This window comes from Oscillibacter sp. GMB15532 (genome assembly GCF_041020825.1).
In the GTDB taxonomy this organism is placed as follows: domain Bacteria; phylum Bacillota; class Clostridia; order Oscillospirales; family Oscillospiraceae; genus Oscillibacter.
This window is the reverse complement of the sequence record NZ_JBEVTO010000002.1, coordinates 230,687-288,357: the sequence shown is the minus strand read 5'-3', so window position 1 is coordinate 288,357 and position 57,671 is coordinate 230,687. Positions and strand designations below refer to the sequence as shown.

The window sequence follows — 57,671 nt, the reverse complement described above, 5'->3', positions numbered from 1 at the left end:
CAGCAGGACAGGGCCAAGGCCATGAAGGGACTGGAGCAGTTCCTCCGCCCCGAGTTTATCAACCGGGTGGACGAGGTAATCTGCTTCAACCGCCTCAGCGAGGAGAATTTCCAGTCCATCGCCCGCATCATGCTGGAGGAGCTGACCGCTTCCTTGAAGGAGAAGGGCGTGACGCTGACGTATGGCGACGAGCTGCTGGCATATCTCACCCGCAAATCCTATTCCATCACCTATGGCGCGCGGAATCTGCGCCGCACCATCCAGAAAGAGCTGGAGGACCCCATGGCGGCGAGGATGATCGACAGCTACGAGCATCCCGTGTCTCAGATTCGTGCTACGGTGGAGGACGAAGGGATTAAAATTGAGGCTCTTTGAGGGCTGTAAAGTGAGGTGACTTTCGTGCTGTTTCGCAAAGATATCGATCCCCGGTGTGCTTATTGCCTGCGGGGCGCGCAGATCAATGAGCGGGATGTGGCCTGCGTAAAGCGGGGAATCGTCCCCGTGGAGGGCAGCTGCCGCAGCTTTCGGTACGACCCGCTGAAAAGGGTTCCGCCCCGGCCTGCCGCTTTGGAGACGGCGCGGCTGAGGGAAGAGGACTTTTCGCTTTGAGGGCGGTTTGAAAACAGAACAAGGGGGAAACGGATATGGCGATCCAGAGAGTACGGGTGGTTTATTTCAGTGCCACAGGCTCCACCGAAAAGGTGGCGATGGCTGTGGCCAAAGGGGCGGCGTATAAGCTGGGAAAACCGGTGACGGTGACGAATATTTCCCTGCCTATGACGCGTGGAAAGGAAGTTTCCTTTACGCCGGGAGACTTGGTAATTGTGGCCACGCCCACCTATGCGGGACGCGTTCCCAACAAGATCCTGCCCTATTTCCAGAACAAGCTGACGGGCAACGGTGCGCTGGCCGTGCCGGTGGTGCTATTTGGCAACCGGAGCTTTGACAACGCGCTGGCCGAGCTGTGCGCGGAATTGGAGGCCCACGGTTTCCACACCGTGTCCGCCGCCGCTTTTGTGGGGCAGCATGCCTTTGCGACCGGGCTGGCCCACGGTCGGCCCAATGCGCAGGATTTGGATCAGGCAGAGGACTTCGGCAAAAAAGTTGCAGAAAAGCTTTTGTTATTGACGGAGACGCCCGCCCCGGTACAGGTGCCCGGTGACCCCGCCGCGCCCTATTACACGCCGCTGGGAACCGACGGTCAGCCGACTAAGTTCCTGAAAGCAAAGCCTGTGACGGATATGAAGAAGTGCTCTCAGTGCGGCGTGTGCGCCGCTGTCTGCCCCATGGGAGCCATTGACCCGAAAAACGTGGCCAACGTTCCGGGGACATGCATCAAGTGTCAGGCCTGTGTGTCAAAGTGTCCGCTGGACGCGAAATATTTCGAAGATCCGGCATTTTTGTCTCACAAGGCCATGCTGGAGGAGAACTATACCCGCCCGGCGGAAAGCGCACTGTTTTTATAAGAAAAGCTCTCCGGACGCGCGGCGATTCTATCGCCGCGCGTCCGTTTTTATGGAAGCTGGCCGTTTCAACGGGGAAGAAAAGCCCAGACCGGCAAACGGACGTAGCTTTCTTTATCTTTTGGGCAGAAGGGGTTACCGGACAGCGGCATGGCTTTTCTAATTTTGCCGCGTGGGCGAAGCCGGGATTTTTTTATCTTTTTTTAAATGAATTTGCCTCTGGCCAGGAAGAGAATTGATTTTGTGTCGGGTCAGGCTGTTTCCGCATAATCTGTGGATGAGAACAGATTTGGAGGAGACAATATGGCTACTGTAACCAATTTTTTTCTCGGCGCCAATGGCGGAGCCGGATTTCAAAACCTGTTTGACCGCTTGGTCGGAGAAGATACATATGACCTGATGATTTTAAAAGGGGGACCCGGCGTTGGAAAATCCACATTTTTAAGAACTCTGGGAAAGGCCATGGAGGAAGCCGGGGAGCGGGTGGAATATCTGCTGTGCAGCGGCGACCCGGACTCGATGGACGGAATTTACCTGCCCGACATGGGCTGTGCGGCAGTGGACGGCACGCCGCCCCACGCCATGGAGCCGCGTTATGCGGCGGCGGTAGAACGGATTGTGGATTTGGGCCGGTTTTACGACCTGACGGCCGCAAAGGCCGCCCGGGATGAAATCGTGGCGCTGAACCGGAAAAACAAGGCCTCCGTTGCCGGAGCTTACCGCTGTTTGAAGGCAGCGCGGGAGGTGGAGCTGGAAACGGTGACGGACGCCGGACGATGTTTTGACCTTCGGAGGGCAAACCGGCGGTTGGACGGGATTATTGCCCGGGAGCTGCGGAAAAAGGGAGACCAATCCGGCAAGACGGATTGGCGCTTTTTGGGCGGAATTACGTCCCGGGGAATCGTGTGGCGGTTTGACAGCGTGGAGACGCTGTGTCCTAAAATCTATGAGCTGGCAGACCGCTGGGAGCTGGCGGGACCGCTTTTGGAGCGGCTGCATAAGACCGCAACAGACCGGGGTTGGGACACAATTGCCTGTCCGTCCCCCGAGGAGCCGGAACGGCTGGAGCATTTGCTGATTCCCGGTCTGGGGCTTGGCTTTGTCACCTCCCGGCCCGGAATGGAGTACGAGGGAAACCCCTTCCGCCGTATTCGTCTGGATGCGCTGACCCGGACGGAGGAGCGGGGAAGAGAGCGTCTGCTGCGGCGGATGTCCGCCTCCCTGCGGGAAGAGGCTGTCTCCGCTCTGCGGGACGCCAAGGTCACGCACGATGCACTGGAGGCGATTTACAACCCCTATGTGGACTTCGACGGCGTCCGGGCGCTTGCTGCCATTGAGACGGGGCGGCTTTTAAGCTGGCGGAGCCGCCGGTAGGCGTTGCAAAAGCGGCGCGAGTCCGCTATACTTAATACAACAGGATATTTACGAAGGAAAGGGAAGTGGTTTGATGGCAGACGGCTTTTCCGTGAAATTTATCGCCCGGATCCACAGCGATTTTCAAACAAAATTTGGTGTTCCCCGCCAAAGCGGGCTGGTGGAGGAGTTGGAGAGCCGCGTGGTATTTCTCCCGGAGTACCGCAATCCGGACGCGCTGCGGGGGCTGGAGGGCTTTTCCCACCTGTGGCTGATCTGGCAGTTTTCAGAGGCTGTGCGGGAGGGCTGGTCGCCCACGGTGCGCCCGCCGCGACTGGGGGGAAATGCCCGGATGGGCGTGTTTGCCACCCGGTCGCCCTTTCGCCCCAACCCCATCGGTCTTTCGTGCGTGAAGCTGCTGGGCATTGAGGAGAGCGGAGCTGACGGTTTCGTTCTCCGGGTGGCGGGAGCCGATTTGATGGATGGTACGCCGATTTTGGACATCAAGCCCTATCTCCCCTATGTGGACGCCCACCCGGAGGCCACAGGCGGCTTTGCCCCCTCCGCCCCGGAACGGCGGCTGACGGTGGAGTGCCCGCCGGAGGCGCTGAAACTTCTTCCCGAGGAGAGCCGGGCCGCGCTGCTGGGCGTTTTGGCGGAGGATCCCCGGCCCGCCTATCAGGACGATCCGGGGCGGGTGTACGGCTTTGGCTTTGCCGGGGCGGAGGTGAAATTCTCCGTGGACGGAAACCGGCTGACGGTGCTGTCCGTCATAAAAAATTAACACACGGCGGCTTGACAGACGCAATTTCAGGTGATATATTAGCAATAATCATACCAAAAGGCTTGGAAAAGGACATCGTTCGGGAAAGACACCAGAGAGGGGCCGTGCTTGCTGTAAGCGGCCCTTGCCGGAACCGAAGCGACACCGCCTTGGAGCCGCCCGCCGAAAGGGGAAACCCTAGTAGAACGGGACGGGACCTCCCGTTACAGAGGACACGAGCGGCGTTCTTTTAAACGCAAGCAGGGTGGAACCGTGGAATACGAATTCGTATCTCACCCCTGATTTTTCAGGGGTGAGATTTTTTGTCGTCAAAAATCTCCGGCGGTGCGTCTGCGTGCCGCCCCGGCCCCAATTTGAGGAGGAATTGAAATGTCTGAAGCAAACGAGAAGCAGTTTACCTTTGAAGACCCGGCCTACCGAAAAACCTATTGGCACACCTGCTCCCACGTAATGGCGCAGGCGGTGAAGCGCCTGTATCCCGAGGTGAAGTTGGCCATCGGCCCCTCCATCGACGAGGGCTTTTACTACGATTTGGATTCTCCCGTCCCCTTCACCCCCGAAATGATGGAGCAGATTGAGGCTGAAATGCGGAAAATCTGCAAGGAAAAGCTGAAGCTGGAGCGCTCTGAGATGCCCCGGGCTGACGCCATCAAGTTCATGGAGGAAAAGGGCGAGCCTTATAAGGTGGAGTTGATCAACGACCTGCCGGAGGATGCGGTGATTTCCTTCTACAAGCAGGGCGAGTTCATCGATCTGTGCGCCGGCCCCCATCTGGACTCTACGGGCCGCATCAAGGGCAACGCCATCAAGCTTACCGCCTGCAACGCCGCCTATTGGCGGGGTGACTCCAACCGCCAGACCCTCCAGCGGATTTACGGCATCGCTTTCCCAAAAAAGGAAGAGCTGGACGCGTATCTGGAGCGCATTGAGGAGGCCAAGCGCCGGGATCACCGCAAGCTTGGCAAGGAGCTGGGCCTGTTCGCCTTCCGGGACGAGGCTCCCGGGTTCCCCTTCTACCTGCCCAAGGGCATGGTGCTGAAGAATACCCTCGCCAGCTACTGGCGCGAGGTGCATAAGAAGTGGGACTACGTGGAAATTTCCACGCCCCAGATCATGAAGCGGTCCCTGTGGGAGACTTCCGGCCACTGGGATCACTATAAAGACAACATGTACACCACCGTCATCGACGAAGAGGACTTTGCCATCAAGCCCATGAACTGCCCCGGAAGCATTCTGGTGTACGACATGGAGCCCCACTCCTATAGGGAGCTGCCCCTGCGGTTCGCGGAGATGGGCGTGGTCCATCGCCATGAGCTGTCCGGTGCGCTCCACGGTATGTTCCGCGTCCGCTGCTTCACGCAGGACGACGCACACATCATGCTGGCGAAGAATCAGATCAAGGACGAAGTAGTGCGGATTGCGCAGCTGTTCGACGAGGTGTACAGCCTGTTCCAGCTGCCTTATAAAATCGAACTGAGCACCATGCCTGAGGATCACATCGGAACGAATGAGGATTGGGACGTGGCGACGGCGGCTTTGGCGGACGCCATTACCAGCATCGGCAAGACCTATGTTGTGAATGAGGGTGACGGCGCATTCTATGGACCGAAGCTGGACTTCCACATTCAGGACTCTCTGGGCCGGACTTGGCAGTGCGGCACCATTCAATTAGACTATCAGCTCCCGGGCCGGTTCAACCTGGAATACGTGGGCGAGGATGGGCAGAAGCACTGCCCCGTTATGATTCACCGGGTGGTGCTGGGTTCCGTGGAGCGGTTCATCGGCATCATCACCGAGCACTTTGCCGGTGCGTTCCCCACCTGGCTCAGCCCCGTGCAGGTGAAGATTCTCACCATCACCCAGCGCGCGGACGAATACGCAAAGCAGGTGGCCGCCTCGCTGGAGGCACAGGGCTTCCGGGTGGAGGTAGATCTGCGGAACGAAAAGATCGGCAAGAAAATCCGCGAGGCCCAATTGGAGAAGGACCCCTTTATGCTGGTGGTGGGCGACAAGGAGGCCGAAAGCGGTCAGGTGGCGGTCCGTCACCGGTCCGACGGCGACCTTGGCGTGATGTCGCTGGAGGCGTTTACCGCACAGCTAAAGGAATTGGTGGACAGCAGAGCTGCCAAGTAAGGAAATTGAGAAGAACGCCGCGTCCGAAAACCGGACGCGGCGTTCTGGAAAATCAGGGAGAGTGGAGCGCTTTGTAGAAACTGCCGGAAACGGAAGAAAAATTTACGCAAAAGCTGTGGCGTTTTCCGAAATGAAAGAAACCACCGGATTTTCGTTGCGGCAGGGCTTTGCGGGGTAGTATACTGAATCAAATAAAAACTTGCGGATGCGCAGCGGTTTGCGGCGTTTCCGAAAAGGGAAAGAGCCGTCCCGCACCTGAGGTGTGCGGGGAAAGGAAGGAGAACCATGGGCAGAGAATTTAAAAAGGTGCTGGTGGCCAACCGCGGTGAAATTGCCATGCGCGTGTTCCGCGCATGCCACGATCTGGGCTTGCAGACCATTGCCATTTATTCCAACGAGGATATGTATGGCCTGTTCCGCACAGCGGCGGACGAATCCTATCTCATCGGGGAGAACGAAAGCCCTCTGGGGGCGTATCTGGACATTCCCCGCATCATTGAGCTTGCAAAAAAGCACGGGGCGGACGCCATCCATCCCGGCTATGGCTTTTTGAGCGAGAACGGCGATTTTGCCCGGGCCTGCGAGGAAGCGGGCATCAAGTTTATCGGACCCAATTCCAAGCTGCTGGACATGATGGGCGACAAGCTGTCCGCCAAGGCGCTGGCTATCGAGTGCGGCGTGCCCACCACACCTGGAACCAAGGACCCGATTGCTGACCGGCAGGCCGCACAGAAGCTTGCCATGGAGTTTGGCTTCCCGGTGATTCTCAAGGCCGCCGCCGGCGGCGGTGGGCGTGGTATGCGCCGGTGCGACACCGTGGAGGAAGTGGGCGTTAACTACGACCTCGTGAAGTCTGAGGCGAAAAAGGCCTTTGGCAACGACGACATTTTCATGGAAAAGTTTCTGGTTCAGCCCAAGCACATTGAGATTCAGGTGCTGGGTGACGAGCACGGAAACGTGGTTCATCTCTACGAGCGGGACTGCTCGCTCCAGCGGCGGTATCAAAAGGTGGTGGAGTTCACCCCCGCGTTCTCCGTATCAGAGGAGGTGCGCCGGGCGCTGTATGACGACGCCGTGAAAATCGCCAAGCAGGTGGGCTATACCAACGCTGGAACGCTGGAATTCCTGGTGGACAAAGAGGGCCATCACTACTTTATTGAGATGAACCCCCGTATTCAGGTGGAGCACACCGTCACCGAAATGGTCACCGGCGTGGACCTTGTGCGCTCTCAGATTCTGATTGCGCAGGGCTGCCCCCTCAGCGACCCCCGCATCGGAATCAAAAAGCAGTCCGACGTGCACAGGAACGGATACGCCATTCAGTGCCGCGTCACCACCGAGGACCCGGCCAACGGCTTTGCCCCCGATACCGGAAAAATCACGGCCTACCGCTCCGGCGGTGGCTTTGGCGTGCGGCTGGACGGAAACGCCTATGCCGGCGCGGTGATCTCTCCTTACTATGATTCCCTGCTGGTGAAGGTCACCACATGGGACTCCACCTTTGAGGGCGTGTGCCGCAAGGCCATCCGCGCCGTGCGGGAGGTGCATGTCCGGGGCGTGAAAACAAACCTCGCCTTTATTCTGAACATCCTCCACGACGAGGTATTCCGGGCAGGCGGCTGCCACACCAAGTATATCGACGAAACCCCCAGCCTGTTCGAGCTGGACGAGGGGCAGGATCGGGCCACCAAGATGCTGAAATACATTGCCAACATCGTGGTGAAGGAGCAGGGCCCCCAGAAGCTCTATGAAGATCCCCGGTATCCGCCCGTCACCGGGGAGCGGCCCGACGGCTTAAAGCAAATGCTGGACGCCAAAGGCCCCGAAGCTGTTGCCAAGTGGGTGTTGGAGCAGAAAAAGCTTCTGGTCTGCGACACCACCACCCGGGATGCGCACCAGTCACTGCTTGCCACCCGCGTACGGACGCGGGACATCGTGAAGAGCATGGAGGCTACCTCTGAAATCGAGGCAGACGCGTTTTCTCTGGAGTGCTGGGGCGGCGCCACCTTTGACGTGGCCTACCGGTTCCTCCATGAATCCCCTTGGGAGCGGCTGAACATGATCCGGGAAAAGGCGCCCAACCTGCTGCTGCAAATGCTGCTGCGGGGCGCCAACGCCGTGGGCTATACCAACTATCCCGACAACGTCATCCGGGAGTTTGTGCGGCAGGCCGCCATCAACGGCGTGGACGTGTTCCGGGTATTCGATTCCCTGAACTGGACTCCCGGTATGGAAGTGGCCATGGATGAGGTGCTGAAACAGGGGAAGCTCTGTCAGGCTGCCGTGTGCTACACCGGGGACATTCTGGACCCGGCCCGGGACAAGTATACCTTAAAGTATTATATTCATTTGGCAAAGGAGCTTGAAAAGCGGGGCGCGCACATGCTGGCCATTAAAGACATGGCGGGCCTGCTGAAGCCCTACGCCGCCAAAAAGCTGGTTTCCGAGCTGAAGCAGGAGATCGGCATTCCTATTCAGCTTCACACCCACAACACCTCCGGCAATCAGGTGGCAGCGGTGCTGATGGCGGCAGAGGCCGGGGTGGACGTGGCGGACCTTGCCATCTCCTCCATGAGCTCGCTGACCAGCCAGCCCTCCCTGAACGCGGTGGTTGCCGCGCTCCAGGGCACCGAGCGGGACACTGGCATGGATTTGGAGCGGCTCCAGTACTTGACGGACTATTGGGAGGACGTGCGCACCCGGTACGATTCCTTCGAGGCCGATATCAGATGCCCCGCCACGGATATTTACCGCTATGAAATTCCCGGCGGACAGTATACCAACCTCAAGCCGCAGGTGGAATCTCTGGGACTGGGGGACCGGTTCCGGGACGTGAAGGAGAACTACCGGAAGGTCAACGACATTCTGGGAGACATCGTGAAGGTGACTCCCTCCAGCAAGATGGTGGGCGATCTGGCTATCTTTATGACCCAGAACGGCCTGACGGCGGAAAATATCGTCGAAAAGGGCGCGAACCTGGCTTTCCCCGACAGTGCGGTGAGCTATTTCTCCGGCATGATGGGCCAGCCCGCGTGGGGCTTCCCCAAAGATTTGCAAAAGGTGGTCCTGAAAGGGAAGAAGGCAATCACCTGCCGCCCCGGCGAGCTTTTGAAGCCGGTGGATTTTGAAGCGGTGCGGAAGGAAATGCTAGAATTTGACCCCGAGCCCGCTGACCGGTCCGTGATTTCCTACTGCCTGTATCCCAAGGTTTATCGGGACTATAAGCGGGACCAGAAGGAATACGGCTACGTTACCCGTCTGGGCAGCCATGTGTTTTTCCACGGTCTGGCCGTGGGGGAGACGCATAAGGTGAACATTGCCGACGGCAAGACCCTGATGATTAAGTATCTGGGCCTTGGCGAGGTGGACGCCGAGGGGATGCGCACCGTCAGCTTTGAGCTGAACGGCATCCGCCGGGATGTGCAGGTTCCTGATGCGGAGGCGCAGAAAAACATCGTCAAGGTTCCCATGGCTGACCCGGAGGACAAGAGCCAGGTGGGCGCGTCGATTCCCGGCGCGGTGAGCAAGGTGCAGGTGAAGGTAGGGGACACTGTGGAGGTGAACCAGACACTTATCACCATCGAGGCGATGAAGATGGAAACCGCCATCACTGCCCGCATGGCGGGCACGGTGGAAGCCGTTCAGGTGGCCGAGGGAGAGACTGTGAAAGGCGGACAGCTGCTTTTGACCATCCGATAACGGGAAAAACTGTCAAAATGCACAAATGAGATTCCTGCCGTTTTGAAGAAATTGGACGGGTCGCGAAAAAAATTTTTCGCGACCCGTCCTGCATTTATTTTCATCATTTTTACACATATTCTTTAATTTTTATGAATTTTTTATAAATTTTTTATAAAGAAAAGGGATACCGGAAAAATTTTGACTGCATTTTATTTGTAGTCATGCAAGAATAAATTTGGCATTTTGCAAGGAAAAATTCATAGTTTTGAAAAAAATTTGCACAAATCGCCCAAAACTATGTTGAAACTTTCCAATAATTAAGCTACAATGTAACAAGTCCCTAGCAGATTGAATGAAAGAAAAGGAGTATTGCGATGAAAAAACTGATGTCTCTCCTCCTGGCCACTTTGATGATGGCCTCTGTCCTCTCAGGCTGCGGAAACAACGGGGGAACCACTCCTCCGGCGGCATCCGGCAGCGGAGCCGCTTCCTCCGGCGCGGCCGCCGGTTCCACCGACTCGCTGATCTTCTCCACCGGTGGTTCTCAGGGTACATACTATGCCTTTGGCGGCGTGCTGAGCCAGTATGTCACCAGCAATACCGGCATGAGCGTGACTGCCATCGAGTCCGGCGGCTCTCAGAACAACATTGAGAACCTGCAGGACGGCGCGGCTCAGTTGGGCTTTGCCCAGTCCGACGTCATGTCCTATGCGTATGCGGGCACCAATCTGTTTGCCGAAACCGGCGCTGTTTCCGACATCTCCACCGTGGCTAACCTCTACATGGAGCAGGTGCAGATTGTCACTACCAACCCCGACATCAAGACGGTTGCCGACCTGAAAGGCAAGAACGTCTCCATCGGTGCTGCCGGATCCGGCGTGTACTACAACGCCATCGATCTTCTGGGCGCCTATGATCTGACCGAGCAGGACATCAACCCCACCTATCAGGGCTTCGGCGACAGTGCCGACGCGCTGCAGGACGGCAAGCTGGACGCGGCCTTCGTCGTGGCCGGTGCTCCCACCACCGCCATCACCTCTCTGGCCACCGCCAAGAGCGTGTATCTGGTGAGCCTGGATGATGCGCACATTGCAAAGCTTCTGGAAACCTCTCCCTATTACACGGAGTTCACCATTCCCGCCGGCACCTATGAGGGGCTGGACGTGGATACCAAGACCGTGGCCGTCGGCGCCGTGGTCGTCGCCCGCGACGACGTCAGCGAGCAGGCCATCTATGAGTTTGTCTCCACCATCTTTGAGAATCTGGACGCCATCTCCGCCCAGCATGCCAAGGGCACCGAGCTGAACGTGGAGTTTGCCGCTTCCGTGACCTCCGTCCCCTATCATCCCGGCGCTGCCAAGTATTTCGCCGAGAAGGGCATTACCGTTCCCACGAAGTAAACATCGGAAATCAGCATTTAGATGCAAGTGGCCGCGGCGGGTATCCGCCCGCCGCGGTCGCTTTCTGTATTTACCTCATGAGTTAAGGAGAAGGTATGAGTTTATTTAAAGACAAATCCGGGGACGAAAATCAGGAGCGTCCTTTAGAGGGTACCTCTGCCATGAACATCGCACAGAATGTGGATGTGGGCACCGCGGCGGATGTTGAAGCCGTTATGAAAAAGTATGACCGTGAATCCAACGTCCGGGTCTGGGAGGGCATGCCCAAACAGGTGATCCGCTGGCTGATGGTGGCATTCTCGGTATACAGTATTTGGGTGACCTTGTTCAGCAATGCCATGCCGGAAAAGCGGCTGACCATATTTGTGGGTCTGATTGCCATTATGGGTTATCTGACCTATCCCGCGAAGAAGGGCAACGTGAAAGTCAACAGCCTGCCATGGTACGATGTGATTTTAATGTTGTGTGGCTCCTTGCCGTTCTTCTACTATGCAGCCAACGCCGTGCAGATTATCAAGCTTTCCGCCAGAATCGAGCCGTACATGATTGTGCTGGGTCTGGTTGCAATTGTGGCTCTGATGGAGCTGTGCCGCCGAAGTGTTGGCCTGCCCATCCTAATTGTATTGAGCCTCCTTCTGATCTACACTTTTTATAATATGTTCCAAACGCCCAACGCGACGGGCTTTATGGTCATTCGTCGGGTCATTTACACCCTGTTCTATACCTCCTCCGGCATTATGTCCACGCCCATTAACGTCTGTGCCAAGTATATCGTGGTGTTTATCATCTTCGGCGCATTCTTGGAGCGGACGGGCATCGCGAACTTCTTTATTCAGGTTGCAAACTCTCTCTGCGGCGCTGCGTCCGGCGGCCCTGCCAAGGTGGCGGTCATTTCCTCCGCTTTGTGCGGCATGGTGTCCGGCTCCTCCGTGGGCAACACAGTTACCACTGGCTCCGTTACCATTCCCATGATGAAAAAGACCGGCTATCAGCCGGAATTTGCCGGCGCGGTGGAAGCTGCGGCCTCCACCGGCGGACAGATTATGCCTCCCATCATGGGTGCAGCCGCATTTTTGATGGCGGAGTACATCGGCGTAAGCTATGCCCAGGTTGCCCTGCGGGCAATTCTTCCCGCGTTTTTGTACTTTGCCGGCATTTACATCGCCGTCCATTTGGAGGCAAAGCGCCTTGGCCTGAAGGGAATTCCCAAGAGCGAGCTGCCCAAAATCGGCGGATTGATGAAAAAAATGTACCTGTTGCTGCCGCTGATTATTCTGGTGGTGCTGGTATCCACCAACACCTATACCATGCAGTTCTCCGCCGCCGTGGCCATCCTGATCGCTATCGTAGTGGGCTTTATCAATAAGGATGAGCGGCTGAACCTCACCAAGATTATCGACGCGCTGGAAAACGGCGGCAAAAACGTGATTACCGTGGCTGTGGCCTGCGCCATGGCAGGTATGATCGCCGGCTGCATTACCGTCACCGGTCTTGCGTCCAAGCTGCTGGGCGGCATTTTGGCTGCGTCCATGGGGATTCCTTTGATCGCCCTGTTCCTGACCATGATCGCCTGCATCATTCTGGGCATGGGCGTCCCCACCACGGCGAACTATTGCATCATGGCCTCCACCTGTGCGCCGATTCTGGTGCAGATGGGCTTCCCCATCATGGTGGCTCACTTCTTCGTGTTCTACTTCGGTATCGTGGCGGACATCACGCCTCCTGTGGCCCTGGCGGCTTATGCCGGCGCGGCGATTGCGAAGGCCAGTCCCATGAAGACCGGCGTGAACGCCACACGGCTGGCAATTTCGGCGTTCATTGTGCCGTATATCTTTGCATTTAGTCCTGTAATGCTTGGAATCGACGCACAGTGGTACGACATGGTCATTATTACCATTACCGCCCTGCTGGGAATGTTTGGCGTGGCGGCGGGTCTTGGCGGATACCTGTACAAGAAGATCAACTGGGTGCTCCGCATTTTGCTTATCCTTGGCGGTCTGGGAATGATGATCCCCGGAACCGTGACGGATGTTACGGGCTTCGCGATTATGGCTGGGATTGTTGCTTTCCAGCGGTTGTCGGCCCGAAAGGATCAGGCCGCAGTGGCCTGATTCCCGCAAAATTTTTGCTCGAAGAGCCCCGCCGTTGATCGGCGGGGCTTTTTCCCATAGAAAATCAAAAGCTGTGAAAAACGAAGTTTTTTGGAAACTTTTTTGATTGGCCCTGCGTCATATAAATAATGTAAGAAACTGCGGGCGGCGGATCAGTCTTGAAAACAGCCAGGCACCTGAACTGTAACTGTTTTGTTGTTGATTTGCACGTCATACTGTATTAACCTGATTGATACAGTTATTTTTTGTCACAGGCGGCTCTGTGGGAAAGGAACGGCAAATGGCAGAAGTGAAAGATCCGATAAAAAACGGGGAGGGCGCACCGGAAGAGGTTGAAACCTCGGGATCCAGGGTTGAAGGCGCACCCGTAGGCGAGGTTTCAGCGGGTAAGGAGAAGCCTAAGCGCCCGCCTATGACGCCAAAGCAGAAAAAGAAGCTAATCCGCTGGGGAATCATCGGCGGCGTGACGTTGGTTGTGGTAATTGCGCTGTCAAAAGTTTTGGGCGGCGGCACACAGGCGGCGGCAGAGGTGGTGGAGGATACGGTGATGTACAATTCCATCACCTCCACTGTGCAGGGAAGCGGTATTACCAAAGCCAAGGAGAGCAAAACCATCACCCTGACCACCTCTGGCACGGTGCAGGAGGTTTTCGTCACCGAGGGCCAGCAGGTCACGGCGGGAACGCCTCTCTTTGTGATAGATTCCGAAACTGCCCGTACCGCTGTGGAGAAGGCCCGGAAGGATGTGGACGGCTATCAGAAGCAGCTCAATGCTATGCAGAAGGATATTGCGGGCTTGAATCTGACCCCGCCCTTTGCCGGGAAGCTGAAGGATATCGTGAAGCTGAACGTGGGCGAGGATATCAGCAAAGGCACGAAGGTAGCCACGCTGGTGGACGACCGAACCATGAAGCTCCAGCAGTATTACAGCTATGCCTATGAGGGCGACATCCGGGTGGGGCAGACCGCCGACGTGTCCATTCCCTCGCTGATGGGGAATGTTACTGGCACCGTCTCCGCAGTACATATGGTGGATCGGATTTCTCCGGAGGGCGCCCGGCTGTTCGAGGTGGAATTTTCCATTAAGAATCCCGGCACGCTGACCGGAGATATGGTTGCCTCCGCCGTGATGACGGCGGGGGGCGAAAGCGTGTACCCCTATGAGGCTGGCACACTGGAATACAACCGTGTCATTGATCTGAAAACCACTGTTAACGGAACAATTGTTTCTACCGCACTGCTGGACTATCTGGATGTGACTCCCGGGAAGGTGCTGGTGCAGATTGACGGAGAAAACAGCGAGAACGAGCTGTTTTCTCTGGAGCAGAGCCTGACGGACGCGCAGAAGACGCTGGAAACCGCGGAGGAGAATCTGGACAATTGCAGCGCCGTGGCGCCCATCGACGGAACGGTGATGGGGCTTGCCCTTACCACCGGAGCGGAGGTTGCCGCAAATACCACGGTTATCTCCATCGCCGACACCACGACCATTCTAATTGACGCCACAGTGGACGAGCGGAATATCAGTTATGTAAAGGCAGGAATGTCGGTGGATCTGGACCAGTGGGGAACCCCCTTTATGGGAATGGTGGAATCCGTCAGTCTTAACAGCAAGGTGGAAAACGGCGTGGCGGCCTATCCCATGGTGGTTTCCGTGGACAACCTTGACGGTTCACTCATGAGCGGCAGCAACGTCACCTATACGCTGGTGGCCAGCCAGAACGACAACTGCCTGACGCTGCCCATCCAGAGCGTGAAAAACGCGCAGTTTACGGACGGGACCTCCGGCTATGTGGTTTTCATTAAGGCGTCTAAGGCCCCGGAGAACGCCGTGGAGCTGGCGGTTCCCGTGGATGGGGTGCCCGAGGGGTACTATCCTGTGCCGGTGGAAATCGGCATTTCCGACAACTATAACGTGGAGATTAAGTCCGGCGTGGAAGAGGGCACCGTCGTGTTCACCACCACCCAGATGGAAAACTCCTATGGATGGTAAGGCCCATGCTAATCGAATTAAAAGAAATTTATAAAATCTACGCGGAGGGTCTGGAGAGCGAGGTTCGTGCGCTGGACGGCATTTCCCTTGACATTGAGCGGGGAGAGTTTGTGGCCATCGTGGGCCAGTCCGGCTCGGGAAAGTCCACCATGATGAACGTGCTGGGCTGTCTTGATATTCCCACCAGAGGAGACTATCTGCTGGACGGAGTGAACGTAAGGGAACTCAGCGATAAGGAGCTCAGCCACATTCGCAATAAGCAAATCGGCTTTATTTTCCAGCAGTACAATCTGGTGCAGAATCTCAGCGTGCTGGAAAATGTGGAGCTGCCCCTGATTTATCAGGGTATTGGACTGGAAAAGCGCCGGGTGCTTGCCATGGAGGCGCTGGAGAAGGTGGGCCTTGCGGACCGCACAAAGCATAAGCCCTCGGAGATGTCCGGCGGCCAGCAGCAGCGGGTGGCCATTGCCCGTGCCATCTCCACCAAGCCGCCCATCGTAATGGCCGACGAACCTACCGGCGCGCTGGATTCCCACACGGGAAGCGAAGTGCTGAAATTTCTTCAGCAGCTTAACAAGGACGGCAGCACCGTCATCCTCATTACCCACGACAACGGCATTGCCGCCACGGCCCGCCGGGTGGTGCGTCTGGCCGACGGAAAGAAGATTGAAGACCGGCCCCAGGAGGTGGATTGGCTATGAAAATTGGGCAGGCGCTGAAAATGGCGCTGAAATCCATTTTGGGAAACAAGGGCCGGTCCGCGCTGACGATGCTTGGCATCATCATCGGAATCGCCTCCGTCATGACCATTGTATCGGTCATCAACGGGTCCAACAAGAAGAGCATGGAAATGATGGCGGCCATGGGCACCAACAAGATCACCGTCTATGCCAACTATAACAACGGGCAGGATGTGTTTCAGGACCTGTATGATTTCTGTTTACAGCTTAACGACAGCGTGGATGGAGTGACGCCCAACAGCCAGTTTTCAGCCACCGTGGTCTACGGGACCAAAAACAGCAGTAAAATGGGCGGAGACGGCGGAATGAGCTATATGGGCGGCGGCGTGTCGGTGTCCAGCAGCGGCGGAGGGGGCGGCAGCCAGAACACTGAAATGCCCCCCACGCTTTACTTTGGCAGCGATCAGTATTCGATTTGCAACAATTTCGAGCTGCAAAAGGGCCGCGACCTGTCGTTGCTTGATATTCAGGAGTATAAGCAGGTCTGCGTCCTGGGGGCGCGGGCGGCACAGACCTTTTTCAATTACGTGGACCCGGTGGGAAAAGAGATGCAGGTCAACGGCCTGCCCTATACCGTGGTGGGCGTTTATAAGGAAAAGGACCCGGACAGCCGCTGGTCCATGGACAATATCATGGTGTTCCCCTATAGCGTCAGCCGGACCTTGCAGCCCAGCGCCCGGATGGATGAATTCTCCGTGAAGGCGAAAAGCGCCGACGATGCGGTGGAGGCTACCTCCCGCATCATTGGATTCATGACGGGACTGATGGGCCAGAATAATGAAAAGGGCTGGTATCAGGTCCAGAGTGAAAACCAGTGGCAGCAGAGCAGCAACGAATATGCCATGATGATGAGCTTGGTGATGGGCGGAATTGCCGCCATTAGTCTGCTGGTGGGCGGCATCGGCATTATGAATATCATGCTGGTCACCGTCACCGAGCGGACAAGGGAAATCGGCATTCGCAGGGCCATCGGCGCGGAGCGCCAGTCCATCGTCACCCAATTTTTGATCGAGGCGGCCATGATCTGCGGCATCGGCGGCATCATCGGCATTCTGATCGGTACGCTGGGAAGCCGGATTGCAGGAAAGCTGCTGATGCAAATGGATATCTGGCCCTCGGTGAACATCACTGTGGGAGCGTTTGCCCTGTCTGTGGCGCTGGGCATTCTATTCGGCATTTATCCGGCGGCCAAGGCCTCCAAGCTCCAGCCCGTGGAAGCGCTGCGGGCGGAATAAAGAAGGAGAACCAGAATGAAGAGACGAATCTTATCCCTATTGCTGGCGGCGTGCATGACTGTGTCGCTGTTAACGCTGCCTGCCGCCGCGTCTGCGACGACGAGCTTCAACGATATCAGTGACCACACCACCGCCGTGGCGGCGGAATGCCTGCGACTGCTGGGCGCCATGGACGGATACGGTGGTGGAACCTTCAACCCGGAGGGGCAGGTGACCCGGGCCCAGTTTTGCAAAATGGCTACCTTTGTGATCAAGGACGGAGAGAGCCAGCTCAGCCGCTATCGCACCGTCACGGTGTTTCCGGATGTGAAGCCCTCTCACTGGGCCGCGCCCTACATCAATCTGGCATCCGACGCAAGCCGGGGCGCCACCGGAGAGGACAAGGTGGACAATTCCATCATCAAGGGCTTTATGGACGGAAAATTCCACCCTGAGCGGGTGGTCACTGTGGGGCAGGCCGTCACCATTCTGATGCGGCTGCTGGGCTATACCGACGCCGACATGGGCGGCATCTGGCCGGACGGCTACATGGCCTCAGCCTCCACTGTGGGGCTTACCGACGGATTGAGCACCGTCGCTTCCAACCCCCTTACGCGGGGGGCGGCAGCGCGGCTCTTTGTGAATCTTCTGCGCAGTGACGCGAAAGGCGGCGGGTCCTACGGAGCATCCATCGCTGCCAGCTCTGTGGAGGGAATGCTCACCACCTCCAGCGCCACCGCACCTGACGGCAGCGACACCGCTATGCGGCTGGGCAACTCCACGTCCTACTCCATCGCGGGAGGTAAGGTGTCCACCGGCGCATTGAACGGCATGAAGGGAATGCTCCTCCTGAACAAGGCAGGGAAGGTCATGACCTTTGTTCCGGAGATTGCCGGTTCCAGCCGCACCGTGATTTTTGCCTCCGGCACCGCGGTAAAGCTCACCACCGCCTCCGGCGAGAGCTTTACCATCAACGGCGATACGGCCATGGTGGTGAACGGAGAGCAGAAGACCTGGGAAACGGGCTACACAATGCTGCACTCCGGCACGTCCGTGACGCTGTATATCGGCGGCAGCGGCGGCGTGGAGTATATCTTCGTGGGAGTCAGCGCTGCATCCTCCGCCGCAGTGGTGGTCTATGAAAAGGGGTCCACGGCGGGATTCAGTGGCCTTGCCAATGGCAGTACCCGCTATTCCATCTACAAAAATGGGTCCTCCGCCACGGCCAGCGATATGCGCCCCTACGACGTGGCCGTTTACAACCCTGCGGAGAACTCTATCCGGGTGTGTGACACCCGCATTACGGGCGTGTACGAAAATGCTTCGCCCAATGTCACAAACCCCAGTAAGATTACACTGATGGGGACGGAGTTCTCCGTTCTGCCCACCGCAGCAGACACCATGTCCAAGCTGAAGCTGGGTCAGGTCATTACGCTGCTGCTCACCGAGGATAATCAGGTGGCGGGCGCGGTGGAAGTGGGAACCTCCGGAGCTTCCGGCAATGCCATGGGCATTGTGCAGGAGGTGTCCTCCAGTTCTGCTACGGTCAACCTCCTGTGCGGGTTGACCATCACCGGGAAAGTATCCCTGAAGGACAGCGAAGTGAGTCGTCTGAAGGGCCAGCTGGCCGCGGTGAGCTCTACCAACAAGGGACAAATCGGACTGACCTATCTGTCCGGTGGTACTACCGGCGATCTGGACGTGTCCGCAAAGAAGCTGGGCAGCGCGCTGCTGGCGGAAAATGTGACGATCTATCAGTCCACACTGAATGGGATAAAGGCCATTAGCCTGAGTCAGCTTTCAAGCTCCCGCATTCCGTCCTCCGGCGTGCTGTATGCCCGAACCAACTGGGCCGGGCGCGTGGACCTGCTGGTGCTGACCAACGTCACAGGCAGCGACTATGTCTATGGAATTGCGCAGTATGGAGAAGATCTGGATAGTGACGGCAACGTTGTGAGGACGTATATTGAGATCGTTGGACCCGACGGTACCCACATCTCGAACATCTCCGGCGGCATTACCAGCGGCACCTTTGTGGGCGTAGAGCTTGGGAAAGACGGCTCTGTAAGCAAGATATTGAATTTGACCAGGTTTGAAAATATTGCCAACAGTGCCTGGAGCAGTCTTACCTCTGTCATTCTGGGTGGACGAAGCTATACCGTTCCCTCCGACGCCCTGTACTACAACAGAACCACCAGACAGTGGATTACGCAGGACGAGGCCCGTGCCTTTGCTACCACTTCCACGGTCTATACGGACAATTCCGGATACGTCCGGGCGGTGGAGGTCCGATAACCGACCCAAAGCCTGTGAAAGGGGGTCCGCCCGCGGGCGGACCCCCTTTTTTGTATTGTAAGTCTTCATAAAAAACTTGATGAGGCTGGAAAAGTTTACATAAAATTTTGGATTGACCAAAGCAAACAGTTTTTGTTATAATATCCGGGGGACAGGCAATATCTGGATGTCCCATGGGAATGAGGATTTGCCAAGCTTGCCTCAATTTAGGTGGAAAGAGCGGGTTTTACCATCTGTGCCGCGCCCGCTTTCTATCATAATAAAAGCAAAAACGGCTTTGAGCCGGTACGCACCGGTCCAAAGCTCATTTTTTAAAATTTGATTCGACAAATTTCGACGAGTGTGAAGGGAGAGTCTATGGCGAAATTTCGTGTTTACCGCGCTGCTGCCGCGCTGGCGCTGTCCGCCGCCCTGCTGACGCAGCCCATGGCCGCAGCCGGGTTTCCGGATGCAGCCGGCCACTGGGCGCAGAGCGCCATTGAGAAATGGAGTGAGCGGTACGGTGTGCTCAATGGATATGAGGACGGCTCGTTTCACCCGGACGACCCCATTACCCGGGGTGCGTTCGCGGGGATTCTGAACCGCTTTTTACAGTATCAGGCCTGCTCCCCCGCAGGGGCATTCAGCGATACCGCCGGAGCCTATTGGGAGGACGCAATTCTGCGGCTTCACGCGGCAGGCGTGTATCTGGGAACTGACGGTGCCGCGCGGCTCACCGCCAATATTACCCGCCAGCAGGCCATCACCATGGTGGGGCGGGCCTTTCAGCTGACCGAGTCCCAGACAGCGCTGCCCTATGCGGACGCGGGAGATATTGAAATTTACGCCACAGGATATCTCAGCGCCATGGCGGAGCGGGGCTACATCACCGACGTGGGGGCGGACAACCATTTCCGCCCCACGGAGCCGATCACCCGGGCGGAGCTGGTGAATCTGCTGAACAATATGATTGACACCCTCATTCAAAAAAGCGGGGATTACTCTTCCGACTCTTCGGGGACCCTCATGGTGAACGCCGCCGACGGCGCCACGCTGCAAAACATGAGCATCAAGGGCGACCTGATTATCGCCCCCGGCGTGACCGGCGGCGTGGTGCTTCAGGACGTGACCTTGAGCGGAACTGTCCGCAATTTGGGCAGCGCTCCGGTGGACCAGTATGCCACCACGCCGGTAGAAGTCCCCGGCACCACCACGCCGGAGGAGAATGTCCCGGACCTGAACTGGAATTACATCACCGATCGCAGCGGTAAGAAGATCCCCAATTATCCCGGCGTTCCGGTGAATCCCTTTGGGCAGGGAAGCTTTTATTGGAACGACGCGGGACGGCTGGTGTATAGCGGAACGGACTTTACCACCCGCTTCGGTATCGACGTTTCCGCCTATCAAAACCGCGCGATTTCGGGCAACAACATTGACTGGAACGCTGCCAGAAACGACGGCGTAGAATTTGCTTTCGTCCGGATTGGCTTCCGGGGCACCGGCTCCGGCACGCTGAACAAGGACGCGTTTTACGAGCGGAATATCGACGGGGCCATGGCGGCGGGCATTGATACCGGCGTTTACTTCTTCTCTCAGGCCATCACGGTGGCGGAGGCAGTGGAAGAGGCTAATTATATCATCAGCCTTCTTGGCGGACGGAGCCTTACCGGCCCGGTGGCCTACGACTGGGAGATGCACGACAGCACCTACCGGGTGTATGGAACCAGCGCGGCGATGGCCACCGCTTGCGCCAAGGCATTCAGCGAAACGATTGAAGCCGCAGGCTATCGGGCTATGGTCTACACCAGCAGCTATGTAGCTTACAACAAATTCGATCTGTCTGTGCTGTCCGGCTACCCCGTCTGGTATCCGGAGTATAAATCCAATGAATCCACGGCGCTGTATCCCCAACTCTATTATCGGCCCGACTACTGGCAGTTTACCAGCAAGGGTTGTGTGGCGGGCCTTGCTGGCAACGTGGACTGCAATTTGCAGTTTATTCCCAACTGAGTTACATGATATTAAAATGAAAAGCGCAGGAGCGGCGGAAGGCTGCTCCTGCGTTTTTTCTTTACGTACAAAAAACGCTAAAACCGAAGTGCTTGCCCAGACGGTTTTTTCCGGTTTTTTTGCGGAGAAGAAAGCAGATTCCGCAGTCCATACCCTGCTGCCCAAGGGACAGGCGCTACGCTGTGGGGTGCGGGACTTGAATTTTTTCTCCATCTGTGGTAGCATCATTCAGAAAACAGACGGGGATTTGCACAATTGCAAATCTTTTTTACGTTAAGGAGAGCAAATGGAAAATCATTTTGAAATTCGCATGACCACAGGGCGGCTTCAGACCGTCAGCAGCATCGCCCTTGCCCACGTGGGGGACGCGGTGTTTGAGCTGCTGGTCCGCTCCTGGCTGTGCGCTGGGGGAAAGGCCACCGCCAAGGGGATGCATCGTGCCACCGTGGCGATTGTCCGGGCGGAGTCTCAGGCGGCGCGGGCGGAAAAGATTCTGCCCGTTCTGACGGAGGAGGAGGCCGGGGTGTTTCGCCGGGGGCGCAACGCCAACGTGCACACCGTCCCCAGCCACGCCAGCCGCGCCCAATATGCGGAGGCCACGGCGCTGGAGGCGCTGCTGGGCTGGCTGTACCTGTCTGGGCAGAGGGACCGGGTCAGCGAACTGTTTGGCCTGATGATGGAAGGGGAGATCTGATATGGCGCTGGACGCGGTCTGTCTGCGGGCAGTGGCGGAGGAGCTGCGGGGTCAGCTTTTGGGCGTGCGGGTGGACAAGGTGCAGCAGCCCGCAAAGGATCAGGTGGTTTTGCTGCTGCGGGGCGGCCTGCGGCTGCTGCTTACCGCCGGAAACAATCCCCGCATCCAGATTACCGGCCGACTTCGAGACAACCCGACGGAGCCGCCCATGTTCTGCATGCTTCTGCGCAAGCATCTGGTGGGGGGGCGGATCGCCGCGCTGACCCAGCCGGGACTGGAACGGCTGGTGGAGCTTGAGATGGACGTGACCGACGATTTCGGACGGCCGGGAAAGCGGACACTGGTGCTGGAGGCCATGGGCCGTAACTCCAACGTGATTCTGCTGGACGGGGAGGGGCGGATTGTGGAGTGTCTGCGCCGGGTGGACGCGGACATGTCCGTCCGGCGGCCCGTGCTGCCGGGGCTTTTTTATCAGTATCCGCCTGCGATGGAGAAGACAAGCCTGCTGGAGGCGGAGGAGGACGACTTCTTTTCTCTTCTGGCCGCAGCCAACCCAGAGCGGCGGCTGGATGAGTTTTTATTGGACGGATACTTTGGTATTTCTCCGCTGCTTGCACGGGAACTGGCGTTTCGTACGATAGGAGAGACAGACAGCCGTCTGTTTTCTCTGGATGCTATCGGAAAGCGTCGGTTTTGGGAGAAGATTGTTGAATTTCAAAGCGATGTTAAGGAAAATGTATTTACACCGTTTTCCGTCTGGAGAGACGGGAAACCGCTGGAATTTTCCTGCTTTCCCATTGATCAATACGGTCCGGCGGCGGAAAGCCGCATCTATTCCACCTTTTCCGACCTGCTGGATGATTTTTATGAGTCCCGGGAGAGGCAGGAGCGGATTCGCCAGCGGGGGGCCGACCTGGTTCGGGCCGCCACCAATGCCCGGGACCGTCTGCGGCGAAAGCTTGCCATGCAGGAAAAAGATTACGCTGCAACGCAGGACCGGGACGCGCTACGCCTGAGCGGTGAGCTGATCACTGCCAATCTCTATCGCATGGAGAAGGGACAGCGGAAGCTAGTTTGCGAAAACTACTACGATGAGGATCGGGAGATCGAGATTTTGCTGGACCCGCTGCTGACGCCCCAGGAGAACGCGGCAAAGTATTTTAAGCGGTATGCCAAGGCAAAAACCGCCGAAAGATACCTGAAAGAGCAAATGGAAATTGCGCGGCATGACGCGGCGTATCTCGAAAGCGTGCTGGAGGAAATCGCGGAGGCAGAGACGGAGCAGGATTTCAACGACATCCGTGCGGAGCTGAAGGATGCGGGCTTTCTACGCCAGAAGGGAAAGGAAAAGCGGGGCATTCAGCGTCCCGCAAAGCCTCGGGAATTTCGCACTACGGCAGGGCTTCGGGTGCTGGTTGGCCGCAATAACCGGCAAAACGACAGGCTGACCCACGACGCGGATCGGCGGGATATCTGGCTTCACACACAGAAAATTCATGGATCTCACGTCATTCTCCGCACGGACGGCGCAGAGCCGGATCGGGAGAGTATCGTGGAGGCGGCAATGCTTGCCGCGTGGTACTCTCAGGCCCGGGAGAGCGGCAATGTGCCTGTGGATTTCACACAGGTGAAAAACGTGAAAAAGCCTGCCGGGGCAAGGCCCGGCATGGTGATTTACACCACCTGCGAGACAGTGCACATCACGCCGGAGGAGGAGACGGTGAAGCGTCTAAGCGTCTAAGCGTGAAATAAACCTGTCAGGTCGTTTTCACAATTGTGTTTTGGGACTGCACGTTGCGCCGAAGTATCTGCCAAAGAGGAAAGTTTCAGCGCATACTCCGCAAGCGGTCGTTTTTACGCACGCTCGGTGAGAGAAGTTCTCGCGGCGTAAGCTTTAGTGAAGCCCTTGATAAAAAAGAACGGCCCTCCGGCGCATTGCGCCGGAGGGCCTCTTTGTCGTTCGGAAAATTAAATCAGATTCACCAGATCAGAGCTTTTTCATATGCGCACCTGCGGATTTCAGCATCAGCTTTTTTACGCCTTTTTCCTCAAAGTCCACTTCCACCAGCGCGTCACCACCCATGGGACGAACGGACAGCACCGCGCCTTTGCCAAAGGCGGTGTGTTCCACGGTGTCGCCCTGTGCCACTGCCATCAAAGGCTCTGACGGGGCCGCCGCTCTTTTCGGCGCGGACGGGGGAGGTGTGCTGCCGTCGCGGTAGGTGCGGATGCCACCGTTTTTGTGGGAAGCACTGCCAAAGCTGTCGGACCGCCCGGAAAAACCTCCCGCGCGTCCGGAGCTGCCGCCAGACCCACTGGAAGCGTTGCCCCCGTGCCCGGAAAAACTGCTGCCAAAGCTGTCACCAAAACCATCGGAGGAGCCTCCAAAATTGTCCCAGCTCCCGCCGCTTTCCAAAGAAGCAGTTCGTGCTTCCGGCTTTCCGAACCACTCATAGGTTTCCTCCGGCAGCTCGTCCAAAAACTGGGAGGCGCGGTTGGCGCTGGTACGGCCATACAGCATCCGCTGACGGGCGTTGGTCAGGGTCAGCCGCTCCTTGGCCCGGGTCATGGCCACATAGCAGAGCCGCCGCTCCTCCTCTAGTTCATCCTGATCGAACAGGGCGTTCATCCCGGGGAAGATGCCGTCCTCCATGCCGACCACGTAGACGCTGGGAAATTCCAGGCCCTTTGCGGCGTGGATGGTCATAAGGGTTACGCAGTCGTCGCTGCCGTCCATGGAGTCCAGATCGGTGTACAGTGCGATTTCATTCAAAAAGCCCGACAGGGTGGGGTCCTCGGGACTTCCATCCAGGAAGGCCGCGATACTGGATTTCAACTCCTGCACGTTTTCCAGCCTGCCGCGGCTCTCCATGTCGTTTTTCTCCTCCAGGGCCCGGACATAGCCAGTCTGGTCGCACACCGCATCGTAAAACTCCGGCAGGGCAAGGGTGCTGCCCAGCTTTCTCAGCCCATCCACTAAATCCGCAAATTTCAGGAGCTTGGGAGCGGGGGCTTTCAGCTCGGGAAACAGGTCCGCGTTGCGCATTACCTCGTAAAGGGAAATTCCTTGCTGGGCCGCAACGGTAGAGGCTTTATCCATGCTGGTATTACCGATGCCGCGCACTGGGACGTTGACGATGCGGCGAAGTCGCAGGTCGTCCAGCGGATTGTTCAGCACGCAGAGGTAGGCCAGCATGTCCTTCACTTCCGCCCGGTCGTAGAACTTGGTACCGCCCACTACCTTGTATGGCATTCCGTTGCGGCGCAGTGCGTATTCCAGCGCGTTGGACTGGGCGTTCATGCGGTAGAGCACCGCGCACTCGGAAAATTTCCGCCCGCGGTTCACCTGCATCATGATGTCGCCCACCACGAAATTTGCCTCATCCGCCTCACTGTAACTGGTGCGGATTACCACCTTGTCGCCGCTGCCGTTGTCCGTCCAGAGTGTTTTTCCCTTGCGTCCGCAGTTGTTTTTGATAACGGCGTTGGCCGCGTCCAGAATGTTCTGGGTGGAGCGGTAATTCTGCTCCAGACGGATGGTGCGGGCGTTTTTGTACTGCTGCTCAAAATTCAGGATGTTCTCGATGTTCGCGCCCCGGAAGCGATAAATGGACTGGTCATCGTCGCCCACCACGCAGAGGTTTTTCCGTCCGCCCGCCAGCAAAGAGGTGAGAAGATACTGCAAATGGTTGGTATCCTGATATTCGTCCACCAGCACGTAGCGGAATTTGCGCTGGTAATACTCCCGCACCTCTTTGTCCTTTTGAAGCAGGGTCACGGTGTGGAAAATAATGTCGTCAAAGTCCAGCGCGTTGGCGGAACGGAGCTTTTCAACGTATTTGGCGTAGACCTTGGCAATGCGGGTCATTTTCCAGTCGCCGGAGTTCTGATACTGCTCTGCAAATTCCTTCGGCGTCTCGAAACGGTCCCGGGACTTGCTGATGATGCCCAGTAAGTCTCTGGGGGGAAAGGCCTTTTCGTCGTAGCCCAGTTCTTTGAGAATGTCCTTGAGGACACGCTTAGAGTCGTCGGTGTCATAAATGGTGAAGTCCTTCTGAAAGCCGATGCGCTCAATGTCCCGCCGCAGGATGCGCACGCAGGCGGAGTGGAAGGTGGACGCCCAGATGTCGTTTGCCTCCGGCCCCAGCCGGTCCGCCAGCCGGTTTTTCAACTCGCCCGCCGCCTTGTTGGTGAAGGTGATGGCGATGATCTCCCAAGGACGGGGCGGGTCCACTGCACAAAGACGTACGGCCCGCCGCCGCTCCTCCGGCTCTGGGTCGTCGGAAAGGTTCTCCAAAAACGCGAGATCCTCCTCCGTGAGATCCTCGGAAACCTCATCGCAGTCCCCACCCCGGCCATAGGTCAGCAGGTTGTACACCCGCTGGATAAGAACGGTGGTCTTGCCGGACCCGGCCCCCGCCAGCAGAAGCAAAGGCCCCTCAGTGGTCATGGCGGCCTGCCGCTGCATGGGGTTCAGCCGCCGAAGATCCCGGGAGATAAAAGCTTTCCGGGCGGCAATAAAACGCTTATTGAAATCAGTCATATGTTCACCAGTTTTCTATAATCTCAGAATCTATTCTAGGACAAAACCGGGCCGTGGTCAACCGTGGGTTTCATATTTCGCGCTTGCTCAACACAGACTGGGCACGTAGGCGAAGGGATAAAAATCCCGTTTTTGTTGACGCTTCTGGGTCGAAGTGCTATCCTGATGGAAAAAGGGCGGGAGGGGAAGCCGTGGGGAATTTCCGCGTGAATTCATTGATGAAAAGCCCCGCAAACGTTCTGACGGCGGGCCGCATCCTGCTGTCCTTTCCTCTGGTCTGGGCCGCGCCCCTGTCTCCGGTATTTTATGTTCTGTATACGATGGCAGGCGTCACGGACATGCTGGATGGCCCGGTAGCCCGCAGAACCGGCACCGTGACCCGGGAAGGGGCCGTGCTGGACAGCATCGCGGATGCCGTGTTTCTGGCGGCGGCGCTCATCGTTCTTTTTCCGGTTTTGAGGGAGCGCTGCCCGAACTGGGGCCTTTGGCCGGTGTTGGCGGCGGCCGTGCTGCGGTGCGGGGCCTATGGCGTTGGCTTTTACAAATACCGCCGCTTTGCCGCGTATCACACGCGGCTGAACAAGCTCACCGGGGCGGCGCTGTTCTGCGCGCCCTATCTGCTGCCGTTTGGGGAGCATACGGAAGTGCTTTGGGCGGTGCTGTGTGCGGCGGCGTGCGTTTCGGCCGGGGAGGAATTGTTGATTCAGCTGCTGAGCAGACGGTATTATCCGGATACGCAAAGTGTGTTTGATGCAAAGAGGAGGGATTTCCATGTATGAATTGATTCAGGCGGCCCCCCACACGTACTATATCCAAAGCCCTGCCAAAATGGGAATCTGGAAGCCAGACGACGGTGACGCGGTGCTGATTGACAGCGGAGGAGACAAGGACGCGGGACGGAAAATCCAAAAGATTCTGGAAGCGCAAGGCTGGACACTGGGGTGCATCCTCAATACCCACGCAAATGCCGACCACAACGGCGGCAACAACCTGCTGCAAGCCCGGCTGGGCGTTCCGGCTTACGCACCGGGGATTGATGCGGCTATCACCACATATCCGATTTTGGAGCCGTCGTTTTTGTACGGCGGCTATCCCTGTCGGGAGTTGCGCAATAAGTTTTTGCTGGCCCAGCCCAGCGACTGCCGGACCCTGACCGCGGAAACTCTGCCGGACGGGCTTACCATGCTGCCGCTGCCCGGCCATTTTTTCGACATGTGCGGCTTTCAGACGGAGGATGGCGTGTGGTTTTTGGCGGACTGCCTCTTTGGCGCGAACATTCTGGAGAAGTACCATGTCAATTTCATCTACGATGTGGCGGGATATCTTCAAACCCTGGATTTGCTGGGGACGCTGGAGGGCAGTCTCTTCATCCCTGCCCACGCCGAGCCAGCGGAGGACATCCGCCCGCTGGCAGAGCTGAACCGGGCCAAGGTGCTGGAAATCTGCGGACTGATTCTGGAGCTGTGCGGGGAGCCGCTTTGCTTTGAGGAGCTCTTGCAGAAAATTTTCCAGCACTATCAGTTGACCATGGATTTCAACCAATACGTGCTGGTGGGGAGCACCGTCCGCTCTTATCTCTCCTATCTCCACGACAAGGGGGAGCTGGCGGCGGAGTTTTCCGAGTGCAAGCTTCTCTGGCGCAGAGCATAAGCCTTCCGCGGCCGTCTCCGGCCGCCTTTTGCGGGCGGGGGTGACCCGCTTAAACATGACCGGGAGCCCCCATACAGACCGATGAGCAGCGCTCGGACACTGAAACGGGCGGCACGGAAACTCCCGTGCCGCCCGCGTGCCCGTTTGTGCTGGGAAGATTCGCCCGCTTATTTTTTTAGAGGCCAGAGCAGCTCTTCAAAGCTTTTGATATACACGTCGCAAAAGCCACGCATTTCCGCTTCGTCCTTTGCGAAATAGCCGTCGTAAACGCCAACTACCCGCATTTTGGCGGCGCGGGCGCCCTTGCAGGCGGCGATGCTGTCGTCGAACACGGTGCATTCCTGCGGCTCTACGCCGCAGGCTTCGGCGGCATGGAGCCAGACGTCTGGGTCTTTCTTTTCAAGGCCCAGATCATGGGCCAGCACAATGCGCTCGAAATACTTATCCAGCTCCAGGTGCCCCAGCGCCGTGCGGCAATGGGTGGGTACGCTGCTGGTGACCACCGCCATCCGTCGTCCTTCCGCCTTGCATTGGCGCAAATACGCCCGGACGCCGGGCTTGACGGACACGCGCTCATAGAGACTTCCGGCAAGCTCCATCCACTCTTTGATGATTTCCTCGGGGGACTCGGGGAGATGGCAGTGGGCCTTGGTGAAGATAGCCGCCTTGGGCATGATGGTGTGGGCCACGCCTTCGTAAAATGCGTGAGTATAGGGCAGGCCGCGCCGGGCCAGAAATTCCCGGTCCACATCCTTCCAAATGCTGTTGGAGTCAATCAGCGTACCGTCCATATCAAATAAAAACATATGCGATCCTCTCTTTCCGGTCAAAGCCGCAAGGCTTTTTGGCAGCTTCCGGGCGGGCCTTGCGGCTTCATCCGGAGAATATTTCGGGGAAGACTTGCCATTTTTTCTTCCTGATGTTAAAATAATTGGGTTTTACGATTCTTTTGGGCGGAGAGACTCCGCCCTTCTTGGCATAATACGGGTATTTTATCATTTTTAAAGGATGGGAGCAAGAGCCATGCAAAAAACCACATTCATTCGCCAAAACGTATTTCCGATTCTGGCGGCCTTCATATGGGGAACGGCTTTTGTCGCCCAAAGCGTCAGCACGGAGTTTGTGCAGCCCTTCACCTTTAACGCCGCAAGGTTTTTTGTTGCCTTTGTGTTCACGCTGGGACTGGCGGTCCTGTTCCGTGCCCGGCGAAAGCGGGACTTTGGCGAACAGGCCAAGCCCCGGCCCCATTACCGCAGGGAGCTGCTGCTCAGCGGCCTTTGCTGCGGGGCGGCGCTGACACTGGGGAACAATCTTCAGCAGAAGGGTCTTGAAACCACCACCTCCGGCAAGGCGGGATTTATCACGGCGCTGTATATCGTGATTGTTCCCATTCTGGGGATTTTTCTAAAGAAAAGGGTGGGGAAGGAAGTCTGGGCCAGCGTGGCGCTGGCCGTGGTGGGGCTTTACTTCCTGTGTATCCGGGAGGGCTTTGCCATCGCCGAGGGGGACTTTTTCATGTTCCTGTGCTCCCTCTGCTTCTCCGCCCACATTCTCATGATAGACCATTTTACCGAAAAGGTGGATGGCGTGGAACTGTCCTGCGCGCAATTTTTGGTGGCGGCTGTTTTTTCTGCAGTGGGCATGCTGGCTGCGGAGCAGCCCTCATGGGAGGCGCTGCAAGCGTGCGTATGGCCTATTTTGTATGTGGGTGTTTTCTCCAGCGGCGTGGCCTATACGCTGCAAATTCTGGCCCAGCGGGACTCGAACCCCACGGTGGTGTCGCTGCTGCTGAGCCTTGAGGCCGTTTTTGCCGTGTTGGCGGGGGCGCTGCTGTTGGGCGACCGCATGAACGGACGGGAGTATTTTGGCTGTGGATTGATGCTGACGGCAGTGATTCTGGCGCAGATTCCATGGGGGGCCGGAAAGGCCTTGCCCGCGAGGGAGCCTGATAGGTCCGCAGTGTTCCCAGCGGAGGAAAGTGGGCAGACCCCGGCTCGGGAGGATTGACGGACCCGGCAGGATTCCGGGAGGGAAACCGGGGCTTGCCGCCATGGAAACCTCCCTTGGAAAAAGAAGAAAAAACCGCTCCCCAAGGTAGCGGCTTGCTTTACAAGCCGCCGGAGGTGTGATATGATTCCCCCGTTGCAGATTGTGCCCAGGAGGGCCTGAAGGAGGATCGTTTTTACCATGAGCAGTCAAAAATCAAAAAAGAACAGGCAGTCCGCCATGGAGCGGGAGGCGGAGATTGCCGCAGCGAAACTTCTTGGTAAGCAGATTTCAAAAGAGAAGGCGGCGGCGCTGCTGACTGTGACGCTGATTGCCTGCGCTTTGCCCATGATTTTGGGCGCCCGCCTGTGGAGCAGCATTCCGGAGATTGTGTCCAGTGGACTGGTGGGAAGCGGCGATAAGGACGACTCCATTCCACGCTGGGTGGTTGCCTTTGGCCTGCCGGGCTTTATGTGCCTGATGAACCTGATTGCCCACGGGCAGCTCATGGCAAATCAAAAGCGCATGACGATTCCCAAGCCCTATGTACGCCTGGTGGGCAGGTGGGGCTTTCCTTTGATTTCCGTCCTGTTTTGCAGCGGCATGATGTTGCAGTCCTCCGGCGGCGACCTGGCGCTGCCGTTTGTAACCCCCTGCATTCTGGGGCTGCTGTTGCTGATTTTGGGTGGTCACATGTGGGACTGCCCCAGAGATGCACGGATTGCCCTGCGGTTTTCCGCTACGGAGCACAGCGACACTGCGTGGCGGGCGGTTCATCTGTTTGCCGCCCGCGTCTGGATGGCAGCGGGGCTGCTGGTCATTGCCGGGGTGATGATTACCTCCACCTCCACCGTGATCACTGCCGCGCTGATCGCGGCGGCGCTGCTGGCCCCCGTGATTTATGCGGCGCGGCACGGGGACGCACATCAATTATAATGATTCTTCCGAAAAGCGCCGTCCGCGTGTACGGCGCTTTTTGGAGTTCTATGACTGATTTTTGGCAGTTATTCCAAAAAAAGACCCTTTTTTTCTATGCGTAGTTTATTGACGGCAAAAAAAGACGATGGTAGCATGGTATTACCAAACAAGGAGGCACAGCAATGCAGTTGGAAAAGATTCAATACGCACCGCCCAAAATTCCGGAGCTTGTAATGAAGGCGCTGCTCGCCGCGATTGACAGCGGCCATATTCGTGTGGGGGAGGAACTGCCCTCGGAGCGTGATCTGGCGGAGACGCTGGGCGTTGGGCGAGGCTCCCTGCGGGAGTGCTTTGCCATTTTGGAGTTTTTAGGCGCTATTGAAAACCGGGGAAACCGCAAGGTTGTGGTGCGGGATGCGGACTATATCCAAAAGGCCATGTCCTTTGTCCGCCTGTCCAACCAGCCGGATATCCGGCAGGATTTTAACGAGTTCCGGCGTATCAACGAGGTCGCGATTGTGGAGCTGGCCTGCCAGCGGGCCACAGAGGAGGATATGGCCACTATTCGTGAGGCAGTCTGCAATCTGGATGCCGAACCCGATAACTATATGAACGATGTGGCGTTTCACGACGCACTGGCCGAGGCCAGCCACAACGTGATGCTGGCTGCCACCATCCATTTGGTGGGCAGTCTGCTTGCGGACGTGCGGCGGCGGTTCTTTGGCCTGCCTGATTATCAGCAGCGCACACAGGATTCCCACCATGCTATTTACGAGGCGGTGAAGGCGCGGGATCCGGAGCTGGCGAAGCGGGAGATGACGCTTCATCTTGGAATTGTGGATGAATTTTTGCAAAAATACCCAGAGCGGGACTAATAAAAACAAATTTTTGTGCAATTACACTAATAAAATGAGGAAAGATTTGGACGGCGTTTGCCCAGTCTAAACTTGACTATGAAGAAGTTGAATGGTATGTTGGTCTTATAACCCGAGTGGTAAGACCAACATACCGTTTTACCGTCAGCCGGTGATTGGTAAGACCGAATTGTGACAAGGAGCGTGAATTGATCATTTGCAGTCTGACAAAGTACATGGAGACGGGATCGCAGAATCCCTATTATAATCTGGCGTTTGAGGAGACTGCGCTGGCCCGCAGAAGATCGGGAGATTATCTGCTTTTGTGGCAGAATGACAACACCATTGTCATTGGCCAGAACCAAAATGCCGAGGCGGAGATTAACCGCACCTTTGTGGAGGAACACGGCATCCATGTGGTTCGCCGTACCACTGGCGGCGGCGCGGTGTATCACGATCTGGGGAACCTGAACTATTCCTTTATCACCGACGCAGGAAATGCCGAGGAGCTGGCCATGGAGCGGTTTACAAAGCCTGTGGTGGCGGCGCTGAAGGGCCTTGGCCTGAATGCGGAGGCCTCGGGCCGGAACGACATTCTGGTGGAGGGACGAAAGGTGTCGGGCACTGCCCAACGGTTGCTGAAGGGACGCATTCTGCACCACGGGACATTACTGTTTGACGCGAATCCCGGCATGGTGGCCGGCGCACTGAACGCGGACCCGGCGAAGTTCCAGTCCAAGGGTGCAAAATCGGTCAAAAGCCGTATCGGGAATATCCGGGAGTTTTTGGCAGAACCTATGGACATGGCGGATTTCTGGAATTACCTCAAGACGGCGCTGGCGGGCGGCGGCCTCACGGCGGATTCCCTCACGGAAGAGGAGCTGGTTGCCGTGGAGAAGCTGAAACGGGAAAAGTACGACACCTGGGAGTGGAATTTCGGACGCTCTCCCAGATACGATTTTACCGACAAGCGCCGGTTTGATGGCGGGACGCTGGAGCCTAGAATTGCAGTGGAGAAAGGCCTGATTACGGAAATTGTATTTTACGGCGACTTTCTCTCCGTCAGTCCTCTGGACGAGCTGACGGAAGCATTAAAGGGCTGCGCCTTCCGGAGAGAGGACGTGGCGGCGGTGCTGGACCGCTTCCCGCTGACGGAGCTGTTTGGCGGGATTCAAAAAGAGGAAATTCTGGATACGATGTTCCGCGCGGAATAAAAAGGGGGCGGTTCCTTGAAAGCGAAGGAAACGGTTTGCGGAGCGGACTGGTATCGCGAGGCCTATCGGAGAATGGCTTTAATTCGGGCGTTTGAAACGAGGGCCGCCGACTGCTTTGCCCGCAGTGAACTGGCGGGCAACATTCATCTGTATATGGGGCAGGAGGCCAGCGGCGTGGGTGCATGCCTTGCCCTGCGGGCCTCGGATTATATCACCTCCACCCATCGGGGACACGGACACTGCCTTGCAAAGGGCGCACGGGCGGATCTCGCCATGGCGGAGCTGTTCGGCAAGGAAACCGGCTATTGCCGGGGCCGGGGTGGGTCCATGCACATCGTGGACGTAAGCCTTGGCATTCTGGGGGCCAACGGCATTGTGGGCGCGGGCATCCCGCTGGCGGCGGGCAGCGCTCTGGCGTCGAAAATCAAGGGCGACGACGGAGTGACCATGGCGTTTTTCGGGGACGGGGCTTCCAATCAGGGAACCTTTCACGAGACGCTGAATATGGCCGCCGTGTGGAAGCTGCCCATGGTGTTTCTGCTTGAAAACAACCAATACGGCGTCTCTACGGAGATTCACCGCATTACCAATACCGAGCGTCTTTCCGTTCGTGCAGGGGCCTACGATATTCCCGGCGTTACTGTAGACGGCACGGATGTAGAGACGGTTTTCCATGCCGCCGCCGAAGCGGTGGAACGCGCCCGTTCCGGCGGCGGCCCCTCTCTAGTGGAGACAATGGTATACCGATATCAGGGCCATTACTGCGGAGATCCCGCCGCGTACCGGCCCAAGGAATATTTGACGGAGGGGAAGTCCAAGGATCCTCTTAACAATGCACGCATGCGGCTTTTGAAGCTGGGCGCCGAGGAGACGGAGCTTGCCGACATCGACCGGGGCGTTGCGGAAGAAATCGAACGCGCTTATCAGTTTGCAAAAAATTCTCCTGACCCGGACCCGTCGGCGGTGATTGACAACGTGTATTCCTCCGACAACGAAAGGAGCGTGCTGCGATGAAGCTCACGGTGAGCAAGGCCATCGGCCAGGCGCTTCATGAGGAGATGGCCCGGGACAAAAACGTGATTCTTCTGGGCGAGGACGTGGGCGTTATGGGCAACGTGTTTGCTATCACCGCAGGCTTCCGGGACGAGTTCGGTCCCGACCGGGTGATCGACACACCCATCAGCGAGTCCGGCTTTACTGGCATCGCGGTGGGTGCGGCCATGCGCGGGCTGCGGCCGGTGGTGGAGTGGATGTACAACGACTTTATTTCCGTGTGTCTCGACCCGGTGATGAATCAGGCGGCAAAGCTGCGTTATATGACCGGCGGGCAGGTGAAAATCCCAGTGGTGTTCCGGGCGCCCATGGGCGCGGGACGGCGAAACGCCGGACAGCACTCACAATGTCTGGAGGCGCTGTTCACCCACATTCCCGGACTGAAGGTGGTCTGCCCCTCCACGGCGGCGGATGCCAAGGGACTGCTGAAGGCCGCCATCCGGGACGATGATCCGGTGGTATTTTTGGAGCACAAGCTGCTTTACGCCAGAAAGGAAGAGATTCCCGACGGTGAGTACCTCATTCCGCTGGGAAAGGCCGATATCAAGCGCCCGGGGAAGGATGTCACCATCCTCACATGGTCCCGTCAGGTGCTGTTTGCGCTGGAGGCCGCCGAGACTCTGGCGGCGGCGGGAATCGACGCAGAGGTCCTGGACCTTCGGACGCTGGTTCCGCTGGACTGGGAGGCGGTTCGTACCTCCATATGCAAAACCCACAACGCTGTGGTTGTAGAGGAGGGTGTGAAGCGTGGCGGCGTGGGCGCAGAGTTGTCCGCGCAGATTACGGAAGAACTGTTCGACGAACTGGATTCCCCCGTGGGCCGCGTGGCGGGGATGAACGTCGTCTCTCCGTTTTCCCCCGTGCTGGAGGATGCCCAATTTCCCCATCCCGAGGATATCGTGGCCGGCGTGAAAAAGACGCTGGGACGCTGAGGGAGGGCGCGTATGGCTGAGAAAACAAGGCTCCGCGCGTCGCCCTATGCCCGCAAAGGTGCGCGGGAGCTGGGTGTGGCGCTGGAAACGCTGAAAGGCACCGGCCCCAGCGGGAGAATTGTCCGGCGGGATGTGGAGGCCGCTGCAAGGTCGGAGGGAAAGCCTCCGGCAGGGACTGTTCCGGAATCGACTGCCGGGTATTATGCCACGGCGGACGTGAGGGAATTGCTGGCGGCGCTGAATACACTGGGCGGTGTGCTGACCTTTCCCATATTCGCGGAGCGGGCGGCGACCCGGCTGGGAGTGCCCCTGCATCCGGTGGAAAGCGGCGTGGAGGGTGCGATGCCCGCGCTGCGTCCCGGTGGCAGCGCCGTTTTGGCGGTGGGGGATGTGACCGCGGACGAAACCGTGCGCATCCACCTGACCTATGACCCCACAATACTGAGCGGTGGGGCGGCGGCAGACCTCCTGCGCGCCATGAGAAGTTTTTTGGAAAAGCCGTTGACCATGTTGATTTAAAGCAAAAAAGGAACGCGCAAAGCGCGTTCCCGAAGCGTATCAAAAGCGTTCCTGTTGAAGCGGATTGAGAAATAGCCGCACATCCTCTGCCAGGACCTGCTCCGCGGCCCGGATAGCCGCGCGGCGGTAGGTGTAAATGTCGTCCTGCTCAAAGGGGAGGTGATATACCGCCAGATGACGGGGGCGGATGAACTGCTCAATGAACTTCCGTCCCTTGCTCAGCGTTATCCAGGGAAAGTTCAAAAGCGCCAGGTCCACAGGCCCGGTTTCCAGCAGGAATTCCCGCAGGACGGGGCTGGCCACAGCGCAGTCTCCCGCAATCAGAATCCGGAAGCCATCATGGTCTAAAAGACAGCCGTAATGCGCCACCGCGGCGTATTCCTTCCCCTCGTGGGGCAGGCGGACGAACCGGATGGACAGCTCCGGAAGAACCAGCCTTTCATGGGGCTGAGAAAGCAGGATTTGACGCTCAAACTGCCGCTCCGGCAGAATTACCTCCGCAAGGGGCCAACGTTTCATGGCCTGCGCCAACAGGCGGCGGGAAAAGTGGTCCGGGTGGCAGTGAGTGCAAAAAATCAGGTTGGGCTGTTGAAAGTCCGGATGGGCCGTCACGGCGGATTGAAGCGCGGGGGAGAGGACGGAAAAGCCGGAGACGGGCTCCTCGTGCACAGCGTCCACCCAAAGACGGATGCCGCCCAGACGCAGGGCGACCCCGGCGTTGGCGCTGAATGTGATCTGGCGCAGCGGCATGGCGCAGGACTCCTTTGCAGCAAAGCGTTGAATGGTCCACCCCAATTTCACGGGCAGGGCCGACCTTGAGTATAGCACGACGGCTGAAAAAAGCCAATAAAATTCCGTGTCTTTTTATAAACGGCGCGATTTATGATAAATGCCCTTTTTACTTTGTGCAAAAGTTGGAATACTGAACGGAACGGTAGCTTTTTAAAATTGCGTTTTTGTGTGTCTTTGATAAATTTGTCCACATTAGCAGAAACTAAAATTTTCTGTGGAGCGGCACCCGACGAAGGAGAACCTTTGCACCGCCGCCTGAGCGCATAGCTGATACTTTGAAGGCGGCAGGAAAAGTCTCCGAAGGAAGGACCGCGGTATTAACAGGAGGGATTAATCGAATGAATGTCTACAAAAAAATCATGGATGTCGTCGCCACGGTTGAGAAGCTGATTCTCTGCGTGGGTCTGGCGTTCATCACGGCCATCACCTTTGCAAACGTGGTGGTGCGGAAAATGACGGACAGCCAGTTTGCCTGGACCGAGGAAATGGTCATCAATCTGTTTGTTCTTCTGATCATGCTGGGTTGCGCGCTCTGCGCCAGAGAGGGCAGCCTGATCAGCCTCTCCCTGATTTTTGATCTGCTGAAAAACCGGAGCAAAAAAATCTTTGTCTCTATTATTACGGTGGCAAACATCGCGTTCTATCTGGTGCTGATGAAGACGGGCTTTGACAAGGTGGCGGTTCAGCTGGCCAATGGAAAGCGCACCTTCTCACTGGGCTGGCCCGAGTGGGTATTCACAATTTTCCTGCCCATCGGCTGCGTGTTTTTGATTCTGCATACCATTGAGTTCTTTATCGATGTGATGAACAACAAAGCGGACTGTGTAAAAACCGGGGATGAGGGAGGAAACGTCTGATGATCAACCTGATTTTATTCGGCACCTTCTTCATCATGCTGTTTTTGAACATACCCATCAGCGTGGGTCTGGGCCTTTCCTCTGTTCTGGCGATGGTTTACGCCGGGGATAAGCTCTCCGTGGTCCCCACCAATGTTTACAATGGCATGGCAAAGTTTCTGCTTTTGGCGATTCCGTTTTTCGTCCTCTCCGGCAACATCATGGCAAAGGCCGGAATTTCCACCCGCCTGGTAGAGTTTATTGACGACTGCATCGGCCATCGCCGCGGCGGCATTGCCATTGTGTGCGTCATTGTGGCCTGCTTCTTCGGTGCGATTTCCGGTTCCGGGCCTGCCACCGTGGCGGCGCTGGGTATTATTCTGATTCCCGCCATGATAAACCGGGGCGGCTTCTCCGCGCCCTTCTCCGCGTCCCTGATGGCGTCGGCTTCGTCCATCGCCATTGTCATTCCGCCCTCCATCTCCTTCGTGGTGTATGCCTCTATCACCGGCGTATCCGTTGGCGATATGTTCATGGGCGGCATTCTCCCCGGCATTCTGATGGGCTTTGCTCTGGTGGTCATCATCATGATCGAGGTCCGCGTGAAGGGCTTGCAGGCCTCCCGTGAAAAGGCCTCCTGGAGCGCCCGCTGGAAGTCTTTCCGCTCCGCGTTCTGGGGCTTTTTGATGCCTGTGATTATTCTGGGTGGTATCTACGGCGGTATTTTCACACCGACCGAGGCCGCCGCCGTCTCTGTGGTGTACGGCTTGATTGTCGGCGTGTTCATTTACCGCGAGGTGAAGTGGCGCGACCTGTATGACCTGCTGGTAGACTCCGGCAAGACCACCGGCAGCATCATGCTCATCATCGGCGGCGCCACGCTCTTCTCCTATATCTGCACGGTCCACGGCATCGCCGGCGCGGCCCAGACGCTGCTTCTGGATATCTCGGGAAACAAGTACGTGTTCCTGCTGATTGTCAACGTGATTTTCCTGATTGCAGGCTGCTTCGTGGACGCAAACTCCGCCATGTATATCTTCATCCCCATCATGTATCCCGTGGCGGTGAAGCTGGGCATCGACCCCATTCATTTCGGCGTGCTGTCCACCGTGAACATGGCCATCGGTCAGGTAACTCCGCCCGTGGGTGTGAACCTGTTCGTGGCCATCGGAATCAGCGACAAGCTGAAGAATATCAAGGACAAGACGAGAGTGACCATTGTGTCCATGTCCAAGGCTGTGTGGCCCATGATCGTTGCCTGTGTGATCACGCTGCTGATAGTCACCTATGTGCCTTTCTTCTCCACCGTGTTCCTGGGCGCTGCGACCTGATTGAAAGGATCTGCCGTCACAAGAGTGATTTCAGATACGCAACTTGACCTGCCATCAAAATTTGAGGAGGAACATTATGAAAAAGTTTCTTGCACTGGCCATGGCGCTGGCCATGACCGCGACGCTGCTGGTCGGCTGCGGCGGCGACAAGCCCGCCTCTTCCGGCACGGGTTCAGGCTCCGCCGCTGGCGGTGACGCCACCTTTGAAAAGGCGACATGGAAGTTTGCCTGCTCCGCCACGGAGAACACCGTTTGGGCGGATATGGGCCGCGACTTTGGCCAGATGGTGTCCGATGCCACAGGTGGCGCCATCACCGTGCAGGTCTATGCCGCCGACCAGTTGACTGCCGGTAATCAGTCCGAGGGCATTCAGGCCGCCATCGACGGCACCACCGAGTTGTCCGCTCACTCCAACCTGATTTATTCCGCGTTTGACCAGCGGCTGAACGTTGTCTCCCTGCCCTTCCTGTTCGACTCCTTCGAGGATGTGGACGCGAAGCTGGACGGCGACGGCGGAAAAGCACTGGGCGAGGTCGTTGAGAGCATGGGCCTGCACCTGCTGGGCATCGGCGAAAACGGCTTCCGTCATCCCACCAACAGCGTCCGCCCTATCGCATCTCTTGCCGACATGAAGGGCCTGAAGCTCCGCGTGGCCGGTTCCGAGCTGCTGAGTGCCGCCTATGGCAAGTGGGGCGCCAACTGGGCCAACGCCAACTGGTCCGAGGTTTACACCGGCTTGCAGACCAAGACCTATGACGGTCAGGAGAACCCGCTGCCTACCGCTGATGGTGCCTCCATCGCCGAGGTTCAAAACAATGTTACCTATTGGACCGGCGTGTATGACTGCATTTTCTTCACCATGAACGGCGAGCTGTACGATTCTCTGTCTCCCGAGCTGAAGGCCATCGTTGACGAGTGCGGGCAGAAGGCCGCACAGAATCAGCGCAAGCTTGAGCGGGAAGAGGATCAGAAGATTCTGGAAAAGTGGAAGGCCGCAGGCATCACTGTAACAGAATTGACTCCCGAAGCTGTTGAGGAGTTTAAGACTGCTTCTGCGCCTTTGTACGATGAGTTTGCCGATAAGCTGACCCCCGAGCTGATTGGTGCCTTCACGAAGTAAACACCTGTTCTCTGATAAAAATCGAAAGATTTTAAGTTGCGTTCATTGGGAAAGCGTGGCTGCAGTGGTCTGTTGCCACGCTTTTTCAGAATCATTTGCGTGAAAAATTTGACAGTTTGGTCAAAATCAATTGGTTAAATCTATAATTTCGACAAAAAACCGACAACTGTCGGCAGAAGGGAGTTTTTCCTATGGCAACAACAAAAGCCGCAAAGGCAGCATATACCCAGGACCAGGCCAGGAAATTTTATGAGACAATGTCCACCATCCGCCATTTTGAGGAGAGTATTAAGCATGACTCTCTGGCCGGCGAGATTCCCGGCTTTGTGCATCTGTATATCGGCGAGGAGGCCATCGCCACCGGGGTGTGCGCCGCGCTGCGGAATGACGACTCCATCGAGTCCACCCACCGGGGCCATGGCCACTGCATCGCCAAGGGTGCCGATGTCAACCGGATGATGGCCGAGATTTTTGGCAAGAAAACGGGCTTGTGCGAGGGCCGTGGCGGCTCCATGCACATCGCGGATTTCTCCGTCGGCATGCTGGGGGCCAACGGCGTCGTGGGCGGCGGGTACAACCTTGCCACCGGCGCGGCGCTGGCCAACAAAACAGTTTTGAAAAACGACAAGGTTTCTGTGGTGTTCTTTGGCGACGGCGCCTCCAACCGCGGGACTTTTCACGAGGCCATGAACGTGGCCTCCGCGTGGAAGCTGCCCATTATCTTTATCAATGAGATGAACTGCTGGGCCTCCACCACGCCCTATCGCACTACCTGCAACCTTGAAAACATTTCCGACCGCGCGGCGGGCTATCATATCCCCGGCGTGATTGTGGACGGACAGGATGTTTTTGCCGTGTATGATGCCGCCGTAGAGGCCGTTGCCCGCGCCCGGAGAGGGGAGGGCCCCACCTTCATCGAGGCCAAGACCTACCGCATTGAGGGACATTTCGTGGGCGACCCCGAGCTGTACCGCACGAGAGAGGAAACCCAGAAAATCTTCCACGACACCGATCCTCTCCAGATGTTCCGTAAGAAAGCTGAGAAGCTGAAGGTGATGACCGCCGAGGAGTGCGACGCCGTAGACGCGGACTGCGTGGAAAAGATCAAGGCGGCCAAGAAATTCGCCATGGAGTCCGAGTATCCCGATTCCAGTGAATTTATGAAGTACGTCTACGTGGACTAAGAACTGAGGAGGATGACGACAATGCGTGAATTAACGTTTTCTCAGGCCACCTGTGAAGCGATGGCCGAGACTATGGAAAAGGATGACAAAATCTTTGTGATGGGCGAGGACCTCGCCCGTCAGGGCGGCATCTTCGGTCAGTTCAAGGGCCTGCCTGAGAAATTCCCTGGTCGGATTATTGATACGCCTATCTCCGAGACGTTCATCATCGGCGGCGGCGTGGGCGCGGCTTTGGCCGGGGCCCGTCCCGTGGTGGATATGCACTTTGCCGACTTCATCGGTGTTGCCATGGACGAGGTGTTCAACCAGATGGCCAAGGCGCGCTATATGTTCGGTGGTCAGGCAAAGGTACCTCTGGTGCTCCGTGCACCGGATGGCATGACCTTTCAGGGCGCGGCCCAGCATTCCCAGTGCGTGGAGGCGTGGTTCCCCCACATTCCCGGCATCAAGGTGGTGGCCCCCTCCAACCCCTATGACGCAAAGATGGTGCTGATTGCCGCCATTGAGAGCGACGATCCTGTCATCTATTTTGAGAACAAGATTCTCTATAAGGAGAAGGGCAAGCTGCCCGAGCTTGCCGATCAGGTGCCCTATACGCTGGGCAAGGCCCGCGTGGAGCGGGAGGGCAGTGACGTGACCATCGTATCTTACTCCATCGGCATGAAAAATGCCCGGGGCGCGGCAGACCTCTTGGCGAAGGACGGCATTAAGGCCGAGGTGATTGACCTGATCACCCTGTCCCCCTGGGATAAGGAGACGGTGCTGAATTCTGTGAAGAAGACCCACCGGCTGTGCGTGGTTCACGAGGCGGTGAAGCAGGGCGGCTTCGGCGCGGAGATCTCCGCCACCGTAGCCGAGGAGGCCATGGAATATCTGGACGCTCCCATCCTGCGGTACGGCGCTCCGTTCTGCCCCATTCCCTTCGCCCCCACGCTGGAGAAGATGGTGCGCGTGTATCCGGAGGACCTGTACAAGGGCATCAAGGGCATGTTTTAATGCCTGATAAAGGAGATTTTCAAATATGGCAACTGAAGTATTGATGCCTAAAATGGGTCTGACCATGACCGAGGGCACCATTGAAGAGTGGAAGAAAAAGGAAGGCGAGGCCGTTCGGGCGGGCGACATCCTGTTTTCCGTGGCTACGGATAAGCTGACCAACGACGTGGAAGCCGACACCACCGGAACCCTTTTGAAGATTCTCTTTGGCGAGGGAGAAACGGTGGAATGCAAAACCGTCATCGCATGGATTGGCGCGGAAGGCGAGGCGATTCCCGGTGCACCCGCAGCTTCTGCAATCCCGGCTGCCGCTGCGGCACCCGCCGCGCCTGCTGCGACATCTCCAGCTCCGCAGGTTTCCACGCAGACTGCGGAGCGCGCTCCCGGCGATTTTGTTCTGGCAATGCCCTATGCCCGGAAGCTGGCAAAAGAAAAAGGCTATGACCTGTCCCGGATTTCCGCCACCGGCCCCAAGGGAACCGTGGTGGCACGGGATGTGGAATCCTTCACCGCGGGTCCCAAGACCAGCCCCATGGCTGCGAAGCTTGCTGCGGAGCTGGGCGTGGATCTGACCGGCCTGAACGCCGACGGCAGGGTGATGAAGGCCGACGTGTTGGCCGCTGCCGGAAAGGCTGTCGCCGAGACGCGGAGCGTGCCTGCGGGCGTGCAGGGCAGCAACGACGAAGCCCCCCAAAAAGTGGACCCGCTGCGCCGCAGCATCGCCGCCAACATGACCGCCTCCTGGCTGACCTCTCCCCGGGTGACCTATACCCACCCCGTGGACGCCACCGCCATGAAAGACCTGCGCGCCAAGCTGAAGGACGGCCTGAAGGAGCGGGGAATCAAGCTGACCTACAACCACATTCTGATGAAGGTGGCCGCCAAGGCGCTGACGGAGTTCCCGGATATCAACTCCAGCTTTGGGGACAATCTGCTGACCCACCACACCCATGTGAATATCGGCCTTGCCGTGGCCAAGGGCACGGGACTGATCGTCCCCAACGTAAAGAACGCCGAGGCCAAATCTCTGGCGGAAATCGCGCAGGAAACGGAGGGCCTGATTGCCGCCACGCGGGAGGGAAAGCTCTCCATGGAGGATATGACCGGCGGAACGTTCACCATTTCCTCGTTGGGGCCTTATGGAATTACCAATTTCTCACCTATTATCAACCAGCCCGAGCTTGCGATTCTGGGTGTGTGCGATATGGTGGACACCCCTGTGGTACGGGATGGCGAAATCGTGATTCGTCCTATGATGAACCTGTGCCTCACCGCCGACCACCGGGTGGTGGATGGCGTGATGGCCTCCAAGTTCCTCCAGCGCCTGTGCGAGCTGCTGGAAAACCCGTATATGCTTCTGGTGTAAAGAGGAGACTTCGGCCCCCCTTTAGATTCCTCCACACCAGTGACGCCGGTCACTGGTGAACGCCGCCCAAGGCGGCTGGGATTGTGTATCTTTGTCAGGCGCATGTCCTGACAAAGATAATTAAGTTGGTTTTCCGCAGCGAGGAGAAGTATTTTGGGGGCCTGGCTAAGGCCGGGCCCCCTGCCTGATTGAAGAAAGAAGGACATTTACTATGGCAACTGAAGTTCTGATGCCGAAAATGGGCCTGACGATGACCGAGGGCACCATCGAGGAGTGGAAGAAAAAAGAGGGTGAAGCCGTAAAATCGGGGGACATCCTGTACTCCGTGGCCACCGACAAGCTGACCAACGACGTGGAGTGCGACACCGACGGCACGCTGCTGAAAATTCTGGTGGGCGAGGGCGAGACGGTGGCGTGCAAGACCGTGGTGGCCTACATCGGCCAGCCGGGAGAGGCGGTTGCCACCGCGGGCGGAGCGGCCCAGGCGTCCTCAGCACCCGCAGCGGAACCCGCCGCAGCCGCACCCGCATCCACTCCGGCGGCAGCCGCACCGACTGGTGGTGCGAAGACCGTTCTGGTGGTGGGCGGCGGTCCTGGCGGCTATGTTGCCGCCATCCGGGCGGCGCAGCTGGGCGCCAAGGTTACGCTCATTGAGCGGGAGCATTTGGGCGGCACCTGCCTGAACATTGGCTGTATCCCCACCAAATGCCTGCTTCACAGTGCAGAGCTGATCTCCCAGATTAAGGAGCAGGGTGCGGAAATTGGCGTAAAGGTAGATAGCGTTACAGTTGATTTCCCTCAGTTGATTTCTCACAAAAACGATATTTCCAAAAAGCTGACGTCCGGTGTTGCGGGCCTTTTGAAGCTGAACAAGGTGACAAAGCTTGACGGCGAGGTTGTCTTTACCGCACCCAAGACCCTGCTGGTGAAAAAATCCGACGGGTCTTCCGAAACCATGACTGCCGATGCCATCATCGTGGCCACCGGCTCCGTCAACTTCGCGCCGCCCATCCCCGGACTGAAAGAGAATCCCAACTGCATCGACTCCACCGGCGCATTGAGTCTTGAAAAGCTGCCAGAGAGCATGGTGGTCATCGGCGGCGGCGTGATCGGACTGGAACTGGCCTGCGCCTACTCCGCCTTTGGCACGAAAATTACGGTGGTAGAAGCGCTGGATCACATGCTGCCCATGCTGGATAGCGACCTTACGGAAATTGGCGTGGCCCACATGAAGAAGATGGGCATGGAGTTCCATTTGGAGTGCCCCGTGCAGGCCGTGGAAGCATCCTCTGTGGGCGCAAAGGTCGTCTGCAAAAATAAGGCGGGAGAAACAGTCAGCTTTGAGGCAGAGAAGGTTTTGGTGGCCATCGGCCGCCGCGCCAATACTGCGTCTTTGAATCTGGAGGCCGCTGGGCTGAACAACGACCGGGGCCGCATTGTCGTCAATGAAAAGATGGAGACCAACGTCCCCGGCGTATATGCCATTGGTGACTGCGTGATGGGCTACGCCCAGCTTGCCCACACCGCCTCCGCCATGGGCGAGGTGGCCGCGGAAAATATCTGCGGTGTGGCTGCGGTGTACGACGAGAAGACCAACCCCACCTGTGTGTATATGGAGCCGGAGGCCGCCGGAGTGGGCCTCACCGAGGAGCAGTGCAAGGCAAAGGGTATTGCTTACAAGGTGGGGAAATTCCCCATGAGTGCCAACGGCAAGGCCCTGATTCTCAATGGAGGCGAGGGTCTGGTGAAAATTATTGCCGACGAAAAATACGGCGAGGTTTTGGGCATGCACATCATTGGGCCCCGGGCCACGGACCTCATCGCCGAAGGCGCGCTGGCCATTCGGCTGGAGGCCACGGTGGAGGAGCTGATTTCCACGATTCACAGTCATCCCACCGTCACGGAGACGATGCGCGAGGCGGCGCTGAACGTGGAAAAGCGAGCCATTCATACCAAGAATTAAACGCGCACCCTCTTTGAAAATACTGCCGCCCGCCGTAAAACTACGGCGGGCGGCGGCATGTTGAATTTTTTTGGCCCGGAGCGGGAAATTTAAAGTGCGCTTATTCAGGAAAGTTCAGACCCGCCTGAAAGCCGTTTGCCCCGGTGACAATGATGTCCCCTGCCGCCGGAAGCCCCTCGCAGAGATACAGATTTACCTGCACGCCATCAGGATGCCCCGGATAGTTCAGAACGCTGTATGTATAGCGGGTGACCTGTTGTCCCTTCAACTCCGCCAAATCAAAGCCCTGCTCCCTTTGAAGATCGTTATAGTCTTCATAATCCTCCGTCAGGGGGTCAGGAATGCGGATTTGCAGGGTGGATACCGGGTCGGGGGAAACCTCCCAGCCCAGCTCCTTCAAATAGCCGATGCGAGCCTCCTCCGTGTCCAGCCGCGCGGCGCCGTCCTCCGCCGGACTGCGGAAAATACCGCCGAGCACCACCAGCAGAATTGCCAGCGCGGCCAGCAGCACCGCTGCCGCAAGCACCCGTTTCTTTCGCAGATGCGCCGTCCAGATGAACATAAACAACCATTCCTTTCTCCCCGCACGCCGCAAGCTGCAGCGCGCAAAACCATGACACGTTGGACAAACTTTCCTACCCTTACGTCATTTCCTTATTCCATTCGCCGCCGGGATATGCTAAAATTAAGGACAATCGCAACGGAAAGGGGGAGTGAGCCGTGGAAATGCAGAGACTGGACAAGCTGCTTTCCGGCACGGGAAAATGGTCCCGGCGGGAGGTAAAGCTGCTGGTGAAGCAGGGGCGGATTTTGGCCGACGGCGCTCCCGCGCCCTCACCGGAGGCAAAGTACGCCCCGGAGACTGCGGTTCTGTCAGTGGACGGAGAGCCTGTTATGCTGTCCCGATACACATGGGTGATGCTGAACAAGCCTGCGGGCGTTCTCTCCGCAACGGAGGACGGGCGAGGCCGGACCGTTCTGGACCTTCTGCCAACCGAGCTGCAAAAGCTGGGGCTGTTTCCGGTGGGACGGCTGGACAAGGATACGGAGGGACTGCTTCTGCTGACAAATGACGGGCAGACCGCCCACCGGATTCTCTCCCCGAAATATCATGTGGACAAGGTGTATTACGCAAGAACGGCTGGGCGGCTGGAGGAAGTGGACTGCCGGGCGTTCGAGTCGGGCATGACGCTGGAGGACGGCCTTGCCTGCCTGCCTGCGGGGCTTGAAATTCTGTCAGTAGGGGAGACGAGCGAGTGCCTTGTGACGCTCCGGGAGGGAAAATTTCATCAGGTAAAGCGGATGCTGGCGTTCCGGGGAAAGCCCGTGCTGTATCTCAAACGGCTGTCCATGGGCAAATTGCCTCTGGACGCAGCGCTTGAGCCCGGCGGCTTTCGGCTCTTGACGGAAGGGGAGCGGCAGATGTTACAAAATGGCGGAAAAGGAATCGTTTGAAAGCTGAATATCACACAAAAAGCCGTCTAAAATTTTGTTGAAAAAAGAAAAAAAGTCTTGCATTTTCACAAAAATGTCGATATAATATGGGCATTGACAGAATGCACAAAGAAAAACGCAGAATGTGCGCTAGGAGGGCCGGCAATGTCGGGAAGAATTTTTCAGAATGTAGTCCTGCAGCTCAAGGAGAACGCGGACCGGACGGTGGGCGTGATCGACGGAGAGGGAATCGTCATCGCGTGCAGCGAGCTTTCCATGATCGGGCAGCGGTGGGCGGAGTTTGTCCCCGCGATCAATACCGCAGGGGGGAGTATGGTGGTTTCCTCCGGAAAGACGTTCAAAGCGCTGAACGGCTGGGGGGCGCAGTTTGACTATGCCGCGTTTGCCTTTGGCGACAACGAGATCAGCAAAACAGTCTGTGCCCTTGCCGCTGTGGCGCTGAATTCCGCCAAGTCCTATTACGAGGAAAAGCACGACCGTGGCTCGTTTATCAAGGATATTATCACCGACAACATCATGCTGGGCGACATTTATATGCGTGCCAAGGAGCTACGGGTTTCCAGCGACGTGGCCCGGGGCGTGTTTGTCATTCGCTCCCTGAAAAAGACCGAGTCCGTCCCCACGGACGCGATTCAGACCCTGTATCCTGACCGGCAGAACGATTTTGTTCTCTCCGTGGGCGAGGGGAACGTGGTTTTGATCTGCCAGCTTCCCGAGGGGGCCGGCGTCCGCGAGCTGAACAAGATTGCGGCCTCCATTGAGGAGGCGCTTCAGGTGAGCGGCGAGCCCGCCGCTGTGGTGGGTATCGGCACCGTGGCGACCCATCTGCGTGATTTGGCCAAGTCCTATAAGGAGGCGCAGATCGCCATTGAGGTTGGCAAGGTGTTTGACACGGAGAAATACGTCATCAATTATGAAAACCTCGGCATCGGCCGTTTGATTTATCAGCTTCCCACCACACTGTGCGAGATGTTCTTGCAGGAAGTGTTCAAGAAGAACCCCATCGACGCGCTGGATAAGGAGACGCTGTTCACCATCCATAAGTTCTTTGAGAACAACCTCAACGTCTCCGAAACCGCCAGAAAGCTGTTTGTCCACCGCAACACGCTGGTGTACCGGCTGGAGAAAATCAAAAAACTCACGGGTCTGGACCTGCGGGAATTTGACGACGCCATCACCTTCAAAGTGGCGCTGATGGTCAAGAAATACCTGACCTCCCGGGGCATTGACGCCTGATTGAAACAGGAAAAGAGCGGACGCTGCGTCCGCTCTTTTTTTCTGCGGTAAGGTGCGTTTTGCCCGCCGTTCCAGGGGGCAGCGCGGACAAATTCAGGAATTTTTGCGTTGGACAAAGGTCCCCGGATATGATATAATACTAAGCTGTATGAGTGTGAAAAATGTACGAGGTGTTTCCATGCGGATTGATGTGCTGGGCGTGGGCTTTGACAATGTGACCATGGCGGAGGCCGTGGCAGAGGGGCAGCGCCTTTTGAATACGGAGGGAGTGCATTATGTTGCCACTCCCAACCCCGAAATCATAGAGCTTTGCCGGGAGGACCCGGAGGCCCTAAGCGTCGTGAACGGCGCGGCCCTGGTTTTGCCGGACGGCATCGGTGTCATTAAGGGTGCGGCGATGCTGGGGACTCCCCTGAAGGAAAAAACGCCGGGAATTGAATTTGCGGAGCGTCTAGTGGGGAAACTGGCAGAGGAGGGAAAGTCCCTTTACCTGCTGGGGGCGAAGCCGGGGGTTGCGGAGGAGGCGGGAACCCGTCTTGCCGCCCGCTATCCCGGACTGAGGATTGCCGGGACCCACGACGGCTATTTTAAAGAGGATGCTCCCGTGGTTGAGGGTATCCGCCGCAGCGGCGCGGACTGTGTGTTCGTGTGCCTTGGCGCTCCGAAGCAGGAGCTGTGGATGGCGAAAAACGGAGAGGCCACCGGAGCGCGCCTACTGTGCGGGCTGGGAGGAAGTCTGGACGTATTTGCGGGCCGGGTGGAGCGTGCTCCGGAATTTTGGTCCCGCCACGGGCTGGAGTGGTTTTACAGACTATGCAAAGAGCCTCGCCGCCTTGGGCGCATGATGAAGCTGCCTCTGTTTCTGGTTCATGTGCGCACAGAGAGGAGACGGCGGAAATGAGCGGAAAGCTGATTGTGTTCGAGGGGACCGACGGGTCCGGCAAAGCCACGCAGGCCAAGCTGCTGGGAGAAAGACTGAGGAAAATGGGCGTTCCCTTTTTGGAAATTGACTTTCCCCGATACGGAAACCCATTTGCCGAGCCTGCCAGACTGTATCTGGACGGGGCGCTTGGGAAAAATCCCGGAGATGTCAGCGCCTACGCTGCTTCCACGCTGTATGCGGTGGATCGGTACGCCTCCTATAAGCAGGACTGGGGCGCGACCTACGAGGCCGGAGGTCTGATTCTTGCCAACCGCTATACCACGTCCAACGCGGTGCATCAGGCGTCCAAGCTTCCGCCCGCCGAGCGGACGGACTTTTTAAACTGGCTGTTTGATTTGGAGTATTGCCGTATGGGGCTTCCAAAGCCCGATCTGGTGCTCTATCTGGATTTGCCCACGGAACTTTCGGAACAGATGCTCCGTCAAAGGGAGCGCAGCACCGGGGTCAGGGCGGATATCCACGAGCAGGACGACGCATATCTGCGGGAATGCCGGGAGAGTGCCCGGCAGATTGCCCGGGACCTTGACTGGACGGTGGTAAACTGCGCCAGAGACGGAAAGATCCGCTCTGCGGAGGAGATTCACGAAGAGGTGTGGAGCAGAATGGAGAGCTATCTGTAAAGCTTGTCCACCTTACGCATTGGCAAAACGGGACGCAACGCGTCCCGTCTGCCCTTGGAGGTGGATCAGCAGCAGTTGTCGTTGCAGCCGCAGTTGTTGTTTCCGCAACTGTTTCCATTGAATCCGTTCCCGCAGCAGCAGAAGAGAAGAACGATGATGATGAGCCACCAGCAGGAGTTGTTGCCATTCCCCGAGTTAAAGCACATGGATTTGTCACCTCACTTAAAAGTCTTTGTGATAGTCTATGCACGGGTTTGCAAAAGGGAGACTTGGCCACTAAAATTTTTTAAATGCGGCAAAATCACGGGAGGTATGACAGGTTATGTCCGAATATAACAATCAGGAAACCGCAAGCTGGGATTCGAAGCAGGTTCGCCGGGAGGGGGGCCGTCCGTCTTCCGATCATGGAGAGCGGGGAGAAGGTCCCCGCCGCCGTCGCCGCCGCCGCCGGTTTCTCAGCGGCTGGAAATATGCGCTGTTTGTGCTGCTGACCTCTGTACTGGTGGCGGGCCTTGGCTGGCTGCTGGTAAACGACTTTTGCGCGTTCAGTAAGCCGGATATCACCACCACTGTCGAAATCACGGCAGACGACAACCTGAGAAGCGTCTCCAACAAGCTTAAGGACGCGGGGCTCATCCAATACAAGTGGTTTTTCCGGCTCTTCGGCGGCTTTGCCGACGCCAATGAAAAAATCGGCATCGGCAGCTACGAGCTGAGCACCGAAATGGATTACATGGCGCTGATTAACGCCATGCACAACTCCTCCGGCGGCATGAACACGGACACTGTCCGCGTCACCATCCCCGAGGGATATACCGTCCGGCAGATTATTGCACTGCTGGCGAAAAATAATGTCAACACGGAAGCGGCCCTCACCGAGGCCGCCCAGAACGGCACGTTCAATTATGATTTTATCGACAACACCTCTAAGGAGCTTTCCCGGCTGGAGGGATTTCTGTTCCCGGATACCTATGATTTCTACGTGAACGAAAAGCCAGAAAACGCCCTGCGCCGCCTGATTTCCAACTTCTCTGCAAAAATGGACGAGGATATGATGGCACAGGTGGAGGCCTCCGGTTACAGCCTCAAGGAGATTGTCACCATTGCATCCCTGATTGAAAAGGAGACAGCGGGCGGCGATCAGGCCACCATTGCCTCCGTCATTTACAACCGGCTGGCGGACACCGGAAGTCACGGAACCTACAAAATGCTGCAAGTGGACGCGTCGCTGCTGTATGCCATCCCGGACCATGAGGGCATCATTACCAACGACGACAAAAAAGTGGATTCTCCGTACAATCTGTACAAATACGCGGGCCTGCCGCCTACGCCCATCGCAAATCCGGGCCTGAAATCGCTGCAGGCGGCGCTGAGCCCCGAAACCACCGGTTATTACTTCTACGCGCTGGGCAAGGACAGAACGCACTTCTTCTCCGCCACGCTTCAGGAGCACAACCAGTTTATCAACAGCGATCAGTATGTCGGAAATTAAGCTTCCGGAGCTGCTTTGCCCCGCGGGGGATATGGAGCGGCTGAAAATGGCCGTGGCCTACGGGGCAGACGCGGTGTATCTGGCGGGTACCAGCTTTGGGATGCGCTCCTTTGCAGGGAACTTTTCCGACGGAGAGCTTGCCGACGCGGTGGAATACGCCCACAGCCGGGGTGTGAAGGTTCACTGTACAGTGAACACCGTGCCCCGCAATGATGAAGTTGCCAGTCTCCCGGCGCATCTGGAAACGCTCCAGAGCGCCGGGGTGGATGCGCTGATTGCAGCGGATATGGGCGTGTTTGCTTTGGCGGGAAAATATGCTCCCCAGTGCCAGCGGCACGTCTCCACGCAGGCGGGCATTGCAAACTATGAAAGCGCCCGGGCGTGGCACGATCTGGGCGCAAACCGGGTGATTCTGGCCCGGGAGCTGAGCTTGGAGGAGGTCCGGGAAATTCGGACCAAAACGCCCAGCGCCCTTGAGGTGGAGTGCTTTGTTCACGGGGCCATGTGCGTGAGCTATTCGGGCCGGTGCCTTTTGAGCAACTATATGACCGGGCGGGACTCCAACCGAGGCTCCTGCGCCCAGCCCTGCCGGTATCAGTATGCACTGATGGAGGAAAAGCGCCCCGGCGAATATTTCCCGGTATTTGAGGATGAGCAGGGGACCTATATCATGAACTCCCGGGACATGTGCATGATTGACCATCTGGACGACCTGTGCGCCGCCGGAGTTGACAGCCTGAAAATTGAGGGCCGCGCAAAGTCAGCCTATTACGCGGCGATTGTCACCGGGGCGTACCGCCGCTGTCTGGACGCGGTGGGCGCAGGGGAGCCGATAGACCCCGTGTGGCGGGACGAGGTGGACCACGTCAGCCACCGCCGCTATTCCACCGGCTTTTTCTATGGGCAGCCGGGGCAGTACGTGGCCGACTCCCGGTACATCCGGGAGTGGCAGGTGCAGGCCCTTGTCACTCACTGCGACGAAGCGGGAAATGCCACTTTGTCCCTGCGCAACAAGCTGACCTGCGGGGAGCAGGTGGAGGTGGTGGGGCCGGACTGTCGGCCTTTTGCCATGACCGTGCCGGAGCTGAGGGATTCGGGCGGCTTGACGGTTCAGGAGATCAAAACACCCCAGGCCGTATTTCAAATGAAGCTGCCCCGCCCCGTGCCGCCGTTGTCTTTGGTGCGTCACGCGGTGGAGCTTTCAGGAAAGTAAACGCCAGCCAGGAAAATAAGGAGAGAAACGATGAACGCAGACGTTGTGATTGTGGGTGCGGGCCCAGCCGGTATTTTTACTGCGCTGGAGATGCTCAAAAAGGGCAGTAAACAGAAAATTGTGATGGTGGAGAAGGGCCAGAGCGTGGAAAAGCGCCACTGTCCCAAGGACAAAACGGGGTATTGTGTGAACTGCAAGCCCTATTGCCACATTACCACCGGGTTTTCCGGTGCGGGAGCCTTTTCCGACGGAAAGCTGTCTCTCTCCTACGAGGTGGGCGGCGACCTGCCCACGCTGGTGGGCGAGGATCTGGCGCAGGAGACAATCAACTATACTGATAAGATTTATCTGGATTTTGGCGCGGACGAGCATATTGAGGGCCTTGGCAACGACCTTGAGCGCAAGGAAATCCGCAAGCACGCCATTCAGGCGGGGCTGAAGCTGGTGGACTGTCCCATCCGGCACCTTGGCACGGAGAAGGCCCAGAGCCTGTATTTCGCCATTGAGCGGTATTTGCAGGAGCATGGGGTGGAAATCCTGTTCGGGTATGAGTGCTCCAACATCATTCTGGAGAATGACGTGTGCAAGGGTGTTTCCATTTCCAACGGGAAGACGGAGCAGGAGATTTTGGCGAAGCACACCGTAGTGGCCACCGGCCGCCGTGGTGCAGACTGGCTGGAGCGTCTGTGCGCCGAGCACAATATTGCTCATGCGCCCGGCACGGTGGACATCGGTGTGCGGGTAGAGGTTCGCAACGAGGTCATGGAGATGGTGAACCGGGTGCTGTACGAGTCCAAGCTGGTGGGCTATCCCCGGCCCTTCAAGAACAAGGTTCGCACCTTCTGCCAGAATCCCGGCGGTTTTGTCTCTCAGGAGAATTACGATAATAATCTGGCGGTGGTGAACGGCCACAGCTATAAGAACCTGAAAACGGACAACACGAATCTGGCCATTCTCTGCTCCCACAATTTCAGCGTTCCCTTCAACCAGCCTATTGCCTATGCCCAGAAGGTGGGCGAGCTGACCAATATGCTGGGCGACGGACACATTATGGTCCAGCGCTTCGGTGACATTCTGGACGGCAAGCGTACCTGGCCCAAGGAGCTTGCCCAGTCCAATATCCGTCCCACGCTGCCGGACGCCGTGGCGGGGGATATCACCGCCGCCATGCCCTACCGCTCCATGGTGAACATCATCGGTTTTATTCAGGCCATGGACCATGTGGTTCCCGGCTTTGCCTCCACGGAGACGCTGCTGTACTCTCCTGAGCTGAAATTCTATTCCAACCGGGTGAAGATGGACACCGACTTCAATACCAGCCTGACGGGGCTGCACTGTCTGGGGGATTCCTCCGGCTGGACCCGGGGGCTGATGATGGCCTCCGTGATGGGGACCCTTATGGGCCGGAAAATCGCGGAAGAGGGTTGATTCGCTCCGACCGGAAGTCAAAGAAAACGGACAGGGAAGCTGGCCTGTGAAATTGCCTGCTTTTAAAAGAAAACGGTCAAATTGACCCGAATATCCGATGAAAAAGCGCGGAACGATTTGTTCCGCGCCTTTTTTCGCGGAATTTTCCTCGGCGGCAACCTTATATTTTTTCCGTTGTCAAGCCTGAATTTTACTTTGATTGCGACCTGATTTTTGCACCGGCTGTCCTATAATGGGGGATATACAGCCACGTGATGCGGGGAGGGATTGGCGAGAGATGACGGTGGTGTACATAGACAGCGTGTTCGCGCTGAACGCGCTGGCGGACTATCTGCTGGTATATTCCGCCGCCCAATTGGCGGGCGCCAGACTGCGAAGACTCCGGTTTTTTCTGGCGGCGCTGCTGGGGGGCGCTTATGCAGCGGCAGTGTTTCTGCCGGGGATGGGCTGGCTGACCGTTCCGCCGGTGAAAATTGCCGCGGGAGTGCTGATGGCGCTGGCGGCCTATGGCGGAGAGCCACGCTTTTTGCGGCTGACGCTTCTGCTGTTTCTGGTGTCCTGCGGGTTTGCCGGGTGTGTGCTGGCACTGGGATTGGCTGCCGGCCGGGGTATGCCCATGGAAAACGGGATTTTCTATACGAATGTGGACACAAGGGTCCTGTTGATTTCGGCGGCGGCGGCCTATTTGGTGCTGGCGGTGGTTTTCCGGGCCAGTGCCCGCCGCAGCGGGGCAGGGGGATTTCTTGTCCCGGTGACGGTGGCCTTTTGCGGCACCCGCGCCGCGCTGACGGCCCTGTGCGATACCGGGAACACACTTCGGGACCCCGTAACGGGAAGGCCGGTGCTGGTGGCCTCGGCGGAAAAGCTGAAGTCCCTCTGGCCACCGGAACTGGGCCCGCTGCTGACGCCCCACGCCCTACGCGCCCCCGCCCAGACGATGGAGCGGCTGGCGAATGCCGGAGCAGATATCGCGCGGTTCCGCCTGCTGCCATACAGCGCGGTGGGCGTGGAAAGCGGCCTATTGCTGGCGGTCCGTCTGGACTGGGCCAGCGTCAACGGAAAACGGCAGGAACGGCTGCTGCTGGCTCTGTCACCCACTTCGGTGGGAGATGGCTGTGACGCCCTCTGGGGCGAGCTGGAGGGATATAAACCGTGCCGATAAAGATGAAAGGGAGGACCGAGAACATGCCGCATTGGCTGGAAACAATCAAAAGGCTGCTCCGCCGCTTGGGGCTGCTGCCCCGGACGCCCGTCCACTACATCGGCGGCAGCGACACACTGCCCCCGCCCCTGACCCGGGAACGGGAGACGGAGCTTTTATCGCGCATTGAGGACACGGAGGCCCGGCAGGAGCTGATTGAGCACAATCTGCGTCTGGTGGTGTACATTGCCCGTCGCTTTGAAAATACAAAAATCAACATCGAGGATTTGATTTCCATTGGAGCAATCGGTCTGATTAAGGCGGTGGAAACCTATAACCCCAATAAAAATATCAAGCTGGCGACCTATGCCAGCCGCTGTATAGAAAACGAGATTTTGATGTATCTGCGCAAAAATGCGGGACGGAAGGGGGAGGTTTCCTTTGACGAGCCGCTGAATACCGACTGGGACGGCAACGAGCTGCTTCTCTCCGATGTGCTGGGAACCGACGCGGACGTGGTAATGCGTCCCATTGAGGACGACGTGGACCGGAGCCTTCTGACCTCCGCCCTGAAAATTCTCTCTCCCCGGGAGAAAGAGATCATCACCCTGCGTTTTGGGCTGAATGGGGGACAGGAGCGGACCCAAAAAGAGGTGGCTGACCGGCTGGGGATATCCCAGTCTTATATCTCCCGGCTGGAAAAACGAATTATCCAGCGGCTGAAAAAGGAAATCCTTCGTCTCAGCTAATAGGTGCGCTGACAAATGATTTTCCTTTACATTAATTGATGTTTATATATAAAGTCTTCTTGAAAGTAAAAAAGCGCCCGGCCGCGCTGCGGCCGGGCGCTGGGCATTTAAATAAGAAAAAGCGGGGCATTTTGCCGCCGGAGCGGCAAAACAAGAAAAAATTTGTTGGTGGGAGCTAGATCGCGAAGTCTGCCGATTCTTTTGGCGGAACTGATAGGGTCACTTACGCAGCGGAGGTGTTCCTTTTTTCATGGCGGCTTATGGGCTGAGAAAAACTCTGCGCACAGAAAACACCTGGCTGCCCGCTTTTAGCGGGCAGCCAGGCGCAGAATGCAGCGCATTTAAAAAATCCGGTCAGGGAAATTTTTCAGGATAAAATCACCCCGCTCGGCCGTGTAGACCCCGTTATAACCTGCACCTTTACGGACAGGTGGGTCGCCTCCAGCACGCTTTATCGCTTCCAACATCCAGCCGCAAACAGCAGCCGGGAGGCCTGCGAACCACGGTCTGATCCGGCATCCCTTATAACGAAATGTGGGTTAAAAAAGGCCTATCACGCACCGCGCAGGGTTTCTTGGGTACAGTTACATCATGGGTACGGAAAGAAGATCGTCAGGAGTTTTCGTCCTCCTCGTCCTCAAACAGGGCCTCCATGAACAAATCGTACACCGCGTCCAGTTCCTCGTCGGAGTCTAGGGTGGACAGCAACTCTTCGCCGTTTTCTGTCAGGACCTTCAGAATCACCAGGCCGGTGTCGGGGTCCTCCTCGTCAGAGTCCTCCGTCTCGGCGGGAAAGAACGCCATGTATTTCTGGCCGTTGTGCTCCAGTGCGTCAACGAGTTCCAATTCGATATCGTTTCCATCCTCATCGGTGATGGTGACAAAAGTGGGGCTAAACTCCTCGCTCATAGAGGTGCCTCCTTACGGTTAGTTTCGTTGAATGTATTGTACCCGCTCCATCGAAAAAATGCAAGTGAATCAGGTGTGCAAATCGTGGGAAAATCAAATTTACGGACAGGTAATTTTTCCTCCATATAAAAATTTTTCCTAAATTAAGGAACTTTTATTAAGAAAAAAGCGACAATTTTGGTGTTGACAGGAATGGTAAAATGAAAGATACTATGGCGTATTATGTGCAGCCATTTTGCCAAGGGAGGGCGAATCGGCTGTCCCCCTGAACTAAGGAAAAGGAGGTGTTCTGCAATGGAAGAGCACGGCAGACACCGGGAATCGTCCCAGCCCCATGAGCACCGCCGCCGCCGCAGGTCCGGAAGAAATCCGATGGATACCATTTGGTTTGTAGTCCGGACCCTGCTGTTGGTTGGCATTCTCTCCGGCGCGATGATTGCCGGCATTTTCATGTATTATGTGAAAACGACGCTGACGCCCGCTTTGGACATCAATGCCGACGACTATACCATGAACCTCAGCTCTGTCATTATGTATGAGAACAGCGAGACGGGGAAATGGGAAGAGCTTCAGATGATTTACGGTGACGAGAACCGCATCTGGGTGGATTACGACCAGATTCCCAAGACCATGTGGGAGGCGGCGGTGTCCATCGAAGACGAGCGCTTCTTCGGGCACCACGGCGTGGACTGGCTGCGAACCGCCAGAGCCACGACAAATCTGTTTTTCCGCACCAGCAGTACATTTGGCGGTTCCACCATTACGCAGCAGCTGCTCAAAAACATGACCCACGATGATGACAACACAGTGAACCGCAAGGTCCGGGAGATTTTCCGGGCGCTGGAGTTTGAGAAAAAGTACTCCAAGGAAGAGATTTTGGAGCTGTATCTCAATCACATCTATCTGGGCCAGAAGTGCTACGGTGTGCAGACCGCCGCACAGTTTTATTTTGGTAAGGACGTGTCGGAGCTGTCAACGGCGGAGTGCGCCAGCATCATTGCCATTACCAATAATCCCTCGCTGTATGGGCCCATGTCCACCGTGGTCATCACCAACAAGGAAACCGGTGTGAAGAAAACGGCCCGGGAGATGAACAGGGACCGCCAGCAGAATATCCTGAAAAAGATGCTGGAGCTGGGATACCTGAGCCAGGAGGAATACGACCAGGCAGCGAACGAGGAGCTGAAGTTTACCGACGGTACTGTCTCCGCCCAGGAGCTGGTGGCCGCCGACAACGTTGAAAAAAGCGGCGGAACCTCCACGGGCATCAACTCTTATTTTGTGGATAAGGTCATTTTGGACGTCTCCGAGGACTTTGCCAACCAGCTTGGTATTACCACCGGGGCGGCGCGCAAGCGGCTTTATAACGGCGGCTATA

General features: G+C 57.3%; 49 protein-coding genes and 1 other RNA gene (2 of these 50 running past the window's edge). 44 read left to right on the top strand and 6 right to left on the bottom strand.

From position 1 onward, the window contains the following. The 17 genes from ABVS15_RS03885 to ABVS15_RS03805 form a co-directional block, all read left to right on the top strand. A protein-coding gene (locus ABVS15_RS03885; protein WP_369282439.1) for an ATP-dependent Clp protease ATP-binding subunit crosses the window boundary here: on the top strand, positions 1 to 375 show its final stretch. 1,944 nt of this gene lie to the left of the window's left edge; 375 of the gene's 2,319 nt are visible here — the last part of the coding sequence; its start codon lies off the left edge, out of view; it ends in the stop codon at positions 373 to 375. 24 nt (positions 376 to 399) lie between these two features. Further along, positions 400 to 609 (top strand): hypothetical protein, encoded by a 210-nt coding sequence (locus ABVS15_RS03880; RefSeq protein WP_312611841.1) that lies wholly within the window; start codon positions 400 to 402, stop codon positions 607 to 609. 35 nt (positions 610 to 644) lie between these two features. Further along, entirely contained in the window at positions 645 to 1,466 is an 822-nt protein-coding gene (locus ABVS15_RS03875; RefSeq protein WP_369282438.1) for a 4Fe-4S binding protein, read from the top strand. A gap of 300 nt (positions 1,467 to 1,766) precedes the next feature. Beyond that, positions 1,767 to 2,837: a hypothetical protein gene (locus tag ABVS15_RS03870; RefSeq protein WP_369282437.1), complete on the top strand. Its 1,071-nt coding sequence runs from the start codon at positions 1,767 to 1,769 to the stop codon at positions 2,835 to 2,837. 73 nt (positions 2,838 to 2,910) lie between these two features. After that, on the top strand, positions 2,911 to 3,600 hold the full coding sequence (gene tsaA / locus ABVS15_RS03865; RefSeq protein WP_369282436.1) for a tRNA (N6-threonylcarbamoyladenosine(37)-N6)-methyltransferase TrmO: 690 nt from the start codon (positions 2,911 to 2,913) through the stop codon (positions 3,598 to 3,600). A gap of 369 nt (positions 3,601 to 3,969) precedes the next feature. Then, positions 3,970 to 5,733, top strand: coding sequence for a threonine--tRNA ligase (gene thrS / locus ABVS15_RS03860; RefSeq protein ID WP_369282435.1), 1,764 nt, complete (start codon positions 3,970 to 3,972; stop codon positions 5,731 to 5,733). A 285-nt stretch (positions 5,734 to 6,018) separates the two neighbouring features. Next, positions 6,019 to 9,432 (top strand): pyruvate carboxylase, encoded by a 3,414-nt coding sequence (locus ABVS15_RS03855; RefSeq protein ID WP_369282434.1) that lies wholly within the window; start codon positions 6,019 to 6,021, stop codon positions 9,430 to 9,432. 356 nt (positions 9,433 to 9,788) lie between these two features. Further along, on the top strand, positions 9,789 to 10,814 hold the full coding sequence (locus tag ABVS15_RS03850) for a TAXI family TRAP transporter solute-binding subunit (protein ID WP_369282433.1): 1,026 nt from the start codon (positions 9,789 to 9,791) through the stop codon (positions 10,812 to 10,814). Between the two features lie 95 nt (positions 10,815 to 10,909). Continuing rightward, positions 10,910 to 12,925: a TRAP transporter permease gene (locus tag ABVS15_RS03845; protein ID WP_369282432.1), complete on the top strand. Its 2,016-nt coding sequence runs from the start codon at positions 10,910 to 10,912 to the stop codon at positions 12,923 to 12,925. A 280-nt stretch (positions 12,926 to 13,205) separates the two neighbouring features. Continuing rightward, complete coding sequence (locus ABVS15_RS03840) at positions 13,206 to 14,918, top strand: efflux RND transporter periplasmic adaptor subunit (protein ID WP_369282431.1); 1,713 nt, start codon at positions 13,206 to 13,208, stop codon at positions 14,916 to 14,918. 5 nt (positions 14,919 to 14,923) lie between these two features. Further along, a complete protein-coding gene (locus ABVS15_RS03835; RefSeq protein ID WP_369282430.1) occupies positions 14,924 to 15,619 on the top strand; it encodes an ABC transporter ATP-binding protein in 696 nt (231 codons plus the stop codon). Next, positions 15,616 to 16,893 carry an ABC transporter permease gene (locus ABVS15_RS03830; RefSeq protein ID WP_369282429.1) on the top strand — a complete coding sequence of 426 codons (1,278 nt, stop codon included), beginning with the start codon at positions 15,616 to 15,618 and terminating at the stop codon, positions 16,891 to 16,893. The genes ABVS15_RS03835 and ABVS15_RS03830 overlap by 4 nt, the downstream gene beginning before the upstream one ends. Positions 16,894 to 16,908: 15 nt before the next feature. Then, positions 16,909 to 19,167 carry an S-layer homology domain-containing protein gene (locus ABVS15_RS03825; RefSeq protein WP_369282428.1) on the top strand — a complete coding sequence of 753 codons (2,259 nt, stop codon included), beginning with the start codon at positions 16,909 to 16,911 and terminating at the stop codon, positions 19,165 to 19,167. Between the two features lie 357 nt (positions 19,168 to 19,524). Then, entirely contained in the window at positions 19,525 to 21,156 is a 1,632-nt protein-coding gene (locus tag ABVS15_RS03820) for a GH25 family lysozyme (protein ID WP_369282427.1), read from the top strand. Beyond that, entirely contained in the window at positions 21,113 to 21,433 is a 321-nt protein-coding gene (locus ABVS15_RS03815) for a hypothetical protein (protein ID WP_369282541.1), read from the top strand. The genes ABVS15_RS03820 and ABVS15_RS03815 overlap by 44 nt, the downstream gene beginning before the upstream one ends. A 9-nt stretch (positions 21,434 to 21,442) precedes the next feature. After that, positions 21,443 to 21,850: a Mini-ribonuclease 3 gene (locus tag ABVS15_RS03810; protein ID WP_369282426.1), complete on the top strand. Its 408-nt coding sequence runs from the start codon at positions 21,443 to 21,445 to the stop codon at positions 21,848 to 21,850. A gap of 1 nt (position 21,851) precedes the next feature. Next, complete coding sequence (locus tag ABVS15_RS03805; RefSeq protein WP_369282425.1) at positions 21,852 to 23,591, top strand: NFACT family protein; 1,740 nt, start codon at positions 21,852 to 21,854, stop codon at positions 23,589 to 23,591. Positions 23,592 to 23,837: 246 nt separating this feature from the next. Here ABVS15_RS03805 and ABVS15_RS03800 read toward each other — a convergent pair whose 3' ends face one another. Continuing rightward, complete coding sequence (locus tag ABVS15_RS03800) at positions 23,838 to 26,393, bottom strand: ATP-dependent helicase (protein ID WP_369282424.1); 2,556 nt, start codon at positions 26,391 to 26,393, stop codon at positions 23,838 to 23,840. Between the two features lie 191 nt (positions 26,394 to 26,584). Between ABVS15_RS03800 and ABVS15_RS03795 the strand changes: the two genes are divergently transcribed. Then, positions 26,585 to 27,172, top strand: coding sequence for a CDP-alcohol phosphatidyltransferase family protein (locus tag ABVS15_RS03795; RefSeq protein WP_369282423.1), 588 nt, complete (start codon positions 26,585 to 26,587; stop codon positions 27,170 to 27,172). Then, a complete protein-coding gene (locus tag ABVS15_RS03790; protein WP_369282422.1) occupies positions 27,165 to 28,043 on the top strand; it encodes an MBL fold metallo-hydrolase in 879 nt (292 codons plus the stop codon). The genes ABVS15_RS03795 and ABVS15_RS03790 overlap by 8 nt, the downstream gene beginning before the upstream one ends. 167 nt (positions 28,044 to 28,210) lie before the next feature. Here ABVS15_RS03790 and ABVS15_RS03785 read toward each other — a convergent pair whose 3' ends face one another. Then, positions 28,211 to 28,849 carry an HAD family hydrolase gene (locus tag ABVS15_RS03785; RefSeq protein WP_369282421.1) on the bottom strand — a complete coding sequence of 213 codons (639 nt, stop codon included), beginning with the start codon at positions 28,847 to 28,849 and terminating at the stop codon, positions 28,211 to 28,213. Between the two features lie 217 nt (positions 28,850 to 29,066). On the opposite strand from ABVS15_RS03785, the gene ABVS15_RS03780 reads away from it, so the two are divergent. The 7 genes from ABVS15_RS03780 (at position 29,067) to ABVS15_RS03750 (ending at position 35,519) form a co-directional block, all read left to right on the top strand. Beyond that, positions 29,067 to 30,050 (top strand): DMT family transporter, encoded by a 984-nt coding sequence (locus tag ABVS15_RS03780; protein ID WP_369282420.1) that lies wholly within the window; start codon positions 29,067 to 29,069, stop codon positions 30,048 to 30,050. A gap of 180 nt (positions 30,051 to 30,230) precedes the next feature. Next, entirely contained in the window at positions 30,231 to 30,965 is a 735-nt protein-coding gene (locus tag ABVS15_RS03775) for an SdpI family protein (RefSeq protein ID WP_369282419.1), read from the top strand. A gap of 164 nt (positions 30,966 to 31,129) precedes the next feature. Further along, positions 31,130 to 31,822 (top strand): FadR/GntR family transcriptional regulator, encoded by a 693-nt coding sequence (locus ABVS15_RS03770; RefSeq protein WP_369282418.1) that lies wholly within the window; start codon positions 31,130 to 31,132, stop codon positions 31,820 to 31,822. A gap of 188 nt (positions 31,823 to 32,010) precedes the next feature. Then, positions 32,011 to 33,015, top strand: coding sequence for a lipoate--protein ligase (locus ABVS15_RS03765; protein ID WP_369282417.1), 1,005 nt, complete (start codon positions 32,011 to 32,013; stop codon positions 33,013 to 33,015). A gap of 72 nt (positions 33,016 to 33,087) precedes the next feature. After that, positions 33,088 to 34,029 carry a thiamine pyrophosphate-dependent dehydrogenase E1 component subunit alpha gene (locus tag ABVS15_RS03760; RefSeq protein WP_369282537.1) on the top strand — a complete coding sequence of 314 codons (942 nt, stop codon included), beginning with the start codon at positions 33,088 to 33,090 and terminating at the stop codon, positions 34,027 to 34,029. After that, complete coding sequence (locus tag ABVS15_RS03755; protein ID WP_369282416.1) at positions 34,026 to 35,000, top strand: alpha-ketoacid dehydrogenase subunit beta; 975 nt, start codon at positions 34,026 to 34,028, stop codon at positions 34,998 to 35,000. The genes ABVS15_RS03760 and ABVS15_RS03755 overlap by 4 nt, the downstream gene beginning before the upstream one ends. A gap of 12 nt (positions 35,001 to 35,012) precedes the next feature. Further along, positions 35,013 to 35,519 carry an E3 binding domain-containing protein gene (locus ABVS15_RS03750; RefSeq protein ID WP_369282415.1) on the top strand — a complete coding sequence of 169 codons (507 nt, stop codon included), beginning with the start codon at positions 35,013 to 35,015 and terminating at the stop codon, positions 35,517 to 35,519. Positions 35,520 to 35,558: 39 nt separating this feature from the next. On the opposite strand, the gene ABVS15_RS03745 is transcribed toward ABVS15_RS03750, so the two are convergent. Then, on the bottom strand, positions 35,559 to 36,269 hold the full coding sequence (locus ABVS15_RS03745) for an MBL fold metallo-hydrolase (RefSeq protein ID WP_369282414.1): 711 nt from the start codon (positions 36,267 to 36,269) through the stop codon (positions 35,559 to 35,561). A 380-nt stretch (positions 36,270 to 36,649) separates the two neighbouring features. Between ABVS15_RS03745 and ABVS15_RS03740 the strand changes: the two genes are divergently transcribed. The 7 genes from ABVS15_RS03740 to lpdA all read left to right on the top strand — a co-directional run bounded on the left by ABVS15_RS03740 (position 36,650) and on the right by lpdA (position 45,107). Next, positions 36,650 to 37,168 (top strand): TRAP transporter small permease, encoded by a 519-nt coding sequence (locus ABVS15_RS03740; RefSeq protein ID WP_369282413.1) that lies wholly within the window; start codon positions 36,650 to 36,652, stop codon positions 37,166 to 37,168. Further along, complete coding sequence (locus tag ABVS15_RS03735) at positions 37,168 to 38,478, top strand: TRAP transporter large permease (RefSeq protein WP_369282412.1); 1,311 nt, start codon at positions 37,168 to 37,170, stop codon at positions 38,476 to 38,478. Before ABVS15_RS03740 ends, ABVS15_RS03735 begins: the two co-directional genes overlap by 1 nt. A 76-nt stretch (positions 38,479 to 38,554) precedes the next feature. Next, complete coding sequence (locus tag ABVS15_RS03730) at positions 38,555 to 39,598, top strand: DctP family TRAP transporter solute-binding subunit (protein WP_369282411.1); 1,044 nt, start codon at positions 38,555 to 38,557, stop codon at positions 39,596 to 39,598. A 191-nt stretch (positions 39,599 to 39,789) separates the two neighbouring features. Next, entirely contained in the window at positions 39,790 to 40,782 is a 993-nt protein-coding gene (locus ABVS15_RS03725) for a thiamine pyrophosphate-dependent dehydrogenase E1 component subunit alpha (RefSeq protein ID WP_369282410.1), read from the top strand. A gap of 21 nt (positions 40,783 to 40,803) precedes the next feature. Beyond that, complete coding sequence (locus ABVS15_RS03720) at positions 40,804 to 41,778, top strand: alpha-ketoacid dehydrogenase subunit beta (RefSeq protein WP_293010218.1); 975 nt, start codon at positions 40,804 to 40,806, stop codon at positions 41,776 to 41,778. A 25-nt stretch (positions 41,779 to 41,803) separates the two neighbouring features. Then, positions 41,804 to 43,144: a dihydrolipoamide acetyltransferase family protein gene (locus ABVS15_RS03715; protein ID WP_369282409.1), complete on the top strand. Its 1,341-nt coding sequence runs from the start codon at positions 41,804 to 41,806 to the stop codon at positions 43,142 to 43,144. A 211-nt stretch (positions 43,145 to 43,355) separates the two neighbouring features. After that, positions 43,356 to 45,107 (top strand): dihydrolipoyl dehydrogenase, encoded by a 1,752-nt coding sequence (lpdA, locus tag ABVS15_RS03710; RefSeq protein WP_369282408.1) that lies wholly within the window; start codon positions 43,356 to 43,358, stop codon positions 45,105 to 45,107. A 100-nt stretch (positions 45,108 to 45,207) separates the two neighbouring features. Here lpdA and ABVS15_RS03705 read toward each other — a convergent pair whose 3' ends face one another. Beyond that, complete coding sequence (locus tag ABVS15_RS03705) at positions 45,208 to 45,669, bottom strand: DUF4830 domain-containing protein (protein ID WP_369282407.1); 462 nt, start codon at positions 45,667 to 45,669, stop codon at positions 45,208 to 45,210. A gap of 164 nt (positions 45,670 to 45,833) precedes the next feature. On the opposite strand from ABVS15_RS03705, the gene ABVS15_RS03700 reads away from it, so the two are divergent. The 10 genes from ABVS15_RS03700 to sigE all read left to right on the top strand — a co-directional run bounded on the left by ABVS15_RS03700 (position 45,834) and on the right by sigE (position 55,384). Further along, positions 45,834 to 46,562 carry a pseudouridine synthase gene (locus ABVS15_RS03700; RefSeq protein WP_369282536.1) on the top strand — a complete coding sequence of 243 codons (729 nt, stop codon included), beginning with the start codon at positions 45,834 to 45,836 and terminating at the stop codon, positions 46,560 to 46,562. A 144-nt stretch (positions 46,563 to 46,706) separates the two neighbouring features. Next, positions 46,707 to 47,798, top strand: a complete 1,092-nt coding sequence (locus ABVS15_RS03695) for a CdaR family transcriptional regulator (protein ID WP_293008056.1) — start codon at positions 46,707 to 46,709, stop codon at positions 47,796 to 47,798. A 178-nt stretch (positions 47,799 to 47,976) separates the two neighbouring features. Further along, entirely contained in the window at positions 47,977 to 48,699 is a 723-nt protein-coding gene (locus ABVS15_RS03690; protein WP_369282406.1) for a WecB/TagA/CpsF family glycosyltransferase, read from the top strand. After that, positions 48,696 to 49,361, top strand: coding sequence for a dTMP kinase (locus ABVS15_RS03685; RefSeq protein ID WP_369282405.1), 666 nt, complete (start codon positions 48,696 to 48,698; stop codon positions 49,359 to 49,361). The genes ABVS15_RS03690 and ABVS15_RS03685 overlap by 4 nt, the downstream gene beginning before the upstream one ends. Beyond that, entirely contained in the window at positions 49,334 to 49,651 is a 318-nt protein-coding gene (locus ABVS15_RS03680) for a hypothetical protein (RefSeq protein ID WP_369282404.1), read from the top strand. Before ABVS15_RS03685 ends, ABVS15_RS03680 begins: the two co-directional genes overlap by 28 nt. A 32-nt stretch (positions 49,652 to 49,683) precedes the next feature. After that, entirely contained in the window at positions 49,684 to 50,853 is a 1,170-nt protein-coding gene (mltG, locus tag ABVS15_RS03675) for an endolytic transglycosylase MltG (protein WP_369282403.1), read from the top strand. Further along, positions 50,840 to 52,066, top strand: coding sequence for a U32 family peptidase (locus ABVS15_RS03670; RefSeq protein WP_369282402.1), 1,227 nt, complete (start codon positions 50,840 to 50,842; stop codon positions 52,064 to 52,066). Before mltG ends, ABVS15_RS03670 begins: the two co-directional genes overlap by 14 nt. Before the next feature lie 30 nt (positions 52,067 to 52,096). Continuing rightward, a complete protein-coding gene (locus tag ABVS15_RS03665) occupies positions 52,097 to 53,494 on the top strand; it encodes an NAD(P)/FAD-dependent oxidoreductase (protein WP_369282401.1) in 1,398 nt (465 codons plus the stop codon). A gap of 277 nt (positions 53,495 to 53,771) precedes the next feature. After that, positions 53,772 to 54,656: a sigma-E processing peptidase SpoIIGA gene (locus ABVS15_RS03660; RefSeq protein WP_369282400.1), complete on the top strand. Its 885-nt coding sequence runs from the start codon at positions 53,772 to 53,774 to the stop codon at positions 54,654 to 54,656. A gap of 23 nt (positions 54,657 to 54,679) precedes the next feature. Continuing rightward, positions 54,680 to 55,384, top strand: coding sequence for an RNA polymerase sporulation sigma factor SigE (gene sigE / locus ABVS15_RS03655; RefSeq protein ID WP_312611908.1), 705 nt, complete (start codon positions 54,680 to 54,682; stop codon positions 55,382 to 55,384). A gap of 376 nt (positions 55,385 to 55,760) precedes the next feature. Here sigE and ssrS read toward each other — a convergent pair. Further along, positions 55,761 to 55,958, bottom strand: a non-coding RNA gene (gene ssrS, locus ABVS15_RS03650) — 6S RNA. Between the two features lie 38 nt (positions 55,959 to 55,996). Further along, positions 55,997 to 56,293, bottom strand: a complete 297-nt coding sequence (locus ABVS15_RS03645) for a DUF1292 domain-containing protein (protein ID WP_369282399.1) — start codon at positions 56,291 to 56,293, stop codon at positions 55,997 to 55,999. A 294-nt stretch (positions 56,294 to 56,587) separates the two neighbouring features. Between ABVS15_RS03645 and ABVS15_RS03640 the strand changes: the two genes are divergently transcribed. Further along, a protein-coding gene (locus tag ABVS15_RS03640; RefSeq protein WP_369282398.1) for a transglycosylase domain-containing protein crosses the window boundary here: on the top strand, positions 56,588 to 57,671 show its 5' end (the start). 1,538 nt of this gene lie beyond the right edge of the window; the window shows 1,084 of its 2,622 coding nt (coding positions 1-1,084); its start codon is at positions 56,588 to 56,590; its stop codon lies beyond the right edge, outside the window.

Bases quoted from the DNA above. Each gene is read 5' to 3' on its own strand.
- ABVS15_RS03750 (WP_369282415.1), top strand. From the start codon at position 35,013: ATGGCTGAGAAAACAAGGCTCCGCGCGTCGCCCTATGCCCGCAAAGGT.
- ABVS15_RS03775 (WP_369282419.1), top strand. From the start codon at position 30,231: ATGAGCAGTCAAAAATCAAAAAAGAACAGGCAGTCCGCCATGGAGCGG.
- ABVS15_RS03660 (WP_369282400.1), top strand. From the start codon at position 53,772: ATGACGGTGGTGTACATAGACAGCGTGTTCGCGCTGAACGCGCTGGCG.
- ABVS15_RS03855 (WP_369282434.1), top strand. From the start codon at position 6,019: ATGGGCAGAGAATTTAAAAAGGTGCTGGTGGCCAACCGCGGTGAAATT.
- ABVS15_RS03685 (WP_369282405.1), top strand. From the start codon at position 48,696: ATGAGCGGAAAGCTGATTGTGTTCGAGGGGACCGACGGGTCCGGCAAA.
- ABVS15_RS03875 (WP_369282438.1), top strand. From the start codon at position 645: ATGGCGATCCAGAGAGTACGGGTGGTTTATTTCAGTGCCACAGGCTCC.
- ABVS15_RS03670 (WP_369282402.1), top strand. From the start codon at position 50,840: ATGTCGGAAATTAAGCTTCCGGAGCTGCTTTGCCCCGCGGGGGATATG.
- ABVS15_RS03665 (WP_369282401.1), top strand. From the start codon at position 52,097: ATGAACGCAGACGTTGTGATTGTGGGTGCGGGCCCAGCCGGTATTTTT.
- ABVS15_RS03700 (WP_369282536.1), top strand. From the start codon at position 45,834: ATGCAGAGACTGGACAAGCTGCTTTCCGGCACGGGAAAATGGTCCCGG.
- ABVS15_RS03850 (WP_369282433.1), top strand. From the start codon at position 9,789: ATGAAAAAACTGATGTCTCTCCTCCTGGCCACTTTGATGATGGCCTCT.
- ABVS15_RS03770 (WP_369282418.1), top strand. From the start codon at position 31,130: ATGCAGTTGGAAAAGATTCAATACGCACCGCCCAAAATTCCGGAGCTT.
- ABVS15_RS03830 (WP_369282429.1), top strand. From the start codon at position 15,616: ATGAAAATTGGGCAGGCGCTGAAAATGGCGCTGAAATCCATTTTGGGA.
- ABVS15_RS03705 (WP_369282407.1), bottom strand. From the start codon at position 45,669: ATGTTCATCTGGACGGCGCATCTGCGAAAGAAACGGGTGCTTGCGGCA.
- mltG (WP_369282403.1), top strand. From the start codon at position 49,684: ATGTCCGAATATAACAATCAGGAAACCGCAAGCTGGGATTCGAAGCAG.
- ABVS15_RS03720 (WP_293010218.1), top strand. From the start codon at position 40,804: ATGCGTGAATTAACGTTTTCTCAGGCCACCTGTGAAGCGATGGCCGAG.
- ABVS15_RS03645 (WP_369282399.1), bottom strand. From the start codon at position 56,293: ATGAGCGAGGAGTTTAGCCCCACTTTTGTCACCATCACCGATGAGGAT.
- thrS (WP_369282435.1), top strand. From the start codon at position 3,970: ATGTCTGAAGCAAACGAGAAGCAGTTTACCTTTGAAGACCCGGCCTAC.
- ABVS15_RS03845 (WP_369282432.1), top strand. From the start codon at position 10,910: ATGAGTTTATTTAAAGACAAATCCGGGGACGAAAATCAGGAGCGTCCT.
- ABVS15_RS03825 (WP_369282428.1), top strand. From the start codon at position 16,909: ATGAAGAGACGAATCTTATCCCTATTGCTGGCGGCGTGCATGACTGTG.
- ABVS15_RS03730 (WP_369282411.1), top strand. From the start codon at position 38,555: ATGAAAAAGTTTCTTGCACTGGCCATGGCGCTGGCCATGACCGCGACG.
- ABVS15_RS03790 (WP_369282422.1), top strand. From the start codon at position 27,165: ATGTATGAATTGATTCAGGCGGCCCCCCACACGTACTATATCCAAAGC.
- ABVS15_RS03785 (WP_369282421.1), bottom strand. From the start codon at position 28,849: ATGTTTTTATTTGATATGGACGGTACGCTGATTGACTCCAACAGCATT.
- ABVS15_RS03740 (WP_369282413.1), top strand. From the start codon at position 36,650: ATGAATGTCTACAAAAAAATCATGGATGTCGTCGCCACGGTTGAGAAG.
- ABVS15_RS03690 (WP_369282406.1), top strand. From the start codon at position 47,977: ATGCGGATTGATGTGCTGGGCGTGGGCTTTGACAATGTGACCATGGCG.
- ABVS15_RS03870 (WP_369282437.1), top strand. From the start codon at position 1,767: ATGGCTACTGTAACCAATTTTTTTCTCGGCGCCAATGGCGGAGCCGGA.
- sigE (WP_312611908.1), top strand. From the start codon at position 54,680: ATGCCGCATTGGCTGGAAACAATCAAAAGGCTGCTCCGCCGCTTGGGG.
- ABVS15_RS03780 (WP_369282420.1), top strand. From the start codon at position 29,067: ATGCAAAAAACCACATTCATTCGCCAAAACGTATTTCCGATTCTGGCG.
- ABVS15_RS03840 (WP_369282431.1), top strand. From the start codon at position 13,206: ATGGCAGAAGTGAAAGATCCGATAAAAAACGGGGAGGGCGCACCGGAA.
- ABVS15_RS03745 (WP_369282414.1), bottom strand. From the start codon at position 36,269: ATGCCGCTGCGCCAGATCACATTCAGCGCCAACGCCGGGGTCGCCCTG.
- ABVS15_RS03695 (WP_293008056.1), top strand. From the start codon at position 46,707: ATGTCGGGAAGAATTTTTCAGAATGTAGTCCTGCAGCTCAAGGAGAAC.
- ABVS15_RS03755 (WP_369282416.1), top strand. From the start codon at position 34,026: ATGAAGCTCACGGTGAGCAAGGCCATCGGCCAGGCGCTTCATGAGGAG.
- tsaA (WP_369282436.1), top strand. From the start codon at position 2,911: ATGGCAGACGGCTTTTCCGTGAAATTTATCGCCCGGATCCACAGCGAT.
- ABVS15_RS03715 (WP_369282409.1), top strand. From the start codon at position 41,804: ATGGCAACTGAAGTATTGATGCCTAAAATGGGTCTGACCATGACCGAG.
- ABVS15_RS03735 (WP_369282412.1), top strand. From the start codon at position 37,168: ATGATCAACCTGATTTTATTCGGCACCTTCTTCATCATGCTGTTTTTG.
- ABVS15_RS03820 (WP_369282427.1), top strand. From the start codon at position 19,525: ATGGCGAAATTTCGTGTTTACCGCGCTGCTGCCGCGCTGGCGCTGTCC.
- lpdA (WP_369282408.1), top strand. From the start codon at position 43,356: ATGGCAACTGAAGTTCTGATGCCGAAAATGGGCCTGACGATGACCGAG.
- ABVS15_RS03810 (WP_369282426.1), top strand. From the start codon at position 21,443: ATGGAAAATCATTTTGAAATTCGCATGACCACAGGGCGGCTTCAGACC.
- ABVS15_RS03805 (WP_369282425.1), top strand. From the start codon at position 21,852: ATGGCGCTGGACGCGGTCTGTCTGCGGGCAGTGGCGGAGGAGCTGCGG.
- ABVS15_RS03800 (WP_369282424.1), bottom strand. From the start codon at position 26,393: ATGACTGATTTCAATAAGCGTTTTATTGCCGCCCGGAAAGCTTTTATC.
- ABVS15_RS03760 (WP_369282537.1), top strand. From the start codon at position 33,088: ATGGCTTTAATTCGGGCGTTTGAAACGAGGGCCGCCGACTGCTTTGCC.
- ABVS15_RS03835 (WP_369282430.1), top strand. From the start codon at position 14,924: ATGCTAATCGAATTAAAAGAAATTTATAAAATCTACGCGGAGGGTCTG.
- ABVS15_RS03725 (WP_369282410.1), top strand. From the start codon at position 39,790: ATGGCAACAACAAAAGCCGCAAAGGCAGCATATACCCAGGACCAGGCC.